The organism is Synechococcus sp. PROS-7-1 (assembly GCF_014279795.1).
Classification (GTDB): domain Bacteria; phylum Cyanobacteriota; class Cyanobacteriia; order PCC-6307; family Cyanobiaceae; genus Synechococcus_C.
This window is the reverse complement of the sequence record NZ_CP047945.1, coordinates 1,323,362-1,375,846: the sequence shown is the minus strand read 5'-3', so window position 1 is coordinate 1,375,846 and position 52,485 is coordinate 1,323,362. Positions and strand designations below refer to the sequence as shown.

At 57.7% G+C, this 52,485-nt stretch carries 66 protein-coding genes and 2 tRNA genes (2 of these 68 only partly in view); 40 read left to right on the top strand and 28 right to left on the bottom strand.

What is annotated here, in order from left to right; genetic code table 11:
- Window positions 1-584, top strand: partial view of a metallophosphoesterase gene (locus SynPROS71_RS07560; RefSeq protein ID WP_186594252.1) — the 3' portion only. Its footprint begins 214 nt before the window's first position; only the last 584 of its 798 coding nucleotides appear in the window; its start codon lies off the left edge, out of view; the stop codon is at window positions 582-584.
- Window positions 585-617: 33 nt separating this feature from the next.
- On the top strand, window positions 618-854 hold the full coding sequence (locus SynPROS71_RS07555; protein WP_255442045.1) for a hypothetical protein: 237 nt from the start codon (window positions 618-620) through the stop codon (window positions 852-854).
- 13 nt (window positions 855-867) lie between these two features.
- Here the strand turns inward: SynPROS71_RS07555 and SynPROS71_RS07550 are convergent, their stop codons facing one another.
- The 3 genes from SynPROS71_RS07550 to SynPROS71_RS07540 form a co-directional block, all read right to left on the bottom strand.
- Window positions 868-1,215, bottom strand: coding sequence for a hypothetical protein (locus SynPROS71_RS07550; RefSeq protein WP_186594251.1), 348 nt, complete (start codon window positions 1,213-1,215; stop codon window positions 868-870).
- Window positions 1,216-1,326: 111 nt separating this feature from the next.
- The gene (locus SynPROS71_RS07545) at window positions 1,327-1,467 is read right to left on the bottom strand and encodes a hypothetical protein (protein ID WP_186594249.1); all 141 of its coding nucleotides are present in this window, start codon (window positions 1,465-1,467) and stop codon (window positions 1,327-1,329) included.
- Between the two features lie 37 nt (window positions 1,468-1,504).
- Window positions 1,505-1,578, bottom strand: a tRNA-Pro gene (locus SynPROS71_RS07540).
- A 100-nt stretch (window positions 1,579-1,678) separates the two neighbouring features.
- Between SynPROS71_RS07540 and SynPROS71_RS07535 the strand changes: the two genes are divergently transcribed.
- Both SynPROS71_RS07535 and SynPROS71_RS07530 read left to right on the top strand, forming a co-directional pair.
- Window positions 1,679-2,056 (top strand): PAS domain S-box protein, encoded by a 378-nt coding sequence (locus SynPROS71_RS07535; protein WP_006041548.1) that lies wholly within the window; start codon window positions 1,679-1,681, stop codon window positions 2,054-2,056.
- Window positions 2,046-3,278 (top strand): histidine kinase dimerization/phospho-acceptor domain-containing protein, encoded by a 1,233-nt coding sequence (locus SynPROS71_RS07530; protein WP_186594247.1) that lies wholly within the window; start codon window positions 2,046-2,048, stop codon window positions 3,276-3,278. Before SynPROS71_RS07535 ends, SynPROS71_RS07530 begins: the two co-directional genes overlap by 11 nt.
- On the opposite strand, the gene SynPROS71_RS07525 is transcribed toward SynPROS71_RS07530, so the two are convergent.
- On the bottom strand, window positions 3,196-3,588 hold the full coding sequence (locus SynPROS71_RS07525) for a response regulator (RefSeq protein WP_255442041.1): 393 nt from the start codon (window positions 3,586-3,588) through the stop codon (window positions 3,196-3,198). The two genes, SynPROS71_RS07530 and SynPROS71_RS07525, sit on opposite strands and share 83 nt — an antisense overlap.
- Window positions 3,589-3,629: 41 nt before the next feature.
- Window positions 3,630-3,701: transfer RNA gene (locus SynPROS71_RS07520), tRNA-Lys, on the bottom strand.
- A gap of 143 nt (window positions 3,702-3,844) precedes the next feature.
- Here SynPROS71_RS07520 and SynPROS71_RS07515 point away from each other — a divergent pair.
- The 7 genes from SynPROS71_RS07515 (at window position 3,845) to SynPROS71_RS07485 (ending at window position 9,398) form a co-directional block, all read left to right on the top strand.
- The gene (locus tag SynPROS71_RS07515; protein ID WP_186594245.1) at window positions 3,845-4,378 is read left to right on the top strand and encodes a gamma carbonic anhydrase family protein; all 534 of its coding nucleotides are present in this window, start codon (window positions 3,845-3,847) and stop codon (window positions 4,376-4,378) included.
- Window positions 4,379-4,439: 61 nt separating this feature from the next.
- Window positions 4,440-4,562 (top strand): photosystem II protein Y, encoded by a 123-nt coding sequence (locus tag SynPROS71_RS07510; RefSeq protein WP_006041544.1) that lies wholly within the window; start codon window positions 4,440-4,442, stop codon window positions 4,560-4,562.
- 52 nt (window positions 4,563-4,614) lie between these two features.
- Window positions 4,615-5,991: an FADH(2)-oxidizing methylenetetrahydrofolate--tRNA-(uracil(54)-C(5))-methyltransferase TrmFO gene (gene trmFO / locus SynPROS71_RS07505; protein ID WP_186594244.1), complete on the top strand. Its 1,377-nt coding sequence runs from the start codon at window positions 4,615-4,617 to the stop codon at window positions 5,989-5,991.
- Window positions 5,972-6,925 (top strand): cation transporter, encoded by a 954-nt coding sequence (locus SynPROS71_RS07500; RefSeq protein ID WP_186594243.1) that lies wholly within the window; start codon window positions 5,972-5,974, stop codon window positions 6,923-6,925. The genes trmFO and SynPROS71_RS07500 overlap by 20 nt, the downstream gene beginning before the upstream one ends.
- A 6-nt stretch (window positions 6,926-6,931) precedes the next feature.
- The gene (crtH, locus tag SynPROS71_RS07495; protein ID WP_255442040.1) at window positions 6,932-8,503 is read left to right on the top strand and encodes a carotenoid isomerase; all 1,572 of its coding nucleotides are present in this window, start codon (window positions 6,932-6,934) and stop codon (window positions 8,501-8,503) included.
- A gap of 55 nt (window positions 8,504-8,558) precedes the next feature.
- Window positions 8,559-8,843: a hypothetical protein gene (locus SynPROS71_RS07490; RefSeq protein ID WP_186594242.1), complete on the top strand. Its 285-nt coding sequence runs from the start codon at window positions 8,559-8,561 to the stop codon at window positions 8,841-8,843.
- Between the two features lie 3 nt (window positions 8,844-8,846).
- Window positions 8,847-9,398 carry a hypothetical protein gene (locus tag SynPROS71_RS07485; RefSeq protein WP_186594241.1) on the top strand — a complete coding sequence of 184 codons (552 nt, stop codon included), beginning with the start codon at window positions 8,847-8,849 and terminating at the stop codon, window positions 9,396-9,398.
- Here SynPROS71_RS07485 and SynPROS71_RS07480 read toward each other — a convergent pair.
- Window positions 9,346-10,092 carry a response regulator transcription factor gene (locus tag SynPROS71_RS07480; protein WP_186597953.1) on the bottom strand — a complete coding sequence of 249 codons (747 nt, stop codon included), beginning with the start codon at window positions 10,090-10,092 and terminating at the stop codon, window positions 9,346-9,348. The two genes, SynPROS71_RS07485 and SynPROS71_RS07480, sit on opposite strands and share 53 nt — an antisense overlap.
- A gap of 122 nt (window positions 10,093-10,214) precedes the next feature.
- On the opposite strand from SynPROS71_RS07480, the gene SynPROS71_RS07475 reads away from it, so the two are divergent.
- On the top strand, window positions 10,215-10,484 hold the full coding sequence (locus SynPROS71_RS07475; RefSeq protein WP_186594239.1) for a DUF6761 family protein: 270 nt from the start codon (window positions 10,215-10,217) through the stop codon (window positions 10,482-10,484).
- Window position 10,485: 1 nt separating this feature from the next.
- On the opposite strand, the gene grxD is transcribed toward SynPROS71_RS07475, so the two are convergent.
- The 4 genes from grxD to SynPROS71_RS07455 are packed head-to-tail and all read right to left on the bottom strand — an operon-like array spanning window position 10,486 to window position 12,392.
- On the bottom strand, window positions 10,486-10,809 hold the full coding sequence (gene grxD / locus SynPROS71_RS07470) for a Grx4 family monothiol glutaredoxin (RefSeq protein WP_186594237.1): 324 nt from the start codon (window positions 10,807-10,809) through the stop codon (window positions 10,486-10,488).
- Between the two features lie 27 nt (window positions 10,810-10,836).
- Entirely contained in the window at window positions 10,837-11,070 is a 234-nt protein-coding gene (locus SynPROS71_RS07465) for a BolA family protein (RefSeq protein ID WP_186594235.1), read from the bottom strand.
- A gap of 55 nt (window positions 11,071-11,125) precedes the next feature.
- Window positions 11,126-11,668 carry a hypothetical protein gene (locus SynPROS71_RS07460; RefSeq protein WP_186594233.1) on the bottom strand — a complete coding sequence of 181 codons (543 nt, stop codon included), beginning with the start codon at window positions 11,666-11,668 and terminating at the stop codon, window positions 11,126-11,128.
- A 25-nt stretch (window positions 11,669-11,693) separates the two neighbouring features.
- Entirely contained in the window at window positions 11,694-12,392 is a 699-nt protein-coding gene (locus SynPROS71_RS07455; protein WP_186594231.1) for a 1-acyl-sn-glycerol-3-phosphate acyltransferase, read from the bottom strand.
- Window positions 12,393-12,525: 133 nt separating this feature from the next.
- Here SynPROS71_RS07455 and SynPROS71_RS07450 point away from each other — a divergent pair, with 133 nt between their 5' ends.
- Genes SynPROS71_RS07450 through SynPROS71_RS07435 form a run of 4 tightly spaced genes read left to right on the top strand, consistent with a single transcriptional unit; the run spans window position 12,526 to window position 14,299 of the window.
- A complete protein-coding gene (locus SynPROS71_RS07450) occupies window positions 12,526-13,269 on the top strand; it encodes a pyridoxine 5'-phosphate synthase (protein WP_186597951.1) in 744 nt (247 codons plus the stop codon).
- A gap of 2 nt (window positions 13,270-13,271) precedes the next feature.
- Window positions 13,272-13,592 (top strand): MgPME-cyclase complex family protein, encoded by a 321-nt coding sequence (locus tag SynPROS71_RS07445; protein ID WP_186594229.1) that lies wholly within the window; start codon window positions 13,272-13,274, stop codon window positions 13,590-13,592.
- A 38-nt stretch (window positions 13,593-13,630) separates the two neighbouring features.
- Window positions 13,631-13,855 carry a hypothetical protein gene (locus SynPROS71_RS07440; RefSeq protein WP_186594227.1) on the top strand — a complete coding sequence of 75 codons (225 nt, stop codon included), beginning with the start codon at window positions 13,631-13,633 and terminating at the stop codon, window positions 13,853-13,855.
- Between the two features lie 60 nt (window positions 13,856-13,915).
- Window positions 13,916-14,299 carry a YraN family protein gene (locus tag SynPROS71_RS07435; protein ID WP_186594225.1) on the top strand — a complete coding sequence of 128 codons (384 nt, stop codon included), beginning with the start codon at window positions 13,916-13,918 and terminating at the stop codon, window positions 14,297-14,299.
- Window positions 14,300-14,313: 14 nt separating this feature from the next.
- Here SynPROS71_RS07435 and SynPROS71_RS07430 read toward each other — a convergent pair whose 3' ends face one another.
- Both SynPROS71_RS07430 and SynPROS71_RS07425 read right to left on the bottom strand, forming a co-directional pair.
- Window positions 14,314-14,610: a hypothetical protein gene (locus tag SynPROS71_RS07430; protein ID WP_186594223.1), complete on the bottom strand. Its 297-nt coding sequence runs from the start codon at window positions 14,608-14,610 to the stop codon at window positions 14,314-14,316.
- A 28-nt stretch (window positions 14,611-14,638) separates the two neighbouring features.
- Entirely contained in the window at window positions 14,639-15,238 is a 600-nt protein-coding gene (locus tag SynPROS71_RS07425) for a (d)CMP kinase (RefSeq protein WP_186594222.1), read from the bottom strand.
- A 120-nt stretch (window positions 15,239-15,358) separates the two neighbouring features.
- Here SynPROS71_RS07425 and rsmA point away from each other — a divergent pair, with 120 nt between their 5' ends.
- From rsmA to secF, 6 genes are all read left to right on the top strand, one after another.
- Complete coding sequence (rsmA, locus tag SynPROS71_RS07420) at window positions 15,359-16,201, top strand: 16S rRNA (adenine(1518)-N(6)/adenine(1519)-N(6))-dimethyltransferase RsmA (protein WP_186594221.1); 843 nt, start codon at window positions 15,359-15,361, stop codon at window positions 16,199-16,201.
- Window positions 16,198-17,127: a 4-(cytidine 5'-diphospho)-2-C-methyl-D-erythritol kinase gene (ispE, locus tag SynPROS71_RS07415; protein ID WP_186594220.1), complete on the top strand. Its 930-nt coding sequence runs from the start codon at window positions 16,198-16,200 to the stop codon at window positions 17,125-17,127. The genes rsmA and ispE overlap by 4 nt, the downstream gene beginning before the upstream one ends.
- Window positions 17,124-17,474, top strand: a complete 351-nt coding sequence (locus tag SynPROS71_RS07410; protein ID WP_186594219.1) for a DUF3082 domain-containing protein — start codon at window positions 17,124-17,126, stop codon at window positions 17,472-17,474. The genes ispE and SynPROS71_RS07410 overlap by 4 nt, the downstream gene beginning before the upstream one ends.
- Window positions 17,475-17,656: 182 nt before the next feature.
- Window positions 17,657-18,640 (top strand): pyruvate dehydrogenase complex E1 component subunit beta, encoded by a 984-nt coding sequence (locus SynPROS71_RS07405; protein ID WP_186594218.1) that lies wholly within the window; start codon window positions 17,657-17,659, stop codon window positions 18,638-18,640.
- Window positions 18,641-18,643: 3 nt separating this feature from the next.
- On the top strand, window positions 18,644-20,116 hold the full coding sequence (gene secD / locus SynPROS71_RS07400; protein WP_186594217.1) for a protein translocase subunit SecD: 1,473 nt from the start codon (window positions 18,644-18,646) through the stop codon (window positions 20,114-20,116).
- Between the two features lie 3 nt (window positions 20,117-20,119).
- Window positions 20,120-21,112 carry a protein translocase subunit SecF gene (gene secF / locus SynPROS71_RS07395; protein ID WP_186594216.1) on the top strand — a complete coding sequence of 331 codons (993 nt, stop codon included), beginning with the start codon at window positions 20,120-20,122 and terminating at the stop codon, window positions 21,110-21,112.
- 261 nt (window positions 21,113-21,373) lie between these two features.
- Here secF and SynPROS71_RS07390 read toward each other — a convergent pair whose 3' ends face one another.
- Window positions 21,374-22,072, bottom strand: a complete 699-nt coding sequence (locus SynPROS71_RS07390) for a hypothetical protein (RefSeq protein ID WP_255442038.1) — start codon at window positions 22,070-22,072, stop codon at window positions 21,374-21,376.
- A gap of 34 nt (window positions 22,073-22,106) precedes the next feature.
- Between SynPROS71_RS07390 and SynPROS71_RS07385 the strand changes: the two genes are divergently transcribed.
- Window positions 22,107-22,589, top strand: a complete 483-nt coding sequence (locus SynPROS71_RS07385; RefSeq protein WP_186594214.1) for a flavin reductase family protein — start codon at window positions 22,107-22,109, stop codon at window positions 22,587-22,589.
- A gap of 255 nt (window positions 22,590-22,844) precedes the next feature.
- Here the strand turns inward: SynPROS71_RS07385 and SynPROS71_RS07380 are convergent, their stop codons facing one another.
- Genes SynPROS71_RS07380 through mnmH form a run of 4 tightly spaced genes read right to left on the bottom strand, consistent with a single transcriptional unit; the run spans window position 22,845 to window position 26,392 of the window.
- Window positions 22,845-23,846: an AI-2E family transporter gene (locus SynPROS71_RS07380; protein WP_186594212.1), complete on the bottom strand. Its 1,002-nt coding sequence runs from the start codon at window positions 23,844-23,846 to the stop codon at window positions 22,845-22,847.
- Window positions 23,843-24,922 carry an AI-2E family transporter gene (locus SynPROS71_RS07375; protein WP_186594210.1) on the bottom strand — a complete coding sequence of 360 codons (1,080 nt, stop codon included), beginning with the start codon at window positions 24,920-24,922 and terminating at the stop codon, window positions 23,843-23,845. Before SynPROS71_RS07375 ends, SynPROS71_RS07380 begins: the two co-directional genes overlap by 4 nt.
- Entirely contained in the window at window positions 24,919-25,308 is a 390-nt protein-coding gene (gene psb28, locus SynPROS71_RS07370; RefSeq protein ID WP_186594208.1) for a photosystem II reaction center protein Psb28, read from the bottom strand. The genes SynPROS71_RS07375 and psb28 overlap by 4 nt, the downstream gene beginning before the upstream one ends.
- A gap of 28 nt (window positions 25,309-25,336) precedes the next feature.
- Window positions 25,337-26,392: a tRNA 2-selenouridine(34) synthase MnmH gene (mnmH, locus tag SynPROS71_RS07365; protein ID WP_186594206.1), complete on the bottom strand. Its 1,056-nt coding sequence runs from the start codon at window positions 26,390-26,392 to the stop codon at window positions 25,337-25,339.
- A gap of 39 nt (window positions 26,393-26,431) precedes the next feature.
- Here mnmH and SynPROS71_RS07360 point away from each other — a divergent pair, with 39 nt between their 5' ends.
- Both SynPROS71_RS07360 and SynPROS71_RS07355 read left to right on the top strand, forming a co-directional pair.
- Window positions 26,432-27,148: a GUN4 domain-containing protein gene (locus SynPROS71_RS07360; RefSeq protein WP_186594204.1), complete on the top strand. Its 717-nt coding sequence runs from the start codon at window positions 26,432-26,434 to the stop codon at window positions 27,146-27,148.
- An 81-nt stretch (window positions 27,149-27,229) separates the two neighbouring features.
- Window positions 27,230-27,694, top strand: a complete 465-nt coding sequence (locus tag SynPROS71_RS07355) for an ATP-binding protein (protein WP_186594202.1) — start codon at window positions 27,230-27,232, stop codon at window positions 27,692-27,694.
- Here the strand turns inward: SynPROS71_RS07355 and SynPROS71_RS13790 are convergent.
- The 3 genes from SynPROS71_RS13790 to SynPROS71_RS07340 form a co-directional block, all read right to left on the bottom strand.
- Window positions 27,654-27,902 carry a DUF6439 family protein gene (locus SynPROS71_RS13790; protein ID WP_222929526.1) on the bottom strand — a complete coding sequence of 83 codons (249 nt, stop codon included), beginning with the start codon at window positions 27,900-27,902 and terminating at the stop codon, window positions 27,654-27,656. The two genes, SynPROS71_RS07355 and SynPROS71_RS13790, sit on opposite strands and share 41 nt — an antisense overlap.
- Window positions 27,903-28,218: 316 nt before the next feature.
- Entirely contained in the window at window positions 28,219-28,536 is a 318-nt protein-coding gene (locus tag SynPROS71_RS07345) for a copper-binding protein (RefSeq protein ID WP_186594200.1), read from the bottom strand.
- Window positions 28,537-28,603: 67 nt separating this feature from the next.
- Complete coding sequence (locus tag SynPROS71_RS07340; RefSeq protein ID WP_186594198.1) at window positions 28,604-29,674, bottom strand: class I SAM-dependent methyltransferase; 1,071 nt, start codon at window positions 29,672-29,674, stop codon at window positions 28,604-28,606.
- A gap of 161 nt (window positions 29,675-29,835) precedes the next feature.
- Here SynPROS71_RS07340 and SynPROS71_RS07335 point away from each other — a divergent pair, with 161 nt between their 5' ends.
- Window positions 29,836-30,093: a hypothetical protein gene (locus SynPROS71_RS07335; protein WP_255442037.1), complete on the top strand. Its 258-nt coding sequence runs from the start codon at window positions 29,836-29,838 to the stop codon at window positions 30,091-30,093.
- A gap of 9 nt (window positions 30,094-30,102) precedes the next feature.
- On the opposite strand, the gene glnA is transcribed toward SynPROS71_RS07335, so the two are convergent.
- Window positions 30,103-31,524 (bottom strand): type I glutamate--ammonia ligase, encoded by a 1,422-nt coding sequence (glnA, locus tag SynPROS71_RS07330; protein ID WP_186594194.1) that lies wholly within the window; start codon window positions 31,522-31,524, stop codon window positions 30,103-30,105.
- A gap of 213 nt (window positions 31,525-31,737) precedes the next feature.
- Between glnA and SynPROS71_RS07325 the strand changes: the two genes are divergently transcribed.
- Window positions 31,738-32,262 (top strand): allophycocyanin subunit beta, encoded by a 525-nt coding sequence (locus SynPROS71_RS07325; protein ID WP_186594192.1) that lies wholly within the window; start codon window positions 31,738-31,740, stop codon window positions 32,260-32,262.
- Window positions 32,263-32,359: 97 nt separating this feature from the next.
- Window positions 32,360-33,556, top strand: a complete 1,197-nt coding sequence (locus tag SynPROS71_RS07320; RefSeq protein WP_186594190.1) for an alanine--glyoxylate aminotransferase family protein — start codon at window positions 32,360-32,362, stop codon at window positions 33,554-33,556.
- Here SynPROS71_RS07320 and SynPROS71_RS07315 read toward each other — a convergent pair.
- Window positions 33,498-33,971, bottom strand: coding sequence for a nucleoside deaminase (locus SynPROS71_RS07315; protein WP_186597948.1), 474 nt, complete (start codon window positions 33,969-33,971; stop codon window positions 33,498-33,500). The genes SynPROS71_RS07320 and SynPROS71_RS07315 overlap by 59 nt on opposite strands.
- A gap of 94 nt (window positions 33,972-34,065) precedes the next feature.
- Here SynPROS71_RS07315 and SynPROS71_RS07310 point away from each other — a divergent pair, with 94 nt between their 5' ends.
- Window positions 34,066-35,511, top strand: a complete 1,446-nt coding sequence (locus SynPROS71_RS07310; protein ID WP_186597947.1) for an aminotransferase class V-fold PLP-dependent enzyme — start codon at window positions 34,066-34,068, stop codon at window positions 35,509-35,511.
- Between the two features lie 96 nt (window positions 35,512-35,607).
- Here the strand turns inward: SynPROS71_RS07310 and SynPROS71_RS07305 are convergent, their stop codons facing one another.
- From SynPROS71_RS07305 to SynPROS71_RS07290, 4 genes are read right to left on the bottom strand one after another with little or no spacing between them, the layout of a single operon-like run.
- The gene (locus SynPROS71_RS07305; RefSeq protein ID WP_186594188.1) at window positions 35,608-37,203 is read right to left on the bottom strand and encodes a GTP-binding protein; all 1,596 of its coding nucleotides are present in this window, start codon (window positions 37,201-37,203) and stop codon (window positions 35,608-35,610) included.
- A gap of 7 nt (window positions 37,204-37,210) precedes the next feature.
- Window positions 37,211-39,370, bottom strand: a complete 2,160-nt coding sequence (locus tag SynPROS71_RS07300; RefSeq protein ID WP_186594186.1) for a transglycosylase domain-containing protein — start codon at window positions 39,368-39,370, stop codon at window positions 37,211-37,213.
- Complete coding sequence (gene lspA, locus SynPROS71_RS07295) at window positions 39,351-39,857, bottom strand: signal peptidase II (RefSeq protein WP_186594184.1); 507 nt, start codon at window positions 39,855-39,857, stop codon at window positions 39,351-39,353. Before lspA ends, SynPROS71_RS07300 begins: the two co-directional genes overlap by 20 nt.
- Entirely contained in the window at window positions 39,854-40,426 is a 573-nt protein-coding gene (locus tag SynPROS71_RS07290; protein ID WP_186594182.1) for a biotin transporter BioY, read from the bottom strand. The genes lspA and SynPROS71_RS07290 overlap by 4 nt, the downstream gene beginning before the upstream one ends.
- Here SynPROS71_RS07290 and SynPROS71_RS07285 point away from each other — a divergent pair.
- Window positions 40,408-40,713 (top strand): DUF3148 domain-containing protein, encoded by a 306-nt coding sequence (locus SynPROS71_RS07285; RefSeq protein WP_370586812.1) that lies wholly within the window; start codon window positions 40,408-40,410, stop codon window positions 40,711-40,713. The two genes, SynPROS71_RS07290 and SynPROS71_RS07285, sit on opposite strands and share 19 nt — an antisense overlap.
- On the opposite strand, the gene SynPROS71_RS07280 is transcribed toward SynPROS71_RS07285, so the two are convergent.
- Together SynPROS71_RS07280 and SynPROS71_RS07275 are read right to left on the bottom strand one after the other, a co-directional pair.
- A complete protein-coding gene (locus SynPROS71_RS07280) occupies window positions 40,695-41,957 on the bottom strand; it encodes a pitrilysin family protein (protein ID WP_186597945.1) in 1,263 nt (420 codons plus the stop codon). The two genes, SynPROS71_RS07285 and SynPROS71_RS07280, sit on opposite strands and share 19 nt — an antisense overlap.
- Window positions 41,954-43,261: a pitrilysin family protein gene (locus tag SynPROS71_RS07275; RefSeq protein WP_186594178.1), complete on the bottom strand. Its 1,308-nt coding sequence runs from the start codon at window positions 43,259-43,261 to the stop codon at window positions 41,954-41,956. Before SynPROS71_RS07275 ends, SynPROS71_RS07280 begins: the two co-directional genes overlap by 4 nt.
- A 24-nt stretch (window positions 43,262-43,285) precedes the next feature.
- Between SynPROS71_RS07275 and SynPROS71_RS07270 the strand changes: the two genes are divergently transcribed.
- The 10 genes from SynPROS71_RS07270 to recG all read left to right on the top strand — a co-directional run.
- Window positions 43,286-44,020 carry a phycocyanobilin:ferredoxin oxidoreductase gene (locus SynPROS71_RS07270; RefSeq protein WP_186594177.1) on the top strand — a complete coding sequence of 245 codons (735 nt, stop codon included), beginning with the start codon at window positions 43,286-43,288 and terminating at the stop codon, window positions 44,018-44,020.
- Window positions 44,020-44,925 carry an HlyD family efflux transporter periplasmic adaptor subunit gene (locus SynPROS71_RS07265; protein ID WP_186594176.1) on the top strand — a complete coding sequence of 302 codons (906 nt, stop codon included), beginning with the start codon at window positions 44,020-44,022 and terminating at the stop codon, window positions 44,923-44,925. Before SynPROS71_RS07270 ends, SynPROS71_RS07265 begins: the two co-directional genes overlap by 1 nt.
- Window positions 44,922-46,094, top strand: coding sequence for an ABC transporter permease DevC (gene devC, locus SynPROS71_RS07260; RefSeq protein WP_186594175.1), 1,173 nt, complete (start codon window positions 44,922-44,924; stop codon window positions 46,092-46,094). The genes SynPROS71_RS07265 and devC overlap by 4 nt, the downstream gene beginning before the upstream one ends.
- Complete coding sequence (locus tag SynPROS71_RS07255) at window positions 46,094-46,825, top strand: DevA family ABC transporter ATP-binding protein (protein WP_186594174.1); 732 nt, start codon at window positions 46,094-46,096, stop codon at window positions 46,823-46,825. The genes devC and SynPROS71_RS07255 overlap by 1 nt, the downstream gene beginning before the upstream one ends.
- Before the next feature lie 36 nt (window positions 46,826-46,861).
- Window positions 46,862-47,017: a hypothetical protein gene (locus SynPROS71_RS07250; RefSeq protein ID WP_006850288.1), complete on the top strand. Its 156-nt coding sequence runs from the start codon at window positions 46,862-46,864 to the stop codon at window positions 47,015-47,017.
- Between the two features lie 87 nt (window positions 47,018-47,104).
- Window positions 47,105-48,037 carry a glycosyltransferase family 2 protein gene (locus tag SynPROS71_RS07245; protein WP_186594173.1) on the top strand — a complete coding sequence of 311 codons (933 nt, stop codon included), beginning with the start codon at window positions 47,105-47,107 and terminating at the stop codon, window positions 48,035-48,037.
- A gap of 134 nt (window positions 48,038-48,171) precedes the next feature.
- Complete coding sequence (gene rpsB / locus SynPROS71_RS07240; protein ID WP_186582643.1) at window positions 48,172-48,891, top strand: 30S ribosomal protein S2; 720 nt, start codon at window positions 48,172-48,174, stop codon at window positions 48,889-48,891.
- An 86-nt stretch (window positions 48,892-48,977) separates the two neighbouring features.
- Window positions 48,978-49,637, top strand: a complete 660-nt coding sequence (gene tsf, locus SynPROS71_RS07235) for a translation elongation factor Ts (RefSeq protein WP_186594172.1) — start codon at window positions 48,978-48,980, stop codon at window positions 49,635-49,637.
- 2 nt (window positions 49,638-49,639) lie between these two features.
- Window positions 49,640-50,770, top strand: coding sequence for a hypothetical protein (locus SynPROS71_RS07230; protein ID WP_255442034.1), 1,131 nt, complete (start codon window positions 49,640-49,642; stop codon window positions 50,768-50,770).
- Window positions 50,731-52,485 carry the 5' portion of an ATP-dependent DNA helicase RecG gene (gene recG, locus SynPROS71_RS07225; protein WP_186594171.1) on the top strand. Its footprint extends 777 nt past the window's final position, so only the first 1,755 of its 2,532 coding nucleotides appear in the window; the start codon lies at window positions 50,731-50,733; the stop codon falls past the right edge of the window. Before SynPROS71_RS07230 ends, recG begins: the two co-directional genes overlap by 40 nt.

Here is a 52,485-nt window from a genome sequence, read left to right as displayed (position 1 = left end):
CAAACTCTGCAAGCGCAGTTCGCTTTGGCCTATTGGCCGGGAACCATGATCATCCCCAAAAGCTGCGTGCCGTTCTCGGTCGTCGTTGGGTTGTTGCTCCCGGCATGCTGGAGGCGGGAGCTTGGCGTTTGCTTGTTCTGTCCAGTCACCGAGCAGGGGGTTGCGCTGGGCTGATCGGTGGCGCTCAACTGTCATGGCTCACCAGTCAGCTAAGAGAGGCGCAAACGCTCGGAAAGTTCGTGGTGGTTGCCCTCCATCACCCTCCTGTTCCGATTGGTGATCCTGCAATGGACTCCATTGGTCTTCTGGATGGAATGCAGTTGATGGAGAAGCTGAAGACGTGTGTCGCGGTTAAGGCTGTGTTGTTTGGACACATTCATCAGCACTGGCACGGAGTGCCTTCCCTCCGCTCAGATCTAAGCCTGCTCGGTTGTCCCTCGACGTTGGCCTCGTTTGATCCTGTGCAGCCCTGTCCACTCGGAAGGGCTGCAGATCCTGGCGGTCGCGTTCTCGATCTCATGGGGGATGGTTCTGTGCAGGAGCGACTCCTGCGCTGGTCTGCAGAACAGGACGGCGCAAGCTGAACCAGATAGTGTGATGCCTGTTTGAGGGCGAGGGTGTCAGCTTCCTGGTCGGTGTCGATGCGATTCGTCGCCAGTGGGCTTTTTCTCCTGGCCCACGGACTGCTCGTGCTCGAGCACATCGCTTTGGGGACGGCTCTGCATGGAATTGCTGAAGTGTTTCTCGCTCCATGGGCCCTGCGCCACAAAGCCTGGGATCTGATTGTGATCGGAATTGTCTTCTGCGTGTTCGATCTCTGGGGGACGCTTCGCCTTGTGAACGGGTTGGCTTAAGACCAAGCTGGCCTCAGGGTTCAGTCCACCACTGCGTCACGATGCCCCCTTTTTCAGGTTGGGCGCCGTCAGCAACCGTGACAACGAACAGACGCTGGCCATCGCGTTGATAGTCGTACCGACAGAAACCTGGGCCTGTTCCTGAACAAGACGCTAAAGCCTGCAGATCTGTTCCAGACAGGGTTTTTTCAAAGCTGAGAACTGGGCGTTCTGGTGCTGGCTGCCATCCCGATGCCGTGAGGGATGCATTGGCTTGCACGATGGACTGACCGCTTTGCAAGGTCACACGGGAGGTGTCGGCTTTGGATGTCGCTGCAAATCCCCCCAGAACGAGACCTGCAAGGACAAGCTTCCAGCGCATTGCATCGATTGGCACTGATTCCGGCTTAGCAACGGAATTCGGGCGAGGACCACCGAGACAACCCTCATCGGATCCGAACCTTCACATTCGACTGTTTGAGGCCGATAAGGATCAGCTGTTGCGACTGGCGTCTTCGGCTTCACGGGCTCCTACGACGAGAGCAGCCAAAAAGGGAAGGATGGCCAAGGCAGTGAGAACTTCCACGGTTCCTTGAAAACTGACCAGACAATGACCGGCTGAAACGATCAGCAAGGTCTCAACAGCTACCGATGCTGCGACATCAAGACAATCGGGGCGACAGGATTCGAACCTGCGACCTAGTGCTCCCAAAGCACCCGCGCTACCAAGCTGCGCCACGCCCCGTTTCGGAGATTGTAAGTGCTGGCCTGGGCAAGCACAGGTTGACTGTTTGCGCTTGCCCTCAACTCTCAGGCCTAACCTGAACAAAGACGATGAATCCTCGATGGATTGGACTCCGGGAGCGGTTGCGTCCTTGCGCGAGCGTTTCGACCTTCCCTTTGTTCGCGCCGATCGAGAAGGGCTTGTGGTTGAGTTCAATGATCGTTTCGGCACGATCTATGGATGGGATTCGTCGCTTCTCGGGGAAACCCTTGGGATGATCCTTCCTGAGGAGTTCCGTGAACTCCACCATGCCGGCTTCGCCCGTTTTCAGATCACCGAGTCTTCACAGGTGGTCAATCACCCACTTGAGTTGGCCACGATCTGTGCGGACGGCTCGGTCATCCGCAGTGAGCACTTCATTGTTGCCGAAAAAGATTCAAAAGAAGGCTGGAGTTTTGCGGCCACGTTGAGGCCCCTGGAAGGCCCCCATGCCTGCTGAAGGATCCGCGACGCCGCATGCCGAGACCTCGGCACTCGTCACCCAGCTGCGTCAATCCCTTGGTTTGCTGCGGGTGGCTTTTGACGCCACGGGTGAAGCCATGCTGATCGTTGATTCTGATCGTCATGTGCGCTGGGTGAATCAAACAGCAGCGGATCTATGGGGTGACGGTCTTCCCTTGCGCGTGATCGGAAAGCCTCTGGAGGCCCTGCTTCGCTTACGGCATCTTGATCAACGGTTGCTTGATTTGTCGGATTCCCATCACCCTTTGAATCAGGCTCGTTTGGGTGAAGGACAGGCCTCTTTGCTGGTTCAGGCGATCTGGTCTCCTGTTGGAGATCAACCGGATGTTCTTCAACGCATGGTGTCTTGGCGCCCAATCTCTGAAATGGGTGGTGTTTTCACGCTGCTGATTTTCAGAGATCTTGAGCCCCTCGAAAAGTCGCTCCATCAACAACGCGCTTTTATCAATACCCTGGCCCATGAATTACGAACGCCACTCGCCATTCTCACTGGGAGTTTGCGCCGTCTGGATCGTAAGTCTCAACTGGCTGCTCCATTGGATCGTGTTTTGGACGACGCCATCGGTGAAACCAAGCGGATGGCGGCGCTGGTTGACAAGCTGTTGCTCCTTTCCGAGTTGGATACAGATCATTTTCATTGGAATTTAAAGCGTGCTCCGCTACAACAATTTTTAGATCAGTGGCTTCGAAATCTTGAGCCGAACAGGCGCTCAAATGTTTCTTTGCAGGTGGATGAATCCCTGTCCAGCTGTTGGATCGATCTTGATGAAATCGCTGTCTTTCGCATCCTTGATACCCTGCTCGAAAATAGCTTGCTGTTTGGATCAGAGGGGATGATTCTGCATATCAGTGAGTCTGTTTCGCCTCAATCTGTTGATCTGGTGGTTTTCCTCAATGGCGCTGGATCGTCCGACAAGCAGGATTGCAATGAGGTGATGGATCAGTCAGAACCTCGTGAATTCAAGTTCGTCGTGGGGGATGGGGACGAGCACAACCTTGGGATGTCTGTCGTGAAAAACCTTGTGGAGGGAATGGGAGGCCTGATGCTGTGGAACAACATTCGCAAGCAAGCTACAGCGACTGGCCCTGCGAAGATGACTCTGCGCTTTCCGCTGGTTAACCCTGATGGTGAAGGTTCCGCGGTCTCGGAAGATGTTGATCCAGAAGCTCAGGAAGACGCTCAAATAAATCAGGCTTAAGGATGTAATCAGCTGCACCGAGATCTTGAACCTTCTGGCGTTTGATCTCGTCATTAAGGGCGGTCACCACGATCACAGGGACCTGAATTGAGCGCTTGACAAGTTCTTCAAGACAAAGAAAACCATCCATTTCAGGCATCATCAGGTCGAGCAGGATCAGGTCGACGGATTCAGACTGAAGTAGGTCTAAGAGTTTCTGGCCTGTCTCGCAGGCAAGGGGCCTGACTCCTTCATCGGTTAGCTCCTCAACAATTAATTTGCGTAAGCGTGGATCGTCATCCACAACAGCAACATTGAACAGATCAGCCATCGCTCATGGATGCCCAAGCACGTTGATGAGTTAAACAGATATGGGTCGCCTGAGATTCGAACTCAGGACCAATCGGTTAAAAGCCGAGTGCTCTACCGCTGAGCTAGCGACCCTCTTGTACCGGCCTGTCGACACAGGTACAGGTTGTGCCGTGAAGCACCTGAGAAAAGTATCACCCGGGGGAACCTTCGTCCAAGGGTCGCCTCGGGCAAGTTCAGGAGAGCTGAAATGATGGGTGCATGCAGAAGGTGGTCTGATGACTGACCCGATCGGCCGCCAGACCGTTGTTTTCCCGTCACCCCGGATCGATTCAGGTGCTTGGGTTGCCGAAAGTGCTGTGGTGATGGGTGATGTCCAAATTGGCGCTGCTGCAAGCCTTTGGCCGATGGCTGTCGCTCGCGGGGATATGGCTCCGATTGTGATCGGTGCGGGCAGCAATGTTCAAGATGGTGCCGTCCTGCATGGTGATCCCGACGCACCCGTCATCATTGGATCCGACGTCACCATTGGGCACAGAGCCGTGGTGCATGGCGCCACCCTCGAGGATGGTTGCCTGATCGGGATCGGTGCCATTGTTCTGAATGGTGTGACCGTCGGTCAGGGTGCGCTTGTGGCTGCAGGCGCCGTGGTCACGAGAAATGTTCCTGCCTGCAGCCTCGTCGCTGGTGTTCCGGCGCAGGTGAAGCGTCGTCTAGACGCGGACGCACTCGAGGCTCAAAGAGAGCATGCTCGCCGCTATGCCGACCTGGCGCGGAATTGGCAGCGAATGCTGCAAATCCAAACGGAGTGATGCAATGCAGCGTCGTTGGGCTCTGCAATCCTTAGGATCTCCAAATCTCCCGACTGGATTCATGGACCTCCGGCTCGTCCTCGTGGCATCTCCCATCCTCCTTGCATTGGGTTGGGCCGGCTTCAACATCGGTCGTGCCGCTGTTGGTCAGCTGCAATTGATGATCAAGCGCAGTCGGGTCTGATTGGGATCGACCGCCTGGATCGATAGGGTGAGATTCATCGTCCTTGATCCATTTGGCAGCTCCATCCGTTGTTGTGATCGGTGCTGGACTCGCTGGCACCGAAGCTGCTTGGCAAGTCGCTGAAGCCGGCCTGGATGTTCAGTTGGTGGAGATGCGGCCGAGCCGTCGTTCTCCAGCTCACCACAGTTCTGAATGTGCCGAGCTTGTTTGCAGTAACAGCTTTGGAGCACTCAGCAGTGACCGGGCAGCGGGTCTTCTCCAGGAAGAGTTGCGAAGACTGGGGTCTGTTGTCATTCAAATGGCTGATCGTCATGCCGTTCCCGCCGGTGGTGCCCTCGCCGTTGACAGGGGTCGTTACAGCGCATCGCTGACCCAATTGCTGGACCAGCATCCCCGGGTTTCGTTTCTCCGCAGGGAGCAGGTTGCCCTTCCTGCGGCTAACCAGGTCACGGTGCTGGCCACCGGTCCACTCACCAGTGACGCTCTTGCAGAGGATCTGCGTCGCTTCACGGGACGGGCTGACTGTCATTTCTTCGATGCAGCGAGCCCGATCGTGGAAGGTGAGAGCGTCGATATGACCAAGGCCTTTCGAGCGAGTCGCTACGACAAAGGGGACGCGGACTACATCAACTGCCCGATGAATCGTGAGCAGTACCTGGCTTTCCGCGATGCCTTGCTGGGGGCTGAACAGGCAGAGCTCAAGGACTTCGATCAATCCAATGCCACCTTCTTTGAAGGATGTTTACCGATCGAAGAGCTGGCCAGGCGCGGTGAAGACACCATGCGCTACGGACCCCTTAAGCCGATTGGCCTCTGGGATCCACGATGGGGCGATGTCAATGATCGGGATGTCCGCCGGGCCAAACGCGCCTATGCGGTGGTGCAGCTCCGTCAGGAAGACAAAGATGGACGCCTGTGGAACCTTGTGGGCTTCCAGACCAATCTCAAATGGGGGGAGCAGAAGCGCGTTCTGCAGATGATTCCGGGACTCGAGCAGGCGGAGTTTGTTCGCTTCGGAGTGATGCATCGCAACACATTCCTGGAAGCTCCGGCGTTGCTTGATGCCACCCTGCAATTCCGCTCTCGGCCCAACCTGTTAGCGGCTGGTCAGATCACTGGGACTGAGGGGTACGCGGCTGCAGTGGCCGGAGGCTGGCTGGCGGGCACCAACGCGGCTCGCCTCGTTCGGGGTGAACGCCCCATCGATCTGCCTCGCACCACCATGGTGGGTGCTCTGACGCATTTCATCAGCGAAGCACCCTCAGGCAAGTTTCAGCCGATGCCTCCGAACTTCGGGCTCCTGCCGGAACTGCCTGAGCGCATCCGTGACAAACGGGCTCGCTACGGGGCCTATCGAGACAGGGCATTAGCCGATCTACTGCTAGCAAAAGAGGAACGCGCTATCAGGGATGTCGCCTGTCCGGCCTGAAGACCGACTGATTGAACGTCGCTCTTTGAAAATCGGCGTCATCGCGAGTGCCGTAATGGCGATCGCCGGGATCGGTGTTCACGTGATTTCCGGGTCCTACGCCTTGCTGCTGGATGGTCTCTACTCAGCGGTGATGGTGGGATCCGGGCTTGTGGCCGCACGGATTAGTCGCAATGTGGTGCGTCCGCCGGACAGGGCCTATCCCTACGGGTACGACGGTCAGGAAGCGTTGTATGTGCTCTTTCGCTCGTTGGTCCTGATCGGAGTGTTGTCATTTGCGGCCATTTCGGCCTTCAGCACGGTGGTTGAATACGCCAATGGCAGAGCTGTGATGCCAGTCCGTCTCGGTCCTGTGGCGTTGTACTCCTTAGCAATGGTGGTGATCTGTTGGGGCCTGGCCTGGCGTCACCAACACGACTGGGTCGTCACCGGCCGCCATTCCCAAATCCTTCTCACTGAGGCCAAAGCCGCCCGCGTCGATGGCTTGATCAGTGGCTTAACGGGATTAGCCCTGCTGGGCACACCCCTGCTCAAGGGCACGATGCTGGCGGTGCTGATTCCAATCATGGACTCACTGCTTGTGTTGCTGGTGAGTGTTGTTGTTCTGCGCGAGCCCCTTGAGGGCTTTCTCACCGCGCTGGGTCAGGCTGCCGGGGTCTCCGCCGAATCCGATCTGATTCGCAGCACTCGACTGGCTTTGGAGGATTTACTCGCGGGACTGTCGTGCTGGTTGCTTGATCTCACGGTGTACGAGGTAGGCCGCACAGCCTTTGTGGTGGTGTATCTGAATCCCAATCAGCCAATGGATGGTGCCGCCATCGATCTGATCCGGGACCGGATCCAGGAGCGCTGTAGGGACCTGTTGGCTCGCCCCGTGCGCACGGAGGTGATTCTGACGGCCACTCCGCCCTTCACATCGGGCAACGCCTCCTAGGTTTGGATGCTGATGCGAATCCTGCACGTGGCCTCCAGCTCCAAGCCGCATTGGGATGTGATCGTGATCGGTTCTGGGATCGGAGGTCTGGTCACAGCGTCCCAGCTGGCCGTCAAGGGCGCAAAGACGCTGGTGCTTGAGCGCTATCTGATTCCTGGTGGGTCGGGCGGGAGCTTTCGAAGGGACGGTTACACCTTTGATGTGGGCGCGTCGATGATTTTCGGCTTCGGAGAGCACGGCCATACGAATCTTCTGACCCGGGCCCTGGCTGATGTGGGTCAGAGCTGCGAAACAGTGCCAGACCCCGTGCAGCTCGAATACCACTTGCCGGACGGTCTCTCGATGCAAGTGGACCGGGATTACAACGGATTCATGGATCGCATGGCTGCGCGGTTCCCTCACGAGGCCAAGGGCATCCGTGCGTTTTACGACAGGTGTTGGCAGGTGTTTCGTTGCCTTGATGCGATGCCCCTGCTGTCCCTCGAGGATCCGGCCTATCTGGCCAAAGTGTTTTTCCGTGCTCCTCTGGCCTGTCTTGGTCTTGCTCGCTGGCTTCCGTTCAACGTCGGAGACGTGGCGCGTGAGCACATCCGCGATGAGGAGCTTTTGCGGTTGATAGACATCGAGTGCTTTTGCTGGTCTGTCATGCCAGCCGATCGCACGCCGATGATCAATGCAGGCATGGTGTTTTCAGACCGTCATGCCGGAGGCATCAACTATCCGAAGGGGGGTGTCGGCACGATCGCTGAGAAACTTGTTGCTGGTCTCGAGAGCCACGGCGGCGAGATTCGCTACCGGTCCCGAGTCACCGAAGTGATCATTGAAGGCGGTCAAGCCGTGGGCGTTCGCCTCGCCGATGGACAAGAGCTTTTTGCCCGTCGTGTGGTGAGCAATGCGACCCGCTGGGATACCTTTGCGGGCGATGGGTCACCTGTCGCAACGCTCGTGGATGCAGGACATACGCCTGCGGCCGAAGCAACTTGGCGCCGTCGTTATCAACCCTCCAGTTCGTTTCTGTCGTTACACCTTGGCGTCAGGGCCGATGTCATTCCTGAGGGGTTGCATTGCCATCATCTCCTCCTTGAAAACTGGACTGAGCTTGAGTCTGAGCAGGGGGTGATTTTCGTTTCGATTCCAAGCTTGTTGGATCCGTCATTAGCTCCCGAAGGCCGCCACATCGTGCATACCTTCACGATGAGTGAAATCTCTGCCTGGTCAGGGTTGTCCCCCACGCAGTACAAGGCCAAAAAAGAGGCTGATGCTTCAAGGTTGATTCAGCGTCTGGAGACGCTGTTGCCTGGACTCTCTGCGGCCGTGGAGCTTCGTGAGGTGGGAACGCCACGTACCCATCGACGCTTCCTTGGGCGCATGGGCGGAAGCTACGGCCCGATTCCCTCCATGCGCTTACCGGGATTGCTGCCAATGCCGTTCAACAGAACCGGATTGAAAGGTCTCTACTGCGTGGGTGACTCCTGTTTCCCTGGCCAGGGTCTCAATGCCGTGGCCTTCAGTGGCTATGCCTGTAGCCATCGAATCGGAGCTGATCTAGGTCTGAATGCCTGGGCACTACCGGCTTAAAAGGTCACGGGCCTTCGCGGCTCTGCTTAAGGTTCCAGAATTGGTCGAATGATCCATGGCTTCAGCGCCCCAACCCAGTGCAGCGGACCTGGCTCGCTACATCGAGCAACGCGGGGAGCTTGGCAAGCCATGGATGCTGCAGATGCTGCGGTTGGCCAAGCTCAAAGAAGCGAAGGCGTCGATGTCGCCTGAGGCGTACCTGGAAAGCCTGCAGGACGCTCATGCTGATCTGATGCGCCTTGGAGAGTTCTGGAAAGGCCGTGAAGCCGAAGTGTTCAACGGTGGCTACAGCCCGTCCGATGTGATCGAACCCCTGCCCGGTTCCCCTGAGGACCGTTGAGTGATGCGCGACTGCTTCCGCCTTTCAAGTTTGATCCGTGGAACCCTGATTTGCGTTTATCTGGCACTCGTGGTGCCTTTGCCCTTGATGGCTCCCCCCTCCCTGCAATTGGCGCTCTGGATTGCCGTTCCGCTGGGTCTTTTCATCGTTCTGGCGTTGTTGAGCGAGGAGGTTTGCATTGATGAAACCGGTCTCGTGGTTGGTCACCCTCAGTGGTGCCGTTGGTTGTTGCGTCGGGGTTGGCAGCTGCGTTGGGATCAGATTCGCCGCGTGGTGCCTGTGGGGACCAGTCAGGGCGGTTCTGTTTACTACCTCAAAACTTCAAAGGACGGTCAGCATCGCTTGCTTCCCCAACGTCTCGAACGATTCGATCAGTTTTTGAACGTTCTTCAAGATCAAACGGGGATCGACACCAGTGGAATCGGCAGGCTGACGCCTCCGTGGACCTACCAGCTGCTTGCAGCCATCGCTGTGGTGATGCTCACGAGCGAATTGGTGATCGCTACTGCAATTCGGATGAACTGGATGACTCTTCCGGCAAGTTATCCAGGCTGAATCGATAGCCCTGCTGCCTGACGGTTGTGATACCACCTCCATCGCCCAGACCCGCCTGTTCAAGTTTGCGCCTGAGGGTGAGCACTTGAGTGTCCACAGAGCGGGGCCCACCGCTGAAGGGCGGCCACGCCATCCTCAGCAACTCCTGGCGACTGCGCACCATGCCTGGGGGCATGAGCAGCGCGCAGAGGAGGGCGAATTCTCGAGGGCTGAGTTCAACAGGCTTTTCGCGCAGGGTGACCTGGCGGAGCAGGAGATGAACTTCGAGAGGCCCCACTTTCACGCGCTCTTGAAGGCCGCTGCGTTCACGTTTGAGAAGGGTCCGACACCGAGCGGCGAGTTCCTCCAAACCAAATGGTTTGCGAAGCACGTCATCTGCACCGTCATCGAGCAGGCCGACGACAGGTTCGGCACCGTTGCGTGCTGTGAGAACGATCACAGGACATCGCAGCTGTTGACCGAGGCGTAATGCCGAGCTCTTTTCCAGTAGCTCAGCGCTGATTAAAAGATCAGGAGTCTGTTCCTGACAGAGCTCAATGGCTTCCGATGAAGAGGCGACAGCCGCGGTGAGATGCCCGTCCTGACGCAGTCTCTGAACAAGAACGGTCCGCAAGGTTGGATGGGGCTCGACAACCAGCACACGCGCTGGTTCCCGTGCCGGTGCGGCAGGAACGGGAGCTTGCTGGACCGGCACCAGTCCGGATCCTTTGACGATCAGATCTCGGGAGGGAGGAGTCACGCGCAGTGGCTAGGTCGAACTACGCTAAACCCAATTCTCTGGCAATCTGGTAACAGAGGCTGCCGACCTCAATAAAGATGACATCCCTCCAGCATCCGGAAGCCATACGCCACTTCCAATCGCTATGTGATGCCTGTCAGGAATTGACGAGTCGCTTCCACAGCCCTTCCGAGTTGCGTCTCTACGCAGACGGATACCTGCACGCGTTGCGACGAGCTGGTGATTTGGATTCAAGAGAACTCGCCAAACTAGAAATGATTGTGGAGCGTTGGATCATGGACCCCTCCAGCTTCATCGGCCCTGATGGGGACCTCCGAACGCTCTACGAGCATCCTCAGCAGTATTAACTCAACTAGCGAGAGCGACTTCGAGCTTCTCTTTCAGCTCTCCGTTGTTGTACATCTCGATGAGGATGTCGGAGCCACCCATGAATTCCCCTTTCACATAAACCTGGGGGATCGTGGGCCAGTCTGAAAATTCCTTGATTCCCTGACGCACCTCCATATCTGTCAGCACGTCAAAGGTTTCAAAGCTGATCCCGAGAGCGTTGAGAATCTGAACCACGTTGTTCGAGAAACCGCACTGCGGCATCAACTTGTTGCCCTTCATGAAAACGAAGACAGGGCTGGAGTTGATAAGAGTCTCAATACGAGACTTGGTCTGAGCATCCATGGGTCGACGTCGTAGGACTTGAAGAGATCAGTCTGGAGTGGAGGTGTTGAGAGCCAAAGCGTGGATCGCTTCGCTCTTCAGTTCGTCCTTCAGGGCTTTGTACACCAGCTGGTGCTGACGAATACGGTTAAGACCGTCGAAGGCGGAAGACACCACACTCACTTGGAGGTGATCGCCACCTCCGGTGAGATCTTCCACACTCACCTGGGCATCGGGGAGGGCACGGCGGATGGCAGCGCCAACGGCGTCGGGCTGAACCATGAGGTCCGGAAAGAACAACCACGATGCTGGCAGATCAACGCAACGGTTGGGCTGCTCAGCTGCCCGGTGCGCTCTGGCCACCCCGGAATGGCGTATCAACGAAACCGAGCTCGACGAGGCTCTGGTAAGCCTTCTGGCCTTCGGGCTTCGCTGGTGTCATCAGCCGAACCACTTCAACGAGAACAGGCACAGCCACCTCGGGTTGATTCTGGCGGCGGAACAGAGCAGCCAGCCTCAGGTTCGCTTGGGCCAGAAGGGAGAGAGCTTGGCGACCCTTGGCATCCATTTCGCGGGGGATTCTGGCGTCGAGACCACGAAAGGCTCCACTCAGGTCGCGATAGAAAGCCAGCAGCTGCTTTGCAGCAGTACGCGCATTGTCGTAGTCCTTCTTGGCTTGATCCAGGTTCCCTGCCGAGATGGCGGAATCACCACGTTGGATGAGGGATTCAACTGCTGCCACGTTGAATCCTGCACCTGTTGAGGCGAGAACCTTATCGACAGACGTTGCACTGGAATCCGTCGCTGTCTGACCCAGTGCAGGGCTGACGAACAATCCGGCCGTCAGAGCGAGCGCCGAGCAGATGAGGCGGGAGCGCATGGTCGAACTCTTTAGTTCGCGGACTTTAAAGGCATTCCATGGGTCGACCAATGGCCCTCCTTGCCGCTTGTTCAGCCGCCTGCATCCTCTGCACTAGGAGTTGGTTGAAGTGATCAGTGTGTTCTCGGCCCCTTCCGGCGACAAGCAGGGCCTCGCCAAAACAGATGGCAGCACGACTGCGAGGTCCCGGACGCCATGGGTTGTAGGCCAAACCAACCGGGACGACGGGAACCTTCACTCCCTGCCTCAAAGCCATCTGGGCCAGGCGAGCCAATCCCGGCTCCAGCATGATTGGTTCGTCGTCGCGATTGATCCGTCCCTCAGGAAAGACAACAAGCTGCTGATCATTGGCCAGCAGATCCAGCGCGTAACGGAGCGTTGTCAGTGAGGGTTTGTCTTGATCCACAGCAAAACACCCAAGGCGATGGAGAAACCAGCCCTGGATGCCTGTCATTTCAGTGCGCGTCACCATGAATCGACAGTCGCGTCCTGAGATGCGGCGTCCTGCCGCCATGGGCAGCATCAGGGCATCCCATCGGGCTCGGTGGGTGGGCGCTAGAAGGACTGGACCTGTGATCGGGAGATGCTGGCGTCCGAGCACCAAGCGTTCCCTGAAGTATCCCGGTAAGGCGAGATCTTGGGTGACCACCATGGCTAAAGACGCCCAGAACGGGTCGATGCCCGTTTGAAGGGCTGAAGCTCGTGTTGCCAGGCTGCTGGGCACCGCCTTGAGCCGCAGATCGTCTTCGGTGAAAGCTAGGCCTTGGCCTGCACTTCGTAGCGTTCAGCAGGGCAGTTGATGCTGCGGCCGATCCATCGTCCCGTCTCCATAGGATTCGGTTTTGGTATCTCCCGCCGTGGCCAGCCTCGGGGTCAACATCGACCACATTGCCAACGTGCGCCAGGCACGGCGAACCGTGGAGCCGGATCCAGTGCCGATGGCGCTACTGGCCGAGCTTGGTGGCGCCGATGGGATCACGGTTCACCTTCGTGAAGATCGCCGTCATATTCAGGATCGGGATGTGGATCTGTTGCGTCAGACGGTGCGAACCCGCCTGAATCTGGAGATGGCAGCAACCGATGAAATGATCGCTATTGCCCTGCGGGTGCAGCCCGACATGGTCACCTTGGTGCCGGAACGACGCGAGGAGGTCACGACTGAAGGAGGATTGGACGTAAGCAGTCAACGCGTTGACCTCACCTCCAAAGTCAGTCGTTTGCAGGACGCTGGAATTCCAGTCAGCCTGTTTGTGGATCCCGAGCGAGTGCAACTCGAGGCCTGCCGTGATTGCCGCGCCCGATGGATTGAGTTGCACACCGGCACCTACGCCGAATCCAAGTGGATTGATCAACCGTCTGAACTAGCACGCCTAACCGAAGCCACCGCCTTGGCGCGTTCCATGGGTCTAAGAGTGAATGCGGGCCATGGCCTGACCTATCAAAACGTTGAACCGGTTGCGGCCATCAAAGGTATGGAGGAGTTGAATATCGGCCACACGATCGTTGCTAGGGCTGTTGCTGTGGGTCTTCAGCAAGCCGTTCGGGAGATGAAGGCCTTGGTTCAGAATCCCCGTCGGGACCCTCTGTTCGGAAGCTATTGATCATGACGACTTATCACTTCGTTGCGGCCAGCGAGCGGTTTCTCACCGAGGAGGAGCCGCTCGAGGAGGTCCTGAAAGAGCGCAGACGTCATTACGCCGAGGAAGGAAAGGACATCGATTTCTGGTTGATTCGCAGACCTGCTTTTTTAAATAGCCCCGAGCTGTCGGCGATCAAGACTGAACTACCTGCGCCGTCTGCGGCTGTGGTGTCCACTGACGCCACCTTCATCACCTTTATGAAGCTGCGTCTTGAGTACGTCCTGGAAGGACGTTTTGATGCTCCAAGCCACAGCATTCCCGATCCACTTGCCTCTTTGTCCTGAGGGGCATCCACACTGGAGTCCTCATCGATCGAAATCAGATGCGTTCCCATGCATGCATCGCACTGATGGTGATGTCGGGATTGCTTTGTTTGCCAGTTCGATCGGATTCAGGTGGTGGCTGGGAGTCTTGGGTCTACAGCCTCACGCCGGAACAACTCTGCGCTGCATACCTTGACGACATCGTCACCGATGAGGATCTTCCAGGTGGACGTGGCCAGGATCCCTGTCCTGAAGATGCTCTCTACAAGGACTATCCCTGGTGATCTGCTCGAGGGGGAATGCTTTGTGGGCAACCACGTCTTGCCTGAGTGAACGCAAAGTTGATGACCGCACCATCCGGACTCTGGGCTGAAGCGAGGGCTCTGCGTCTCTTGCAGCGCCGTGGTTGGACCCTGCTGGAACAGCGCTGGTCTTGCCGCTATGGGGAGATCGACCTGCTAGTGATCAAACCGAATGCCATGACTCCTCGATTGCTGGCCGTTGAAGTGAAAGGGCGCCGGCGCTGCGGACCGGATGGTTGGGGGCTTGCCGCTTTTGACGGCCGCAAGCGCCAGCGGTTGGCCCTGGCCCTGAACAGCTGGATGGCCTTCAACCCTCAACACGCTCTCAGTCAGCTCGAAGTGGTTTTGGCCCTGGTTCCACTTCCTCCAAGTCGTCGTGCTGTTCGCTGGCTCAGAGTGCCTGATCTCGGATCACCCGATTGGTGAGGCAATGCCTCGCCTCAGAAGCGCAAGCGACAGGTTGTGGCCTGAAATGTCACTTCCTGACTACGGTCTGAACTGTCAGGGTTGTACGCGAAGGGTGCCCTGGGACCAGTCCCTAATTCAGCTGCACCGCACTGCACATCGCGACCATCGATCTCCATAGAAAACTCTTCGAGATTGATGCTTTGCTCCTGTACCTCTTCGGGTCTTTCAGGTCCGATGGGTAACGGTGGAGGGGCTACGGGGTGGGACGCCATCAGCAGGGGCAGTTCCGTGATCAAGATCCAAACCGACACGCCAACAACAAGAGCCACCTCCTCAAGCTAACGAGCAGTCAAGACCTCAATGCGTCTCTTGGGATGAGCAGAGATCGATGATGCTCACAACGGCTTCAGCCAAGCCTCTATCGGTGCGCGTCACCACAACATCCGCTGCCTCTTTAAGCGGTTTGATGAAGCGCCGTTCGCCAGGAATCATCTGCCTGAGCATTTGTCTCAGCACAGATGCCACCGTTCGCTGTCGCTCTCGTGTGTCCCTGCGCAGACGGCGCAGTGCTCTTACCGCCAGCGACTCCTCAAGGTAAATCAGCAGCTCCGGAGGAGAGCTCTTGAGCAGCAACTGAGGTCCGTAGGCACCCTCGAGAAGGATCACATCACACCCTTCGTCGAGAGGCGTCCAGTGAACGGCCCGCGTGCCCATGTCGTAACGGCGTCGTTGCTTGAGTTGCCCTGAGCGCAGGGCATTCAAGTCATCGATCAGGTTGTCGGCGTCGATGGCCTCCACCGTGTCGAAGCCAAACAACGGATCGGGTGTCCAGTGCTCGCGGTAGTAGTCATCGCAACCGATCACGGTGGCTTGGATCCCTGCGTTCTCAAGTGCTGTCGCCAGCAAACCGGCAAACAAGGTTTTTCCTGCTGCAGACGGCCCGCAGATACAGATCAAAGGCGTCGGCGAGTCCTTCAGATGACAGCACTTCAGCTGATGTTCATTGTGAAGCCTCGTTCTGGCTCAGTCAGGAGAAACAGGCCTGCTGATGCACAGTGATGGGACGACATCGATGGAATGAGTTTCGGAGGCCACTCGCCACGCAAGCGTTTCGGGCAGCACTGGTTGCGCGATGAACGGGTGCTGGATCGAATTCTTGACGCATCCGAACTTGGAAGCGAAGACCGCGTCCTGGAGGTCGGTCCTGGGCGTGGAGCTCTCACCGAGAGACTTCTGGCGTCCTCCGCTGCTGCGGTGCATGCCGTTGAACTGGATCGTGACCTGGTCTCAGGACTGCACGATCGTTTTGGTGGATTTCCGCAGTTTTCTCTGCGAGAAGGAGATGTCCTCGAGGTGCCCTTGACCCTCCCTGACGGTCAGCGGGCCACCAAGGTCGTCGCCAACATCCCGTACAACATCACCGGTCCCCTGCTGGATCGCCTAATCGGCCGGTTGGATCAGCCGATTGATCCCCCCTACCAACGCTTGGTGCTGCTTGTGCAGAAGGAAGTGGCTGAACGCATCCGAGCCAGGCCTGGTGCGAGCAGTTTCAGCGCCCTGAGTGTTCGCATGCAACTGCTGGCCCACTGCAGCAGCGTTTGTTCAGTCCCGCCACGCTGTTTTCAACCTCCACCGAAAGTGCACTCGGAGGTGATCCGCCTAGACCCCCTTCCTCAAGGGCAGCGCCCGGACCCCGTCACATCCCGTCGCGTGGAACGTCTGCTCAAGCAGACATTCCAGGCGCGCAGGAAGATGCTGCGCAACACCCTCAACGTGTCTCAGTCCTTCAGCGAACTGGAGACAATCACTCGGCAAGCCGGAATTGATCTCAGTCAGCGTCCTCAAGAGGTGGCCCCTCATGCCTGGGTGGAACTCGCCAGGGGTTTGAATCAGGCCGACTCCGCTGCGTCCTCTCTATGACGGCTCCGGTTTGCGTCACTGCGCCCGCCAAGATCAACCTTCATCTCGAAGTGCTTGGCCTACGTGCCGATGGTTTTCATGAGCTGGCCATGGTGATGCAGAGCATCGACCTCAAGGATGAGCTGCGTTGCGAAAACACATCAGATGGAAGCCTTTCTCTGCGTTGTGACGTGGCAGAACTCAGCTGTGGTGATGACAACCTGATTGTCCGTGCCGCCCAGCTGCTCCGTGAGCGGTCCGGCTTCAGCGAACTCGGTGCACGGATGCACCTGAGCAAACGCATTCCCATCGGAGCAGGACTGGCCGGTGGTTCTAGCGATGGAGCGGCTGCTCTGGTCGCACTCAATGAGCTCTGGGGCTTGGGCTTGGGTGCGAGCCAACTGGAGCGCCTGGCTGCTGAACTGGGTTCCGATATGCCGTTTTGTATCGCCGGCGGAACCCAACTCTGTTTTGGACGTGGCGAACGACTGGAGCCTCTGCCGCCTGTGGAGGCCGAGCTTGGGCTTCTTCTGGTGAAAGATCCCGAAGACAGTGTGTCCACCCCCTGGGCGTACAGCGAGTGCCGTCGCCAACGCGGCCATGAGTATCTCCACGACGAGGCAGCGTTTGAAGCACGTCGTCAGGACCTCAGAGCAGCGCAATGGCTGCACCCGCTGGGTGCGGAGACGCCGCCGTTGCGCAACGATCTCCAAGCGGTGGTGGAGCCCTTGACGCCGTCTGTGGGCAACGCGCTGAGGTGTCTCAAAAGCTTGTCGGGTTGTCTTCAAGCTGCAATGAGCGGTTCGGGCCCGAGCTGTTTCGCGCTTTTTTCCGACCGGGGTGGGGCTGACCGTGCCAGGGATGAGGTTCAGGATCAACTGGATCAGATGGGTTTACGGAGTTGGAGTTGCTCGTTGATCCCTCACGGGGTCAAGCTGATGGGATGAGCGAGCGCCAGCCGGCCGATCAGGCCAAAACCTCCACGGTCAACAGTTCCGACTTGGCTGTTGATTCGGGGCCCCGCAAGGGGCCACTGAGCTTTCTTTCGGGATCACTCACCAGCTTCCTCCTGGCGTGGCTCAGCTTCGGCCTAAGCAAAGGGATGGTGGCTTATTTCGCTGCCCATCCGCCTTCGTTCAGCAATGCCATTGCCCAAAGCATCGCTTCAGCCCTGAAGACCTTGTTCACCGGGATGTGCTTTCTGGCCACATTCAGTTTCGCGTTCATCGGCCTGGGCCTGCTGCTGGTCTTTCTTCGCAGTCTTTTCACAAGACCCGATGGTGACGCTGCCTAGCGTCAAAGAAGAAATGGTCTCTTGATGACCCTTCATGATCTTGGCCAGCTGATTTTGCTGCTGTCCCCCGGGCTGCTTCTCTCTGTGCTTCTGCTGGCTACTTTTGCGGCTGGGGGCTGAAGTTGCCTGGGCTGAGATAGCTTGGCCGCTGACGCCGGCATGGCCGGGATTGCAGCAACGCCGTGGCAGGGACGCTTCTCTTCAACGCACTTCGTGAAGCCATTGATGAAGAAATGGCTCGAGATCCCCATGTCTGCGTCATGGGTGAGGACGTTGGCCAGTACGGCGGGTCCTACAAAGTCACCAAGGATCTGTACGAGAAGTACGGCGAACTTCGCGTGTTGGACACACCGATTGCCGAAAACAGTTTCACAGGAATGGCCGTCGGCGCTGCCATGACGGGGCTTCGGCCCATTGTGGAAGGCATGAACATGGGGTTTCTCCTCCTGGCCTTCAACCAAATTTCCAACAACATGGGGATGCTCCGCTACACCAGTGGTGGCAATTTCACGATCCCTACCGTGGTTCGGGGGCCGGGAGGTGTCGGTCGCCAGCTTGGAGCCGAGCACAGTCAACGACTTGAGGCTTATTTCCACGCCGTGCCAGGCATCAAGATTGTGGCTTGCAGCACCCCGACCAACGCCAAGGGGTTGATGAAAGCTGCGATTCGCGACAACAACCCTGTGCTGTTTTTTGAGCACGTCCTGCTCTACAACCTCAGCGAGGAGCTCCCAGAGGGGGATTTCACCTGCGCCCTTGATCAGGCCGACCTTGTGAAGGAAGGTGGCGACGTCACGATTCTCACGTACTCACGCATGCGTCACCATTGCCTGAAGGCTGTGGAACAGCTTGAGGCCGACGGGATCAATGCGGAGCTGATTGATCTGATCAGCTTGAAGCCGTTCGACATGGAGACGATTGCCCGGTCGATTCGCAAGACCCATCGCGTGATCGTGGTCGAGGAATGCATGAAGACTGGCGGTATCGGAGCCGAGTTGATTGCGCTGATCACTGAGCACTGTTTCGACGAACTTGACGCACGACCGATCCGCCTCTCCAGCCAAGACATCCCAACGCCGTACAACGGCAATCTTGAGAACCTGACGATCATTCAGCCTCATCAGATTGTCGAAGCTGCCCAGACCATCGTTCGTCAGGGGCTCTGATCAATGGCCCGTCAACAGGGCTGGTTTGCCCTCATCCTCGCGCTGACGATCGCTGCAGCGTCTGTTCTTTCCAGCTTTCCTCTGCAGCTCGGCCTTGATTTGCGCGGCGGCAGTCAACTCACCCTCGAAGTGCAGCCAGCAGGTGCGATCACCGCGATCAAACCTGATCAGCTTGATGCTGTGAAGCTCGTTCTGGAGCGTCGTGTCAACGGGCTGGGTGTGGCTGAATCCACCTTGCAGACCGTCGGGGATGACCAACTGCTTCTTCAGCTTCCGGGTGTGACCGATCCAAGTCGTGCTGCTCGCGTTCTCGGCAGCACGGCGTTGCTCGAATTCAGAGCGCAGAAACCCGGCACTGAAGAGGAGATGCGCAGCCTTCTGCAGCTCCGTGCTCAGTTGAAAAGTGTTTTGGCTGCCAAAGCAGGGAGCTCCGACGACGATGACGCCTCTATGAATCCGGAGGACTTGGCCAAGGTTCAAGAGGCCCTTGGCCTCGACGGAAACGCCAATAGTGAACAAGAGCAGCTCGAGCAGCTGCTCGAGCGCACCAATGCTGAGATCGTTGATCGTTTCGAACCAGCTGCTCTCACCGGCAAAGATCTGGTGACTGCCGGTCGCCAGCAACGCCAGAATTCTTCCGGTTGGGAGGTCACCTTGGGGTTCAATGCTGAAGGCGGAGATCGCTTCGCCAAGCTCACCCAATCCATCGCCGGAACCGATCGGCTTCTCGGCATCGTCCTCGATGGCAGACCGATTAGTGAAGCGAGTGTGGGACCTGAATTCAAGGCTGCTGGTATCGCTGGCGGAGCCGCCACGATCACCGGTAATTTCACCGCTGAAGAAGCCAGAGATCTCGAGGTTCAGCTCCGGGGTGGATCGTTGCCTCTCCCCGTTGAGATCCTTGAGGTCCGCACCATCGGTCCAACGCTTGGGGCAGAAAACGTCCGTCGTAGCTTGATTGCGGCTTTGTCTGGCCTAGTGCTGGTCGGCGTGTTCATGGTGGTGACGTACCGCCTTGCCGGCATTGTGGCGGTGATGGCTCTAGGCCTTTACGCCCTGTTCAATCTGGCGGCGTACGCCCTGATCCCCGTCACACTCACATTGCCGGGGATCGCGGGTTTCATCCTCAGCATCGGAATGGCAGTGGACGCCAACGTTTTGATTTTTGAGCGTATTAAGGATGAGTTGCGTCGTGGCAATACCTTGATCCGTTCGATCGAAAACGGTTTCAAAGAAGCCATTTCCTCAATTCTTGATGGACACCTCACCACCCTGATCAGTTGTGGAGCTCTCTTTTTCCTTGGTACAGGTCTGGTCAAAGGCTTTGCGGCCACCCTCGGTATTGGCGTTGTCCTCAGCCTGTTCACTGCCCTCACTTGCACGCGCACTCTGCTGCGTTTCCTGATGAGTTATCAGGGCCTGCGCAGACCAACCAATTTTCTGCCCGCCGGGCAACTTCCCTCGTCTGCCGCCTGAGCCATGGCTATCTCCAATTCCGATCAAGACCGTTCTCTCCGTTTGCCACTCACGAGCCGCAGGCGTCAGGTTTGGTTGATCTCTGTGGTCGTGCTCCTGTTCAGCCTGAGCGGCATTGTCATGAGCTGGACCAACCCCCAGATTCGCTCTCCGCTCAGGCCTGGCCTTGATTTCACTGGCGGAACCAAGATCCAGTTGGAACGTCGCTGTGCTGAGTCTTGTCCTGAACTGAGCGTCAGCACCATCGAAAAAACTCTGGCCGCCATCCAACTCCCCGTCGAATCCGATCGAAGAGCTCCGAATCTGGATGCTGCCAGGGTTCAGCTTCTCGATCGTGGGCAGTCGGTTGTTCTGCGCATGCCAGCTTTAACGGCATCGCAGGGACAGTCTGTGATTCAGGCCCTGGAACCGGTTGCTGGTCCCCTTGAGTCTGGAGGTCAGTCGGTCGACACGATTGGACCGAGTCTTGGTGTTCAGTTGCTGCGCAGCAGCTTGATTTCTCTACTGGTTGCTTTCACAGGAATTGCTCTGTATATCACTCTCCGCTACGACCGCCGCTTTGCGTTTCTGGCTCTTGTGGCACTCGCTCACGACATTGTGATCGTTTGCGGTGTGTTTGCTTGGCTCGGTTTGCTCACGGGGCTTGAGGTCGACAGCCTGTTTGCCGTTGCTCTTCTCACAATTGCGGGCTATTCGGTCAACGACACTGTGGTGGTGTTCGACCGCATTCGTGAACGTCAACGGGAGGACGATGATCTTCCTCTCACAGTGCAAGTTGATCGAGCCGTTTCCGCAACGTTGACGCGCACGTTGTACACAAGCGGGACCACCCTGCTCCCTTTGATTGCGCTCATTCTCTTTGGCGGATCAACGTTGTATTGGTTTGCCGTCGCTCTGGCTCTTGGCGTTGTTGTAGGGAGCTGGTCCAGCATCGCGTTGGCCCCCTCGCTGCTCAGCCTCTGGCCGAGTCGTAGCGGTGCTCAGGCCAGTGCCTGAAGTGAAAACAGTCCCGAGAAAGAGCTCTCAACAGTGGGTGCCGCTGTTGCTTTTGATCTTGGCGTTCTTGGATTTACGAACAGAACTTCGCCTTTTGTTGGATCACATCACGCTGACAGCGCTCATGTACACCTTCCGTCAGCACACACTCGCGGTAGTTGTGCTGATGCTGCAACCTTCTCTCTGGACTCATTATCGACGCAGACGAGTCAAAGTTTGATCATTCGATCAAAGCAGCTTGATTTTCTCTGCTCTAGATAACTAATACCTGAATTGTTTGTAACTTTTGATGTCCAGGGAATCTCGCTGGGACTCGTTAATCACTTCATCGCGATTGATCGCAAGTTCGACACAATTGAGTCGACGGTAATCCTCAACAACGTTGCACGATCTCCGAGGTTGTTTGCTGACGACAACGTCAACATCGTCAATCACTTTGGTTTTTGGGATCTTGGCTTCGTCATTCCGAGCTTTTTGCCCTTGTGGCTGTTCGCTGCTCTGCTGGAACGAGCAGAGTTCTTTGGCCAGGTCGTTCTCCGCTAAATCCAAACATTCGGCATAGTCCGTCTCGATTTGAGCACGACGGCGCTCATCGGCGAGCATTTCCAATTTGAGCCGCTCCTGCTTGCTTAGGGGCACAGACCGTCGGGTGCGTCGCGTCGTACTCACACTGAATTCACCACCGTCTCTGATCCAGCGTTCGGATGCGGCCTGGGCTGCTTCTTTTGAGGGATAGGTAGGGAGGATTGCTTCAGCCTCCGGTGCAGATGTTGAGCGCCGGGCATTGGCGTAAAAAAGACCTGCGTAGAGAAGAAGCCCAATGACGCCGCTTCCGGCCACCGTCGCGAATACAACCAGGGAGGAGGGCCTCTCCAACTCGAAAGCCAAAGCGAAGCGGAAAGCTAGCAGTTCAATGGCGGTTATTACCCCCTCAGCCGTCCAACAGAGAATTTGCTGCATCTAGGGTGGATACAGACAGTACGGAGGGGCATTGATGACTCTTGATCTCGAAGCCAAGAAAACGCTGTTGCGCAAAATTCCCCATGGACTCTTTATCTGCGGAGTCGCCGAAGGTGATGTGGTCAATGGATTCACAGCAAGCTGGGTCACCCAGGGTTCCTTTGAGCCACCCCTTGTGGTGATGGCTGTGAAAGCTGACAGCACCAGCAATGGAATGATCCGGCGCACAGGCCGTTTTTCTCTCAACGTGCTGGCCAGCGATCAGAAGGATCTGGCTGCTGTGTTTTTCAAGCCCCAGGCAGCTGTGGGTGGCCGTTTTGAAGCAGCACCCTATGACCTGGGTCCTCTCGGCTTACCGATTCTTAAGGATGGTCTTGGGGGCGTGGAGTGTGAGCTGGTTGGCCAGCTCGCTCACGGTGATCACACGGTGTTCATCGGGGAAGTGAAATCCTCCACGCTGCATCGCGATGCACCTGCTCTCGAGCTGGGGACAACGGGTTGGCAGTACGGCGGCTGATCGCGTTGGGCGATCGCCTGGGCGATGGACCACAGTAGGGATGAACTTTGGTCCGAGGACCCAGCGAGAGAACTCAATAACGAAATCTCAGAACTTCAAGCTCGCGTTGCGTTTCCGCAGCATTGGAGCAGCGGCGAGCACGAGCAGCACCTCGAGAGATTGCGCCAGCTCAACGATCAAAAACGGCAATTGGAGGACTACAGCGAGAAATAGCTGCGATTGCACCCCCGTGCAGGTCGCTTCGTCGTTGGATAGCTAGGTCCAACGGTCCATGATGCGCTGAACCACGACCTGCTCCATTCCAACTTGAAGCACCACAACGAGAGGGAGCGCTAACAGCACGCCAGGAAGACCCAGCAATGCCCCCAGGCTGAGCTGGGATGTCAGTGCCACTGTGGGCAACAGATTCACTGTTCGACGCAAAAGGAGAGGCGTTAGCAGGAAAGCCTCCAGGTTCTGAATCACCAAACGAAGCGCCAGCACCTGCACCATCAACGCCGGGGAGATCAGCAGGGCGATCCCCAGGGGGAGCAGAGTGGCCGCTGTTGGACCGATTGTGGGGACGAAAGTAAGCACACCACAGATCAAGGCACTCAGCAAAGCCAACGGAACTCGCAGAGCCGCGAGACCGGCCCAGGTGAGAAGGAAGACTGCGATCGCCGATAGTGTCATGCCGGCAAGCCAGCCTCCGAGAGCCGCCCTGCAGGAGTCGAGTACTTCTGCCATTGCGGCCCTTGCAGGTCTCGGTGTTGCTGCGATCACCATGCGGCGATGGGCTTGCGGATCGAGAGCGAGGAGAACAGCGAGAAGGCTCATCAGCAGAACCTGAATGAAGCCGTTGGCAGCTCCACCGGCAAATCCCAGCAGCTGAGTTCCCACAGGTTGAACTTTGTCCCAGCTGAACTGATCAGGAATGGTTTGATTTAATTCCGCAAGCTGGGGCTGGCTGGCCAGAATCGTTCGAACTTTCCCTAGAAGGCTCGGCAAAAGGGACGTGAGCTGACCGAACTGCGTAATCAGCTCTGGAAGCAGCAAGCGGATCACTCCCAGGCCACCAACGATCAGCAGCACCACGACAACGAGGAGTGCCAGGAACCGCTGGATCTTGAAGCGATCGATCAAGCCCTGCACCGGTACGTCCAGGGCGACGGCCAAGACGACAGCACCAAACAAGACCAACAAAACCCAACGCAACTGCCAAACCAGCAGCGTCAACACCACCAGAGTCAGAGCAGCTAGAAGATTGCGTGGATTCATGCGTTGAGCCGTCGCTTCTTCCAGGGGTCGAGAAGGTCGTGAATCACGATTTCCCGGATCAGCACCTGCAGCACAACGGCAAGTGGCAGAGCCATCAACAGGCCCAATGGGCCGAACAGCACTGTGAAAATGAATTGAGCGGTCAGCGTGAGACCAGGAAGCAGGTTCACCTGGTGCTGCATCACTGAAGGGGTGATCACATAACTTTCAACGTTCTGAATCACCACATAGAGAACCAGAACTGCGAGCGCTTTCCAAGGGGCATCCACGAGGGCAACCGACATGGGAAACACCGTGCTGAGAGTGGGGCCCACGTTCGGGATCACGTTGAGCAGACCTGCCAGGAGTGCATTGGCGACAACAAGCTTCACGCCCAGCAACGTGAGACCGATACCCGCAAGAACTGCAACGCAAAACGAGCTAATCAGCACACCGATCATCCAGCTGCTGAGCGCATCTCCACATTGGAGCAGGATGGTTCTGGCTCTGCGTCGATAGAACGAGGGCACCAACTGAATCCCCACCTCTCGGTAGGCCATCGGCTGGATGCTGACCATCAAGGTCACGGCAATCACGAACAACAGCTGAACGAGACCGCTGCCGACGTTTCCTGCCAATCCAAGCAATCCCTTCAGACTCCCGGTGACTCCTGAGGCCAGGGCGGGGCCGCTCGGGAGTCCTGAGAGGCCGTTGGAGAGATCTGAGGGCCTGATCGCTGGTTGAGAGTTCTGGCCGTAGACGAGGGTCGATGCGGAACTCAGCCAACCGGTGATGATCTGCTGCAGTTCCCTTCCGGCAGCAGGGAGTTGCAGCAGCAGCTGCTGAAACTGGCTGAAGAACGGAGGAAGAATCACTGCCACCGCGATCGCCACCAAGGACGCCAACCCGAGCAAACACACCAGAAGTGCCAGTGGTCTCGGCAGAGACCAGCGCTCACGCAGGGCACCCACCAAGGTGCAAAGAGCCATCGCCAACACAACGCCAGCGAAGAGGTGAATCAGAACGTCACGCAAACTCCAAAGCAGAAGCCCGGAAACCAGCAAAGCCGCCAAACCGAGCCAATGCTGAAATTTCACCCTTCAGATGCTTCGTTAGGGCCTTCATTGTCACCCGAGTTATTCGAATAACCCAGCCCTTTGGTCTCGGCGTAGCGTTCAGCAAAACGCATGAAGCGTTCAAAATCCTGCTCTGTTTTCCAGGTGTAGGTGGCCTCCAGGGCCGATGGCTTGCCGTTGACGAACTTGCCATTGACCTCGCGGGTCACCATCTCACCTTCCTCATCCACCATCCACATTCCAGCGATATTGCCGAGAGTTTCTGGAGCCAGAGCCTCAGGTTGCTCAAAGATGAAGGTGGCCTGCCCTGTACGTCCATCCCGGCTGCGGGTGAGCCGGATATCAGGCACAACGGGCTCATCTGTACCGCGGAAGAACTGAATCGCCGCCTTGTCGCCGTCTGCCATGGATCGATCTATCGCGCAAGACGCGATCTTAAGAGCAGACCATTGCAGTGACGATGCCTTGTTCAACCAGAAGTTTGGCTGCTCCTTTGGGATCCACTCCCTGAAGATCAACCGTTGAAGACGCTGGATTGCGTTCCAACTCTCTGTCGTAGCAACCGTCGTAGTAAGCGAGCATCGCCATGCAGGCATCGGCCCAGCGCTGCTGATCGATGGCTTCAAGGGCTTCCCGTGTGCGCTGGGGCCCCAACCGCCGCTGGATTCGCTCGGTCGCTTCCCGCAAGGCGCTTGCGTCGTGCACGGCGTAGACGTCCACGAGACGATCGATTCGCTCCTGATCACTGCGGCGGATCTCAAGAACAGGGGCCACTTGCATTTGCTGAAACAGGGCCCTGGGAATCCTGCAGCGGCCAACCTGGGCACTTTCGGCTTCGAGCCAGATTTCCGAGGCTCTCCGGCGAGCATGTCCATCCAGTATTTCTGCCAGTCGATTCTCGTAATGCTCCGTGCTTGGTTGCTCCGGCAGTCCGAGATTGCCGAAACTACTTCCGCGGTGATGGGCGAGGCCCTCAAGATCCACCACTGCCACCTTTCGGCGTTCCAGCTCCAGAAGCAGGTCTGTTTTGCCTGTGCCTGTTCGTCCTCCCAGCACCTTGAGGGGCCAGGGCGTCTCAAAGCTCTGCAGCACCCACTGCCGGTAGCGTTTGTATCCGCCTTCAAGCAGGCACACCGGATGATCACTTAAGCCAGCGAGCCAGGCCATGCTGTTGGAGCGCATTCCGCCTCGCCAGCAGTAGAGGCGTAAGGGTTGCGCTGCTCCCCCGGCACTTCGGGAAAGGGCTTCCGATAGATCCCCTAGGCGAGGACCGCAAAGGGTTAAACCGAGTTGGATGGCCGCATGGCGACCCTGCTGCTTGTACGTGAGCCCGACGTCATGGCGCTGCGCGTCCGTGAAGAGAGGAATGTTGATGGCCCCGGGCCAGTGACCCTGATCGAACTCCCTGGGGGTACGAACATCGACCAGCGGACCTTCCGCTTCACGGAATGACTCGACACTGACTACTGTCGTGATACCCATGCCTGACATAGTGGGCCAACGTCGAACCTGCCGAGCCGGCAGGACGTCATGCTCTCCGGAAGAACTCCAGCTCAAGATCTCAGCATCGACAAGCTCCTCGACCGCTTCGCGAATGGCTCAGCACGCCAGCGTCGCGCGACGGCTGTTGCCTTGGAAAAGGCTGCCGATGCCTTGGCTGACGTTGCAGCTGAGGCTTTGAAGCCCTATGAGCCAAGTGGGGATGACTGGGCCGCTGGCTGGATTCTGCAAGTTCTTCGCCGGCATCAACCTGACGCTCTAGCTCGAATTCCCATAGTTGAATCCAATGGCTGGTTCGAGACTCCCTCGGCTCGAGGTATCGATTACAGCCCAATGCAGCGAGCGTTGCTGGATGAAGACTTCGAAGAAGCCGATCGTCTGACCAGTTGCGTGCTGCGTGAGCTTGCGGGAGATCAGGCAGTGAAGCGGGGTTACGTGTATTTCAGCGAGGTGCCACCCATGGAGGGACTCGACCTGACCACTCTGGATCGTCTCTGGATCGCCTACTCGCAGGGACGCTTCGGCTTCACGGTTCAGGCACGCTTGCTAAAAGCTCTGGAGGGTCGATATGACAGGCTCTGGCCGAGAATTGGCTGGAAGCTCGACGGCACTTGGACGCGGTATCCAGGTGCTTTCCAGTGGTCCATGGATGCACCGGAAGGGCACATGCCATTAATCAATCAGCTTCGCGGCGTCCGTCTAATGGATGCGTTGCTGTCCCATCCTGGACTTCAGCCCAGGATCTGAATCCTGGGAAGGCCTTCATCTCCTTGTATTTGGCAGGGCCTTCTCCCCTCGTTATGGTCGAAGAAGGATGGATCAGTCCGAATGTTCAGTCGCTATCTGCCTGTCTTTCGGTGGGCTGATTTCATCCTCCCGTCAACGTTGCAGCTGAGCCCTCTCCTGGAGCTGCTTCTCGAGCCAGTTGATTGCCAGGAAACCTCTTGCAGGTTGCAGCTTGGATTGCAGGAAGCCATCGTCAATGCCGTGCGTCATGGCAATGCCGGTGACCCCGGCAAATGTCTGCGCATTCGACGGATCCTCACTCCCAACTGGTTGATCTGGCAGATTCAAGATGAGGGCAATGGGCTGCCCGGTCCAGCGCGCATCGCCTGCCTCCCTGAGCAGTTGGATGCGAATCATGGACGGGGCTTATTTCTGATGCACCAATGTTTTGATGACATTCGCTGGAGCTCACGCGGTAACAGGGTGCAGCTGGCCTGTCGCCGACCTGGGCGATCTCCAAGCGCTGTTAACGGTGCGGGCAGCCGGGATCTTTCAGTTCTCGTCTGATCCATCCCAGCGCCTGTTCAGTCAGCGCTTCCACATCCCCCCTTTCTCCATTCTGGAGGAGCTGCGTAATGGCTGCCGCAAGCAGCTCAGCTCCCCGACGATCCGCATTCGACTTCAACCGGTGCCAATCGCGGTCACCAATGCTGAGTGACTGATGCAAAGCCTTGGCTTGATCCACAGCACCCTCAGGCCAGAGATTCACTGTCAACGCTGATTCCTGCGAGAAGCTCTTTCTAGTCTGAATGGGCGACGCGTAGCGGCGGTGGCCAAGCCTCACCGATTTCATCAACGGCCACTTCACCATTTGAGCCGGTTAGCAGGACTGCAGCCCCGAAACTGGGAACGATCTGATCGCGCATCCCGGCGACGGAAGCAACAGCGCCGCTTGCTCCAGCAGTGTGTTGGCGCCGACCCAGAGGGATTTCGTTGGCTGTTCACTCGAGAACGAGGTCAACGCTTCTGGACGGCTCTGCGATGGGGCGGGCCGGGACTCCTGATCGGTTGGTGGTTAGGCCAAAGTTGATTCAGGCAGCAACGAGAGATTGCTGGACGACAACCAGGGAATCGGGAGGTTCTGGAAGAGCTCCATCGAGAGGAGGAAGATCAGATGCATTGCAGTCAGCCAGCGTCTGGCCTTTGATCCATGCCTGGTGAAGGGCTCTGCGGCGACGGTCTTCCGCAAGGACAAGGCGGTCTGCGGCGGACCGGGGACTTTCGCCTGGGTGAACCGCTGTTCGCAAACAAATGCCGAAGCCATGTGCTTCAACTTGAACCTTGCCTTCCATCAACACCAGCTGAAAAGTCCAGCCTTGCAACCAGCGGATCCTGAAAGGATTCGTCATCGGCTGACCTTCAAGTGATTGCACCTTATGGGGTTCCACCACCGAAGCAAGGCTGTCTGTCAGGGAATCACTTTGTGGCGGTGTCCGGCTTGGTGGCACACCACACGCGTGCCATGAAGTGAGATTCAGCCTGCACATTGCAGAAACCAGCGTCCACCAGCCGCTGATCGATGTCATCACTGATGTAATTGCGGTAATAAGGCTCGTGAAACACCCGACGAAAATTGTCCATGGCCACATCGAACTGGGGGGAATCCTTCAACTGAACGGAGTCGGCCAGTACCAAAACCCCACCAGGTTCAAGAAGTCGATAACAGTCCTGTAGGACGGCTTGCCTGGCATCAGCGGGCATCTCGTGCATCAAAAAGACGCAGGTCAACGCCTGAAATCCACCCTGATCGAAAGGCATGCGTTCGGCGTTTCCTTGCACAAGCTGAACGAGGCTGCTGCGGCCTTGGTTCAACCACCGATTGGCTTGACGAAGGTAGGCCTCAGACAAATCGACTCCGACGAGCGTCGCTTGGGGGAGTGCAGCTCGGATCTGATGGAGCGTTCGTCCAGTTCCTGTGGCGACATCGAGGACGCGAAGGTTCGCCTGTGAGCGGTTGGAGAAGTGCTTCAGACCATTCAGCAGGAATGGAAGGATCCTGCGGCGCATTGCATCAGCGGCTCCGTTGAACAGGATGTCGACCTGGAGGTCGTAGAGCTCAGCGGAATGGTCCGAGAGATAACCATCGGTTTGATGGTGAAAGTTCTGGAGGTAGTAGTCGGGATAGAGGTCCCGATCCGAGAGATCCGGAAGATCTTGAACGTCTCTCGCTCTGCGACGTGCCCAGTTGGACGGAAGGTCAAGCCATACCCGTGGGTAGCGCTCTGCCCAGTCCAGCCATGGAATATCAAAGAGAAGCGACTGCGGATAGATCCCATGCTCGGCATCCAGCCAGTCACGGTCGTGAAGGGTGTTCAACGACTGCCTCAGAGCATCCATCATCTCGCCCGGTACGGGCTGCGTCTGCGGGACGACGTCCGGCGCCACCACCTCCATCACTTTGGTGCTCAGCTCCTTATGGACCAACCCCGCGAGGCTCCGTCCCTGCTGAAGGGTCCGATATGCAATCTCGGTGAAGCTGGGCGCCATAGCGGAGAGCCTGATCAAGCTGAATCATTCCAGTCGATCCAGGCGCTTGCCGTGGCTGTGACTGGAACTTCCAGAGAAAGATCTGTGAAGAAGAAGGGAAAAATGTAGCTGTTGCTACAGAATTAGATCATCGAGCCAAGAGTGTCGCGATGATTCACCAAATGCAATCCACAGCACCAAGCATCCAGTACTCAACCAACGTGCTGGAGCGTCGACAGCGAGCTGCTGCTGAGTATCTGGCTTGGGCAGATCACCATGCTCAGGAGGTCGCTCGCGCAGAAGCAGCCCAAGTGCAACATGAAAGTCACCTGGGGATCGATCAGCGCAGTGCCGCCGCTCAGCAGACGATTTGGGCGCGTCGAAGAATGCATGAAAAACATCTCCACGACAGCGCCATGGTTCAGCTGCGGCACCGCTAATGCCTGGATTCAGGCGTCGTAGTACATGGTGAATTCGTGGGGGTGAGGACGCTGACGGAGCTGCTGCACCTCTTCGTACTTCAAGTCGATCCAGTTATCGATGAAGTCCTTGGTGAACACGCCACCTTCCATGAGGTAGTGGTGATCAGCGTTTAGCGCCTCGAGGGCACCATTAAGAGACGCTGGCACCGTTGCGATCTCACTCAAACGCTCAGCAGAAAGCTCGAACAGGTCCACATTGGTGGGAGCCCCCGGGTCGATCTGATTCTTGATGCCATCGATGCCCGCCATCATCATGGCTGAGAAGGCCAGGTAGGGATTCGCCAGTGCGTCTCCAGAGCGGAACTCAAGGCGCTTGGCCTTGGGGTTGGGTCCTGTCAGAGGAATCCGCACTGCTGCTGAGCGATTGCCCTCCGAATAAACGAGATTGACAGGAGCTTCGAAGCCCGGCACCAAGCGCTTGTAGCTGTTGGTCGTGGGGTTGGTGAATGCCAGGAACGAAGGTGCGTGCTTCAGAATTCCGCCGATATACCAACGTGCCGTTTGAGACAGGTTGGCATCAGTGCCCTCGCCGAAGAACAGAGGTTGGCCGGCTTTCCAGAGGCTCTGATGAACGTGCATGCCGCTGCCGTTGTCGTTGAACACCGGCTTCGGCATGAACGTGGCTGTTTTGCCGTATCTCTTTGCCACGTTTCGAACAACGTATTTGTAGGTCATGGTGTTGTCCGCGGCTTGAATCAGCTCGGCGAATTTCATGCCCAGTTCGTGCTGTCCAGCACCAGCCACTTCGTGGTGGTGCTTTTCGATGGGGATCCCCAGTTGGGCCATTAACAGCAGCATCTCGGAGCGGATGTCCTGTGCCGTGTCGTTGGGTGAAACGGGGAAATAACCCTCTTTCAGCTGGATTTTGTAACCAAGATTGCCGCCTTCTTCGAGCCGTCCGGTGTTCCAGGCGGCTTCAATGGTGTCCACGCTGTAGAAGCTTCCACCCTCACTGGAGTTGTAGCGAACGTCGTCAAAGAGGAAGAATTCCGGTTCCGGCCCGAAAAAGGCCGTATCAGCAAGGCCGCTGCTGGACAAGTAAGCCAATGCTCTTTGGGCCAGTGCTCGGGGACAGCGGTCGTACGGATCGCCCGTCCTCGGGTCCTGAATCGAGCAGATCATGCTCAATGTTTTGTGGCTGTAAAACGGATCAATCCAGGCCGTTGACGGATCAGGAACCATGGCCATATCCGACGCATCGATGCTCTTCCATCCGCGGATGGAGGATCCATCAAAGGCAAGTCCTTCATTGAATGACTCTGCTTCCAGCAGATCAGAACAGATGGTGAGGTGCTGCCACTTGCCGTGGAGGTCGGTGAACTTGAGATCAATCAGCTCAATGCCTTCGTCCTTGATCTGACGGAGCACGTCCTGGGCAGTGGTAGCCATTGGCGTCAGTGATTTATGGAATAGCGCATCGAACGTAGGGATCGCTGTGCCCAGGTTTTGTATCAATCAGTACAGTTTTTCTGTCATGGGAATTCGGCCGGTCGGATTCCCAGCTTGGTAACCGTTTCTGTCAAGTTCCCGGGATCCCACGCGCTGGAAGCGTTTACGCACGAGGCTGGTGTTAGCTTCCGGCCAACGTGGCCAGGGTTCTGCATGCGCGATGCCATCACCGGATTGATCGGTCGGTACGACCAGCTCGGCCGCTACCTCGATCGTTCTGCTATCGACCGGATCGAGGACTATCTGGCTGAATCCACCATCAGGCTGAAGGCTGTTGAGTTGATCAACCGTGAAGCGGCCGATCTCGTTCGTGAAGCCAGTCAGCGCCTGTTTCAAGGGGATCCGGAATTGCTTCTTCCCGGTGGCAACGCCTACACCACGAGGCGACTTGCGGCCTGTCTTCGCGATATGGATTATTTCTTGCGTTACGCCAGTTATGCCTTGATCGCCGGAGACAGCACAATCCTGAACGAAAGAGTTCTCAACGGCTTGGACGATACGTACAAAAGCTTGGGTGTGCCGACCGGTCCGACGGTGAGAAGCATGGTTCTTCTCGCTGATGTTCTCTGCGAGCGTCTCGTTTCAGAGGGCGTTCCTACCAATAGCCTTGGCTTGGTGCGCGCTCCGTTTGAGCACATGGCTGCAGGGCTTGCTGCCAGCGACGTTCGCCAACGTTGATTGCATGAAGGAATTTCCGTTCGTTTCAAGCGGCATCGGAACAGAGCTTTCTGGCTCGAATCGCCCCGATCGATGCGTAGGCTTCGGCCATTAAATGATGGTTTCCGGCCAGCCGATGACGCACTCTCTTCCCCAGGTTGAATCGCGCCATCGCAGATCCGTTGGCCCTATCAGTACGCCTGACCGCCTTCTGTTAGGCCCAGGTCCCTCCAACGCCCATCCGACTGTTCTGTCTGCTCTGGCAAGAACGCCGATCGGCCATCTCGATCCTCTCTATGTGGATTTGATGGGTGAAGTCCAGGAGTTGCTCCGTTACGCCTGGCAGACGGACAACCGCCTCACCTTGCCCATGAGCGGCACCGGTAGTGCTGCGATGGAAGCCACATTGGCGAACACGGTGGAGCCCGGCGATCGCGTGTTGGTCGCAGTCAAGGGCTATTTCGGAAATCGCCTTGCCGACATGGCAGGCCGATACAGAGCTGATGTTCGTGTCATCGAAAAACCCTGGGGTGAGGCGTTCACGCTCGATGAGTTGGCTTCTGCGCTGCAGCATCACAAGCCTGCAGTCCTGGCCATGGTGCATGCCGAAACCTCCACAGGGGTGCGCCAACCCATGGAGGGCGTTGGTGATCTCTGCCGTGAGCACGACTGTCTTCTTCTCCTTGACACAGTCACATCACTCGGAGGTGTTCCCCTTTACCTCGATGAATGGAAGGTGGATATGGCCTACAGCTGCAGCCAGAAGGGGCTGAGCTGCCCTCCAGGCTTGGGACCGTTCACCATGGGTCCTCGTGCGGAAGCCAAGCTCGCTGCCAGAAAAGACAAGGTTCCCAATTGGTATCTGGATGTTTCCCTGTTGAATCAGTACTGGGGGAGTGACAGGGTCTATCACCACACGGCGCCGGTGAACATGAACTTCGGCATGCGTGAAGCCCTGCGTCTGCTTGCAGAGGAAGGTCTGGACAATGCATGGTCACGCCATCGCCGCAATGCTGAAGCGCTTTGGAACGGACTTGAATCTCTCGGCCTTGAAATGCACGTTCCCGAGGATCTACGACTGCCCACCCTCACGACTGTTCGGATTCCCGATGATGTGGATGGAAAAGCCTTTTCCTCCCACCTTCTCAACTCCCATGGCATTGAAGTTGGCGGTGGTCTTGGCGTTCTGGCAGGGAAGATCTGGAGAATTGGCCTGATGGGTTACAACTCCACTCCAGAGAATGTGAATCGTCTGCTCAATTTGTTTGAGTCAGAGCTTCCCCGTTTCCGCCAAGGCTCCTGCGTCGCTGCCTGAACCAGCCCCCCAGCAGTATCGATGCTTCCTCTTCCATGACTCCACCCACCACTCGCATGTGGTGGTGAGCTGATTCATGGTCAGCAAGATTGATCGTGCTGCCCAGTCCACCGCGCTTGCGGTCTCTGGCAGCAAAAATCACTTGTCCAACTCTGGCCTGAACGAGTGCTCCCGCACACATCGGGCATGGCTCCAGGGTCACCAGCAGGGTGCAGTGGTTCATGCGCCAATCGCCAAGCAGCCAGGCGCCCTGACGCAGCGCCATTAACTCCGCATGTCCGAGTGGGTCTCTGTGGGTTTCCCTGCGATTGGATCCGTGGCCAATGCACCGCCCTGCTTGATCGAGAAGAACAGCCGCCACAGGAATCTCTCCAGTGACACCCACGCGCTCAGCGCGATTGAGCAGCCGCTGCATCCACGCGCGCATCGCCTGTTGTGTGAGCTGAATCGGCTCCGCCCGCACGGCCGTGACTCTCCGCTTGCCATCCAATGTGCCACCAAAGGTGACAATGGTTTCTGATCGCGACTCTTTCTTGCACGGCCCCGCTCGGTCATCTTTAGAAGCATCGGAGCCATTGGCACCCTTTGCTTCACCCGATGGCCTAGACCCTCAGTTGCAGATGTTTCTGCAGGAGGCCTGCTCCCAACTTTGCGCCTGGTTTGGCACTGCCAACCAACGGTCTCCCCTGCCTTCGCTGCGTTTGCTCCCTGATGCTTTCCCTGAGACGGAAGGACTTGGAGCACAACATCTTCTGGATGATCTCCAGCAGGTCATGGATGGGGCTTACCAGCCATCACATCCTGGTGCCTTGGCCCATTTGGATCCGCCACCGAATACAGCCTCGATTGCAGCAGAGCTGATTTGTGCAGGACTGAACAACAACCTTCTGGCCGAGGAACTGTCGCCGAGTCTTTCGCAGCTGGAGCGTCAACTCTGTGGATGGTTTGCGTCCTGTCTCGACCTCCCGATGGGGTCAGGGGGCGTCGCTGCCAGCGGGGGCACGCTGAGCAACCTCACCGCGCTGGTCACAGCCCGTCATTCCCAGGGGCTGAATGCTGTTTCTGACGCTGTCGTCCTGACAAGTGAGGACGCCCATGTGTCCTTGGCCAAGGCCTGCAGGGTGATGGGACTTCATGCTGATGCTCTGCGGCGAATCCCCGTGGATGCCAATGGATGTCTGCGGCTGGATGCCCTACAAGAGGAACTCAACGGACTCGCATCTGAGCAGCGTCCATGTTTGGCCATCGTCGCCACCGCTGGAACGACAGTGCGTGGTGCGATTGACCCCTTGCGGGCAATCGCAACGCTTGCCAAGACCCATGGCACCTGGCTGCATGTGGATGGTGCCATTGGCGCTGTTTTTGCTCTCTCGGGACAGACCCGCGAACTGGTGGCCGGATTGGGTGAAGCCGATTCAATCACCGTCAATCCCCAGAAACTGCTCGGGATCGCCAAAACCTCCTCGTTGTTGCTGGTTCGCGATGCGTCCACCCTGCACGCTGCATTCAGAACCGGACTTCCTTACATGGAGCCAGCTTCCGTTGGTGCTCACGGGGGTGAGATGGGGTTGCAAGGCAGTCGACCGGCAGAAATCCTCAAGCTTTGGCTGGGTTTGCGTCAACTCGGGATGGTTGGAATCAACTCACTTCTGGTGAAGGCTGTGGCACGCAGGGAGCGGTTGCAGCAATGCCTCGACGTTCAGGCGCTGGATCTTCTCTCTGGCCCGCTCCATCTGTTGACCTGTGTACCGAAAAACGCAGACTCCAACGCCAGTGAACGTTGGTCAGCACGCCTCCGTCAGGGGCTTCTCGATGAGCAAATCATGGTGTCAAGACCCCAGTACAGAGGCCGCCATCACATCAAAGTGGTGCTTGGAAATCCCCATACATCTGACGCCCTGATCGACCATCTGGGGATGCGCATCAACCAATCGTCCGGGCGGAGTTCGCACTGATGTCAGAGACAGAATCGCAACGACAACGAGGGAAGTGGATTGCGGTTTTCACGGGGGCTGTATCAATCCTGATCGGGCTGCTTTACCTCGGGCTGATCACGGTTCTTGATAGCCGCGGTCCGATGCGTCCGCCTCCGCCCGAAGCCCTGGTCGGGGCGGCAGTCGTTTCTTCGCCTCTTGCTGAAGTGGGTCGACCACCCGTCGTAGCGCTGTCTCAAGAAACTCCCGCAGTGAGCGATCACGACGGTTGAGGTCGTAATGCCTCTGAACAACGTCTTGGACGCCACCATCTCCCCAGTCTTGATCCTGCTGAAAGAACGTGATGAAGCTGGCACCGGCAATTCTGGTGAGCCATCCAGCTGCGACGCCCTGAACGGCTCGTCCAAGCAGGAGCGTGGGGAGGTTCACACTCAGTGCCGTTCCAATGATGGCCACCCCACCTTTGACGACACCAAGGCCTGCCAACGTTCTTCCCACGGAGAGGGCTAGGTCTTGGGCCCTGGTGCGGGTGAGCTGAATGCCAAAAACACCTGCCACTTCCATCACCATCTGGGCATTGACTGCGGCAGTGCCGAGCAGGTCCACTCCTGGTAGAGGAGTCGCTGCCACCACCCCAGCGCTGATCCAGGTGTAGCGATCAACAATGCGACGGGCTTCCTCTTCTCTCTGTTGATCAAGAAGGGTTCGGCCGGTTTCACCGAGCGATCGGCACTGGAGAAGAATGTTGTCAGCAAGAAGCTCTTCGCCGTCCTGATGCAGGACGACAGCGAGACGTCGAAGCAGTTGCCCGACCTCTGCGGGGGGCTGCCATGGTTTTTGTCCTGGTCTTGGCAACGACTGGGGTGCTGCGCTGGTCCCGACAACATCGTCGGGGGGAAGCCAACCCAGGCAGCGTTCACGCAAGAGCAGCATCAGCCGTCGCTCCTCTTCCTCACCGCGGAGGTCGCACTTGTTGAGCACGAGCAAGAGCCTTTTGCCAAGTCCGGAGAGACTCTGAACGATGGCCAGTTCCTGGCTGCGCAGATCACCATCCACAACGACCAGCATCAGATCAGCGCGCGATGCCCGTTGTCTGGCCTGTTGTTCGCGGGTGCGTCCGTCCTGTCCTCCTTCAAGGATTCCAGGCGTATCAACAAGAAGCACGCCTCGCTCCAATCCTTTCAGCCTCAGGCGATAGGAGCGGCTTTCACTGGTGGATCCCATGGATGCCCCCACGTCGCCCACGATGTCCTTCAACAGGGCACGGATCAGGGATGTTTTTCCACTTGATCCTGTCCCGAACACCACCACTTCCAGATCGCCACGGTCGAGTTGTCGGGCCACGCGTTCCCGCTCCTCGAGCAACGACCGGCGTGCCACATCGTCCTGCAGTCGAGCGAGAAGTCGGTCCACACTGTCGAGGCTTTGACGGGCTGCTTCCCGTCGATTGCTTGGCGGGACTGGACGGGATGCCCCCGCACCCTGGGCGTGGCGTCCCTGCTTCCAGCGTTTGACCAACGGAACACCCACTTGGATCAATGCGGCCACCAGAAGGATGGTGCCGATGAGAAGCACGGGCCCAACGAGCCATGGTGGTAACCAATAGCTGAGATCCCAAAGCAGGTTGCGGATGGCCTGAAGCACCAGGCCAATCACCATCAGTGCGATCAGAGCCGCAGCTCCTGCCAATAGCCAGCGGGTCTGCTGTTTCATTCGCCTGTTATCGCGTATTCAGCCCGCCGCGTCCTGCAGAACGCATGATTTCCCCCCACAGAGACGCTGCCAGCGCACTCGAGCTGGCTGAGGGACTGTTGTCGTCGTTGCCGAGCCAGATTCCCAGTACCCAGTGACGACTTGGTTCGTAGCCGATGAACAGAAGATCGCGACCATCATTGGTGGTTCCGGTCTTTCCTCCTTCTTCCCCTCCCAGGGACGCTCCGGTGCCTGTTCCATTTCTCACCACCGCTCGCAGCATGGCCTGCATTTGTTTGGCAACGTCAGGACGGATGGCCTGACGCCCAGCATTCAGGCTGTTGTCTTGCGCCCCAGTGAGACTTCCGCATCCACGCAGATTGTCCTGCCGGCAGGTTTCAGCATCCATCAAACGGCGGATCGTGGTGGGTGGTTTCCATTGGCCTTTGTTGACCACGGCGGCGTAGGCACTGGTGAGCTCGATCAAGCGCACTTCGCTCTGCCCCAGCGCCAATCCAGGGACGGGATCGAGAGGGGTGGTGATGCCCAGGGCCCGTGCTTGACGCACCACTTGCTCCAGTCCCACACGCTTGGCAAGGCGCAGGGCTGCGGTGTTGCTGCTTGATGCGAAAGCGCTGGTGAGCGTCAGACGACCATTGCAGGGACTTTCAAACCGCTGTCCGCCCCATTCCATGGCGCTGCAGTCGATGCTCTCGGTGGGCTTCATCCCCTTGTCCAGAGCAGCCAGGTAGGTCATGAGCTTGAAGGTGCTCCCTGGCTGTCGCAGGGCCATGGAGGCACGGTTGAACTGGCTGAAGCGGTAGTCGCGTCCACCGGCAATCGCGAGCACACCACCACTGCGACTGTCGATCACGACGGCAGCACCCTCACTGACACCCAGCCCGCCGGCATTCCTGACCAGGTTGCGCAAGCGTCGTTCAATCACGCTCTGAAGTACCGGATCGAGGTGTGTTTCGATCAGGAAGTTGCCCTCAGCTGCCACTTCGGGGCCTACCAAAGCCGTTAAGTCCCTCCTGACCTGATCGGTGTAGAAGGGAGCTGAGCGACGCGTGGCCTGTTTGCTGCAAGCATTTTTGGCAAGCTGAATGGGCTGACGACGGGCCGCGCGGGCTTGATCCAGGGAGAGCCGCCCGGCATCCGCCATCTTGTTGAGAACCCTGTTGCGCGCTTCGAGAGCTCTCTGTGGAAACTGACAAGGGTCGTGGCCATTAGGCGAGGGCAAAAGGCCCACCAACAGCGCTGCTTCCTCCACCGAAAGCGACCCAGCAGATTTGTTGAAAAAGGTTCGGGAGGCATCGTCGAACCCCCACCCCACCCCGAGGTACACCCTGTTGAGATAGCTCAAGAGCAGTTCACCCTTGCTGAAGCGACTCTCCAGTTGCAGGGCGACCAGCAGTTCTCTCCACTTCCGGCCCAGGGTGTCTCCCTCGCCCACCAGATCCGGGTAAAGGCTTCTGGCCAATTGCTGGGTGAGGCTGCTTCCCCCTTCCAGAACCCGTCCACCGGTGAGGTTGGTGGCGAACGCACGCACGGTCCCAATGGGATCAACCCCTGGGTGCCACCAGAAACGATTGTCCTCACTGCTGAGCAAGGCGTTGATCAGCGAGGGTGAAAAGTCGGAGAGAGTTGCCAATTCCCGGTGACGGCTGGAATCAACGGAATCGAGAGGTTTGTTGTTGCCGTCATAGATGGCCACCGGTCCACGCACCGTGGCCAGTCGGCCACGGACGGGCACATCCAGACCAGCAAGAAGAAGCAGAGCACCCGATCCCCCAAGTGCCAGCAGAAGTGCGATGCCAAGCCAGCGCCGGATGCGTTGTCCACCACGATCAGCTGGGTTTTCAAACTGCAGGGATGGGGCTCCGGCTTCCGTGGCGGGAGCCAGGCTGATTTGGTCACCGTCTTTTAATTCGATTTCCCTGACCCTGCGGCCCTTCCACCAGAGGCCATTGGTTGAGCCTTGATCAACAAGGCACCACTGCTGTTTACGCTTCTGAAGCAAGGCGTGCTGGCGGCTGACTGCGGGATGCTCGATGCAGATCTCCAGGCCATGATCGCGACCAATTCGGTACCCCTCCCCGTGAAGGTGAAGGGTTTGATCGGGGCGATCGTGCTGATGGATCGTCAGCCGTGCTGCGGCCGGTTGGTTAGGAGTCAGCTTGGCCATGGCGTTCACGGAAGGCGTCGACGGCGAAGCAGACGACGGCGAAATTGATGACGACATCAGCCCAGTTGAAGATCGGGAACTGGATCGGCACCAGTTCAAGAAAATCGGTGACGTGGCCGAGACGCCAACGATCGATGCCATTACCGAGGGTTCCTCCAAGCAGAAATGCCAAAGCAAGACCCATCCAGTAACAACGCTTTGGCTGACTCCAGATCCATGCGGTGACTCCAAGCGTCACTAACAGGCTGAGAGCGCCGAGAAACAGCGTGGAGTCTGTGAACAAACTGAAGGCTGCACCAGTGTTGTGCACAAGACGAAATTGCAGAAATCCGGGGATGAACGGCACTGGCCTGCCGAGGATCAATGCGGAACGTGCCCAGTGCTTGCTCCACTGATCAAGGATCACCATCCCAACGCTGATCAGAAGGAGTGATTCGCGCCGCAGCGAACGACGATTCCGTCTGACGGCGCTTTCGCTTGCGTTCATTCCACCCACAACAGACCACGCATGCATCGGGCCAATAAACCTGCTGCGCAGCAAAGGGCCAGCTGCGCGACCAAAGGGCCGAGGCTGTAGCTGAACAACAGCTCAGCCAAGGGTTGCTGCCAGCGACCGAGTCCCGCCCCCAAAAGGAGATTGAGCAGGCCGCAGAGCTGAATGATGAGCAAACCGGCCATGGCAGCCAGCGTGAGCCGGGGGATGTCATTCATGCCGCTCTGCATGGCTAAACGACCGGTCAGCCACGCGGCCGGGATGAATCCAGCTAGGTATCCGAATCCAGGCGTGAGCACGTAAGCAAAACCGCCGCCTCCGTAAAACACAGGCAGATCCACAAGGCCGATGGTCAGATACGCAACTGAGGCGATTACACCGGCGCGAGGCCCTGCAACCAGAGAACACAAAAGAAGGGCTGGCACCTGCCAGGTGCTGGGCAAAGGCAGCACAGGTGGAGGCAGCTCAGGCAGGGGAACCACCAGAGCCGCCTGGATCAGGCTGCCCACAAGAATCAAGAACAGACCGGCGACAGCGCCGCTCCATGTGGCCAGAGCCCGCACGGGCAGTCGTCAGCTTGCACCATCCTGCTGTAAGAGGAACACATTGCCCAGCTCCTATGGCCGTTTCCATTGGTGACCAAGTACGACTGCTACGTGCCCAGCCCTTTCTGAAGTCAGCGGATCCAATGCCAATGCTCCGCCCACCCGATCTGGTGGATCTTGATGAAGTGGGAACGGTGATTGCGCTCCATCCCGGAGAGTCTGTCGCGGTGCGTTTTTCCCGAGGAACGTTTCTCCTGGCGACGGACGTGCTGGCTCCCATCTCAGATCAAGCTTCAGCTGAATGAAACGGTCCGTCCCCCCAAACGGATTCGAGCATGCTGAGAGAGGAAGCAGGTCCACACAGACTGAGGATCGGCTGCTTCAAATGCTGTAGAGCCACAGTTTTGAGTGCCACACCACTGAGACTGTTGAGTTGATCGACGCAACGGCGATCGTGATCGTCCGGAAGCCCAAGGGCTCGGAGCTGGGCGCGTCGCTCCGCCCTCTGGCCTGTCGTCTGGGACGCGTGGGCCAGCTGCCCCCGGAACTTCGCCATTGCCAAATCGAGATCAGTTTGTTCGATCACGGAGTCCAAAAGTTCCTCCCAACTCCGCATCAACAGTTCGAGGGTCAGCTGCGCCCGCTCCACCCCGGTGGATGCGTGCATCACAAAGGGAGCTGAACGCTGCCTCGCTGGATGGTGAAGTCCTACGTCATAAGCGACACCATGGTCTTCGCGTAAACGTCTGAACAGCAGGCTGGACATCCCTGATCCCAAATGGGCCTGAAGCACCCTCAAGGCCAGATCATCCGGATGGCCATGGGGCAAGGTTGCCTGCCCGAGCATCAGTACAACTTGTTCGGTCTCAACACTGTTCAGGGTCGATGTTTGACCCAGTTTCTGTGATCCGTTGTCCACGGCTGATTCCCCCTGTGAGCTTGCTTGGGGTTCTCCATCCCCCAAACCTTGCAGGATGTCCTGAAGTCCCTCAGGGATGGTCCCTGAGAGGGCCAGGACAGACCCCCCATCGTTGATTGCGGCTGCAAGGGCTATCAGCTGGTTTTGATCCAGGGCCTCCACATCGGCAGTGACGCCGAGAGGGTCGTGTCCGTATGGGCCTTTGCCGTAGGCGAGCTGTCGCCAGCCATCAAAGGCACGCTGGAACGGATCCTCCTGCTGTCGTTGAAGGGCCTGCAGGCTGAGTTCCTTTTCCAACGCAATCTGAGCCGGATTCAGATGGGGCCGCTGCAGCATCCACCCAAGGATCGGCAGCAGCCTGTCGGCATCGTTTTGCGTGCATTTGAGGCTGACCAGGATTCCATCTTCGTGGGTATCGCAACGAAGCCCTGCCCCGCAGCCTTCCACTAGATCCGCCAGTTGAACATGGTCCAGCGGTCCACAACCACGACTGAGAACGGAACCAAGAAGTTGATGGCCACCGCGCTGGCCCAAGGGATCGTCACCGCTACCGCGACGGATCCAAAGCTTTGCGGAAAGGACTCCGGTGGTTGCGATCGGGTCGATGACCACCTCAGTGAAGCCGCTCATGATGATTCCGATGGTCGGGCGATCAAGGTGCATGCCTGGTCTGCCTGGAGCCGCTGCATCACACGCTCTTGGAGGGCCGTCGCGCTCCACTCTTCGAGATCTTTGAGAGGTTCGAGCAGCTGACGCTGCCGTCCCCATACGGCTTGGGAGCCCGCGCAGCCCGCTACCGAGCCAGGGGCCTCAAGGCTGAATCGGTATCCATTGCCCACCAGTTGGAAAGCTCGCTTCCGTTCCTCCTCGAGCACAGGTTCCTCGGCGCTGCGCTGCAGTTCCTCTCTGATTTCCTGTTCAACCCGCGGCAGTTGCTCTTCAGGGCAGCATGCCTCAAGCATCACAAGGCTTCCCTGCTCGAGGGTCGTCACGTCCATGTCGATGGACTCGACGATCTGCAAATCTTCGCGAAGAAGTTGCACCAGCCGGCTCCGGCGACCTTCGGACAGAATCGTGGTCGCCAGGTCCGCCCCCGCGACCCCGATGGGATCCGAGGCCGCAGCGGTTGGCCAGACCATCAATAGGCGTGCTGATTCCAGCCTGGGAAAGCTCTGGCACTCCCTTCCGCTTTGAAAAGGCAGCTGTTCCGCTGTACCCCCTCTTTCATCAGGAGCGTTCGGGGCTGCGGTATCAGCACCATCGCTCAATGCTGTGAGCGCGCTCCCCCTGACTTGGTTGATGAGGTCCGTGGGAATGGCTCCAGCTACGGCAAGGCAACAGTTCGGACCCTGATAGCGCCGTTGGTGAAAGCGACGCATTCCCGAGGGATCCATCGCTTTCAAGCTGGAGTCGAGTCCGAGAACGGGACGGCCATAGGGATGTTCGGGAAAGCAGAGTTCCAGCACCCGCTGAAAAACCAGATCATCGGGTTGGTCGCGGTACTGGGAAATTTCCTCGAGCACGACTTCGCGCTCCATCGCGAAAGCATCCAGGTCGAGTGAGGGGTGCAAAACCAGATCCAGAAGCAGGTCCAACGCTGCTGGTGTCTCCTTGGGTGGAACAAGAACGTGGAAGTGCACGTCATCGAACCCGGTGGCGGCATTACTGGTGCCGCCGAGCGCCTCTATTTGGCGATCGAAGTCTCCGGGTTGCAACCGCTCACTCCCCTTGAACACCATGTGTTCGAGAAAGTGAGCGATGCCCTCTTCACCGTTGCGTTCCCAGAAGCTTCCTCCCCGACACCAGAAATCCAGGCAGGTGAGTTCAGCACCCGGAAGTTCCGCTGACACCAGGGTGCTTTTGTTCGAGAGAGTGAGGTGTTCCAGTGCAGGACCGGATGAGATCGCTGTCAGGGTCCCGTGGCAAAGTCCCATTCTGTGCAATGACGGATCGGATTGATGCCTGAGTCCTCGAGCGGCCCGGAGCTTCATCCGTTGGTGGTGTCCTTATCCGAGTGCATCCGTCAGTGTCGCGAGGGGCTTCCCGATCTCCAGGACCTTGCGGTTCCAGCCGATCTTGAGCAGATCATCGGCAGTCTTGATGGTGAGGCTTTGTTCATCAGCAATGAGGTGCACCGCTGTCGCGGACTGCGCAAGCTGCATCTCGAAACGGCCCGACTCGGAGTCGGGCTGCAAATCCTTCACTGCGTGTTCTTTCCCGACCCCCGTTTCGATCTCCCCGTGTTCGGAGCCGACATCGTTGCCAGTCCAGCTGGTATTTCCGCGGCGATCGTTGATCTTTCACCAGTGGGTGGCCACTTGCCCGTAGCCATCGAGGAAGCCCTCAGCAACATCAACATCCCCGCGTTTGAACAGGTCCGCGACCTCCCTGCTTGGGCAACGATTTTTTCACCATTTGTGCGCTTTATCCGTCCTGCGAATCACGAGGAACAGGATTGGTTTGTTGAGCTTGTTGAGACCTATCTGGGCATCTTGAGCCGTGCTGTGGAGCGTGCACAACCAACGGCTTCCAGCGATCCGCTTACGCTTGCCCGTTATCACGGGCAGGTGTCGTATTGCCAGCAACAGAAACGCAACGACAAAACTCGTCGGGTTCTGGAAAAGGCCTTCGGGACGATCTGGGCCGACCGATACATCGAAGAGCTTCTTTTCGACGAACCGGTTTGTCCATGATGTCGAAGCGCTCTGTGTGGATCGGGGCCGGGACGCTCTCCATCCTCGTGATCGCAGGAACTATTGCATTTCTCCAGCGGCCAACCACTGTTGTTGCGCAGGCTCCTCAGGCGGAATCACCGCGCCCACCGGAGGCCGTGGCTGCCTTGGGGCGGCTTCGTCCTCTCGGAGAGATTCGCCGTCTCGCTGCACCGGTCAGCGGGTTCGGAGGCACCCCCCGAGTCTCCAAGCTTCTTGTGAATGAAGGAGATACGGTCACCCGTGGCCAGGTGCTGGCTGTTTTCGATAGCCGTCCCCAAATCGAAGCTGATCTTGAGGCTCTCGATGCTCAGATTCGCACGATTGAGACGGAGATCCCCCTGCGACGTCGAGAGGTGGCTCGCTACGCAGAAGCAGCCAAAGTTGGTGCCGCTTCGATGGTGATTCTCGAAGAGAAGCAAAACGAATTGACATTGGCGGAGCGCAAGCGCATCGAGCTAATCGCTGAACGTCGATCGCTTGAGGCTGATTTGGTCGACAGCGAGCTGCGATCACCGATTGACGGCACTGTGCTCAGGCTGCACACCCGGGTCGGTGAGCGCCCCAGTAACGATGGCGTGCTTGAAGTTGGCGCCAGCCAATCGATGGAAGCTCTGATTGAGGTGTACGAATCCGACATCAACAGGATTGCTGTCGGTGATCCCGTGACGCTTGTTAGTGAGAACGGTGGATTTGAAGGTCGTCTTACAGGCCGTGTCGAGCGAGTTAGTCCTCAGGTGAGGCAGCGCGAGGTTTTATCCACCAATCCAACCGGTGACGCCGACGCCAGGGTGGTGGAGGTTCAGGTCAGCCTTGATCGCGATTCGGCTCGGCGGGTTTCATCGTTAGCCGGTTTGAAAGTGATCGCGCGTTTCAAAACCTCATGAGTGGTGCGTTCTGGTCCAGCCGCGGCATTCCCCTGGCTTCGCTGATGTTGATCCGTCAGCCTGTGCGCTTGGCTGTTGCTCTGGCTGGCATCAGCTTCGCTGGAATTCTGATGTTCATGCAGCTCGGGTTCCGAGATGGATTGTTTGATGCCAGTGTCACCGTCCATCGTTTGTTTGATGCCGACATCGTATTAATCAGCCCGCGTTCTACCAGTTCGGTGAGTATGGCTGGTTTCCCTAAACGGCGTTTGGTGCAAGCCATGGCGCTTCCGGAAGTGGAAGGTATAACCCCCGTGAATTGGAATCTGCTCCTCTGGAGAAATCCAGAAACCCGCGGAACACGGTCCATCCTTGCCCTTGGTTTTGAACCCGGTGATCCTCTGTTCACCGATCCAACGCTGGCGCCCAAAGCCAAGACGCTCACCCAAAAAGGCAGAGTTCTCTTTGATGAACGATCGCGGCCGGAGTTCGGACCAGTGGCTGACTGGTTTCGTGATGGCCGGATTGTGGAGAGTGAAATTGCAGGCAAACGTGTTCGTGTTGCGGGCTTGATTGAGCTTGGTACATCCTTTGGAGCTGATGGCAATCTGCTTACCAGCAGCGAAACGTTCCGTGAATTGCTCCCCAATACTCCCCCTGGAAGCATTGAGGTTGGGTTGATTCGTCTCAACGCTGATGCAGACCCTGAGCTGGTTGTGGACCGTCTCAAAACCTTGCTTCCTGATGACGTCACTGTGTTGACGAAACAAGGATTTATTGACTTTGAGCAGAATTATTGGAAAACCGGTACCTCGATTGGCTTCATCTTTACCCTTGGAGCCGCCATGGGATTCGTGGTCGGCTGCGTCATCGTTTATCAGGTGCTCTATTCCGATGTCAGTGATCACCTGCCTGAATACGCCACGTTGATGGCGATGGGGTATCGGCTCATCACACTTCTCGGTGTTGTGGTTCGTGAAGGATTGCTTCTTGCCCTTTTCGGATACCTTCCGGCCTATGCCGCTGGCCAAGGTTTGTATCTGCTCGTCAGAAATGCAACCCAGCTTCCCGTCGCCATGGATTTCAGCCGTGCTTTCACCGTGTTCACGATGATTCTCATCATGTGCATGGCCTCAGCTGGATTGGCGATGAGGCGGCTCGTGGATGCGGACCCGGCGGAGATCTTTTGATGTCCAGCACAACGCTTTCAGAGTCAACTCAAAGGCATGGTTCCCGCCAGGAGCTCAGTGTGAGCATCAATGGCTTGAGCCACTGGTATGGGAAGGGATCAACCCGACGGCAGGTGTTGCAGGGTGTGGATCTGGAGATTGCCGCCGGTGAAGTGGTGCTCCTAACAGGACCCTCCGGATGTGGAAAGACCACGTTGCTGACGTTGATCGGTGCTTTGCGTCAGGTGCAACAAGGCGACGTTCGCGTCTTCGGTCAGCAATTACAGGGAGCTGGACGTGGCCAGCGGCAGAGGCTGCGGCGCAGGATCGGAATGATTTTTCAAGGCCACAATCTTCTTCGTTGCCTCACCGCGGAACAGAACGTGCAGATGGGTGCCGACCTCCTCCCTGGATTCAGCTACCGGGCCCGGAGAGATCAAGCCAGGGAGTGGTTGCGAGCTGTTGGTCTGGATGAAGAGCTCAGCAAACTTCCCCACAATCTTTCGGGGGGACAAAAACAGCGCGTGGCCATCGCCCGGGCGCTCGCCGCTAGGCCCAAACTCTTACTGGCTGATGAACCCACGGCAGCTCTCGACAGCACCACGGGGCGAGAGGTGGTGGAATTGTTGAAACGCCTAGCAAGGGAACAATCCTGTTCCGTCCTTATGGTCACCCATGACCCCAGGATTCTTGATGTGGCTGATCGGCTCGTTCGGATGGAGGATGGCCGTCTTTTTCAGGCCATTGAGTAGGTTGGGGTCATAACCCGCCAAAGTTTCAACCAACGCATGGCCAAGCGCAGAAATCTCAAGAAAGAAAAGCAAGAGCGCAACCGCGCCTACGCGCGCAAATTCAAGAAGCGCAAGATGCGCAATGACGGTCGTGGCGAAGGTGCCGGCAACGGTGTCACAGGAACTGCCAACAACGGTGGCGCTGCCGATTGAGTTCGGGCTCTTGTGCAAGAGGGGGGAGCATCCCCCTCTTTTTTTGTGCCCTTAGGCTGACTTCAATTGGATCACCGTGAAGCGCGGATGTTCATCAGCGTCGTCATTCCCACCTACAACCGACGCCCGATCCTGGAGAAGTGCTTGCTAGCACTGGAAGGGCAACGTCCCAGTGGGGAGATCGATCATTATGAGGTGGTCGTTGTCGATGACGGCTCCACCGATGGAACGCCGGACTGGTTGAGAGCCTCAAGCAGTCGTTTTCCCAGCGTGCGTCTGATCGAACAGCGCCACGGTGGACCCGCTGAAGGTCGAAACCGTGGCGTCAGCCACGCCCGAGGTGACGTCATTGTCTTTATTGACAGTGATCTCGTCGTCACACCAACTTTTCTCGCCAGTCATGCCAAGGCGCTCACAGCAGCGTGGCGTCGTAACGGAAACCGTTTGTGCTTCACCTACGGCGCAGTGATCAATACTGCGAATTTTGAGCATCCAACCCACGAGCGACACAAGCTCAGAGATCTTTCCTGGGCCTATTTCGCAACCGGTAACGTTGCCATCGACCGCTCCGTTCTCGAACAGTCCGGCCTTTTTGATACGGGTTTCCGGCTCTATGGCTGGGAGGACCTCGAGCTGGGTGAGCGTCTGAGACAAATGGGGGTTGTGCTCGTTCGCTGCCCTGAAGCTGTGGGCTATCACTGGCATCCCGCTTTCCGGCTTGAACAAATTCCTGATCTGATTCGCGTGGAGAGAGAGCGGGCACGGATGGGACTCGTCTTCTACAGAAAGCACCCCAGCCGCAGAGTGCGAATGATCATCCAGTTCACTTGGATGCACAGGGTTCTGTGGTCGGTTCTAACCCTCGGAGGCCTGGTCAATGAGCGAACACTCAAGCCGCTTCTTTCCTGGCTCATTCATCGGGGACAGCCCTCTCTGGCCCTTGAACTGTTGCGGCTTCCCTTGAACCGTCTTGGTGTTGAGGCGTTGTACAGAGAAGCCAAGGCCACCGGTCTGCGTTGAGCAGTCCGTTTGATAAATTCAAGGTGTTCTCTCAAACCACACACCTGTCTGTTTCGGGTGCTGATCGTGGTGTGGCTCCAAGCCATCCATGTGATCCCTGACAGGTGGAGGCCAACCCGAAACCTCAATCAATCATGGCTGTTGTCACTCTCGCTGAGATGATGGAAGCTGGTGCCCACTTTGGACACCAGACCCGTCGTTGGAATCCCAAAATGTCGCGCTACATCTACTGCGCGCGCAACGGGGTTCACATTATTGACCTTGTGCAGACGGCTGTCTGCATGAACAACGCCTACAAATGGGTTCGTTCCGCTGCAAGAAGTGGCAAACGTTTCCTGTTCGTAGGAACCAAAAAACAAGCCTCTGAAGTGGTGGCTCAAGAAGCCCTGCGCTGCGGTGGGTCCTACGTCAACCAACGTTGGTTGGGCGGCATGCTGACCAACTGGACCACGATGAAAGCCCGAATCGATCGCCTCAAGGATCTTGAGCGGATGGAGGCCAGTGGAGCGATCGCCATGCGTCCCAAAAAGGAGGGCGCCGTTCTTCGCCGTGAACTGGACCGTCTCCAGAAGTATCTGGGTGGCCTCAAGAACATGCGTCGTCTCCCTGATGTGGTGGTGCTGGTCGATCAGCGTCGTGAAACGAACGCAGTGCTCGAAGCCCGCAAATTGGATATTCCCTTGGTGTCGATGCTTGACACCAACTGTGATCCTGATCTTTGCGAGGTTCCCATCCCTTGCAACGACGACGCTGTGCGTTCCGTCCAACTCGTGCTGAGCCGTTTGGCCGATGCGATCAATGAAGGCCGTCATGGCTCCAATGAGCAGCGTGGTGGTGACGACAGCGAAGGCTGAGTCCCACGAGCCGCTATGTTCACGCCGCCCTTCCGAATGTTTGGAAAGGCGGCTTTTTGCCCAAATACTCTCCTCCTTCTTCTCTGATGGCCGCTGCCGTATCCGCCAAGCTCGTTAAGGACCTGCGCGACAAGACCGGCGCTGGAATGATGGATTGCAAGAAAGCACTTGCAGCCACAGACGGCGATGCTGACAAAGCCATCGAATGGCTGCGCCAGAAAGGGATCGCTAGCGCAGAGAAAAAGTCCGGTCGTACAGCTGCTGAAGGCGCTATCGGCAGCTACATCCACACCGGAGCACGCGTCGGCGTGTTGATCGAAGTCAACTGCGAAACCGACTTCGTCGCCCGAGGTGACATGTTCCAGGAGCTCCTCAGAGACGTGGCCATGCAGGTGGCTGCCTGCCCAGGAGTGGAATACGTCAACACCGACGAAATCCCTTCCGAGATCCGCGAACGAGAAAAGGCCATTGAAATGGGGCGTGATGACCTCGATGGCAAGCCCGAGCAGATGAAGGAGAAGATTGTCGAAGGTCGGATCAACAAGCGCCTCAAGGAACTTGCTTTGATGGAGCAACCCTTCATCAAAGACAGCTCCCTCACTGTTGCTGAACTGGTGAAGCAGACAGCCGGCAAGATCGGAGAAAACGTGAGGGTTCGTCGTTTCACGCGCTACACCCTTGGAGAGGGCATCGAAGTTGAGGAAAATGACTTCGCCGCTGAAGTGGCTTCGATGACCAAGGGCTGATCTTGGAGGCTGATTCGGAGAGCCGCCACTGCCACGACCCAGACCTCCAGTTGGAGCGTCTGGGTTGCCGATGCAGGTCCCTGGCACCAGCTCTTTATCGCGAACAGGCGCTCTATCTTCAGATCGTCCGTGATCAGCTTTCCGGAGCCGTTCGTACATCCATCAAACATCTGCTTTGCGCTCGCGGGGTGGACGCAAGCATCCGCAGAGCTGATGGAGTTGAGGAACTGCATCGTCGTGTCGATGCGCTTGTGAAGAGAACGTCTTCTCTGCTCACTGTTGAGCAGCTCATCATTACGGCAAATCGTCTGCGCCACGAAGCCCAACGCAACCATCTCCTCCAGGTGCAGGCACTGGCCAATTCATCTGAGACGCAGACTCCGTCTGTTGACTGTGAGGAAGTTCATCTCGGCCTCTCTCTTCCCCTGGAACGTTCAGATTTGATTGATGGTCTCTTCCCAAGGAAAGTGGCCGTTGACGAGAGGACTGATGGCGACATGGATCAGCCCTCGAAAGATGAACAACCTTCTTCACAGGAGACGACGGAGCTGGACCTGATCCGGTCCTTGTTCGCTCTCGCTGGTGAGGCCATGGACCCGAGGGATGCGCAAGAGTCTTCCGACGATGCCACGGGATCTGCAGGGCCCCCTTTGATGGCGAATGTCAGTGGGTCGAATCAGTTGATGCCAACGTCACCGAGCGCTCTTCTTGCCTGGATGGAAGGGATTGATGCTGGCCTCAGCCGACGTCTGCGCAACCTGTCCCATGCCCTCAATGTGGAGCTGTTACGTGCGGGAATTATCAGAAGTCTGCTGCCAATCCAACTGCTGGATGCAGCCATGACCGGCCAGCTTCCATCGGAAGCCACCCATTCCAATCTCCTGAAACTGCCGCTGCCGCTGCCCACCGCTGGTGATCAGCACACCTACGAAACGCTTTGCCTACTTTTGCGCAGTTCCGAATTGGAATTCGATGATCGATCCTTGCGCCGTTGCCGCGGACGCATCCAGAATCAACGGCGTGCTCTCTCCACTCTTGTGGTGAAGGAGCGACACTGGCAACGACGCAGCAGCGCCAGGGAGGTTCAAACCCATTGGTGGCCCAACCGAGTGGAGATCCCTCCGCGCCATTGAGCTCTGGCCTTGATCAACAGGCCCTGGAGCGATTTCAGATTTGGATTCGTCCGCTTCAGCAGGCGCTGTCGCTTGAGGCTGAGCGTGGATTCGTCAATGTTCAGGGCCGGCAGGAGACATTTCACAGTTTCCTGAGCCGTGAATTGGGTGCACCACCAGGAATTTCTTTCCCGCCAGATTGCACGGAACGCCTTCAGGCGTTTTCCAATGATTTTCAGTCTTACCCCTCCCTCAGTGATGCAGCGCGCCGGCGCCTGGTCACCACGGTGAGGCAGTGGCTCCATGCCCTGCGTCAGCGCCTGGAACCCACACGACCGATGGCACCACCGAAATTGAAGGTTGCCACGAGCACCACGGCAGCTCCAGCGAACCACCAGGGTGTCATGCCTCTTGACGCACCACTGTCACGGGTCCGTGGCATCGGCCCCAAGCAGGCGGAACGCCTGGCCAGCCTCGGGCTTCTGGTGGTCAGAGACCTATTGCTTCATTACCCAAGGGACTATGTGGATTACTCCGCCTTGCGCCGGATTGAGGCCTTGGTGCCCGGGGAAACAGCCACCATTGTTGCCACCGTCCGTCGCTGTCACGGCTTCACCAGTCCGAGAAATCCCAATCTCTCGATCATCGAGCTGCAGCTTCAGGACCCCACCGGACGGATCAAGGTCAGTCGTTTTCTGGCAGGTCGCCGCTTCAGCAATCCCTCCTATCTCCATGGACAGACCAGGCTCTATCCAAATGGAGCCACCGTCGCTGTGAGTGGTCTGGTCAAGGAAGGTCCCTACGGCCTGAGCTTTCAAGATCCGCTGATTGAAGTGATGGAGAGCGCTCAAGCTCCTTTGCAATCAAAACGAATCGGCAGGTTGTTACCGGTGTATTCCCTGACGGAAGGTCTGACGGCCGATCGTTTCAGAACCTTGGTGGAAGCGGCGCTGCCATCGGTCCGTCTCTGGCCTGAACCACTGCCACCTCAGAGACGCCAAGCTAGGCAGTTGCTGGGCAGACATCAGGCGCTGACGGCGATCCATCGACCGGAGACGTCCGATCAGCTTCAGCAGGCCCGTCACCGTCTTGTCTTCGATGAGTTTCTGCTGCTTCAGCTCGGATTGATGCAGCGCAGGGCGGCACTGCGTCAGCGGTCAGCACCATCCCTGAGGGTCGCCTCGGATCGCGACGGTCTCCTGGGTCGCTTCCTGGATCATCTCCCGTTCCAATTCACCAATGCACAGAACAGAGTGCTGGCGGAGATCGATGAAGATCTCGAACGTTCGGAGCCCATGGCCAGGCTGGTGCAGGGTGATGTGGGCAGTGGGAAAACGGTCGTCGCTGTTGCTGCCTTGCTCAAGGCCATCCAGGCCGGTTGGCAAGGGGTAATGATGGCTCCCACTGAGGTGCTTGCGGAACAGCACTACCGCAGTCTCTGCCAGTGGCTCCCACCGTTGCATGTCACGGTTGAGCTTCTGACCGGCTCCACGCCTCTCAAGAAACGGAGGCAGCTTCTCGCTGATGTGGCTTCAGGCTCCTGCAAGGTTCTCGTGGGGACCCATGCCCTGCTGGAAGATCCAGTTGCCTTCGACCGGCTGGGACTGGTGGTGGTGGATGAGCAACACCGTTTCGGAGTTCGTCAACGCAATCGACTGCTTGGAAAAGGTCTTCAGCCCCATCTCCTCACGATGACGGCGACACCGATCCCACGAACGCTGGCTCTGTCACTCCAT

Coding starts and splice junctions, on each gene's coding strand:
- SynPROS71_RS07550 (WP_186594251.1), bottom strand. CDS start 1,215: ATGCGCTGGAAGCTTGTCCTTGCAGGTCTCGTTCTGGGGGGATTTGCA.
- SynPROS71_RS07535 (WP_006041548.1), top strand. CDS start 1,679: ATGGATTGGACTCCGGGAGCGGTTGCGTCCTTGCGCGAGCGTTTCGAC.
- SynPROS71_RS07530 (WP_186594247.1), top strand. CDS start 2,046: ATGCCTGCTGAAGGATCCGCGACGCCGCATGCCGAGACCTCGGCACTC.
- SynPROS71_RS07525 (WP_255442041.1), bottom strand. CDS start 3,588: ATGGCTGATCTGTTCAATGTTGCTGTTGTGGATGACGATCCACGCTTA.
- SynPROS71_RS07515 (WP_186594245.1), top strand. CDS start 3,845: ATGACTGACCCGATCGGCCGCCAGACCGTTGTTTTCCCGTCACCCCGG.
- SynPROS71_RS07510 (WP_006041544.1), top strand. CDS start 4,440: ATGGACCTCCGGCTCGTCCTCGTGGCATCTCCCATCCTCCTTGCATTG.
- SynPROS71_RS07500 (WP_186594243.1), top strand. CDS start 5,972: ATGTCGCCTGTCCGGCCTGAAGACCGACTGATTGAACGTCGCTCTTTG.
- crtH (WP_255442040.1), top strand. CDS start 6,932: ATGCTGATGCGAATCCTGCACGTGGCCTCCAGCTCCAAGCCGCATTGG.
- SynPROS71_RS07490 (WP_186594242.1), top strand. CDS start 8,559: ATGGCTTCAGCGCCCCAACCCAGTGCAGCGGACCTGGCTCGCTACATC.
- SynPROS71_RS07485 (WP_186594241.1), top strand. CDS start 8,847: ATGCGCGACTGCTTCCGCCTTTCAAGTTTGATCCGTGGAACCCTGATT.
- SynPROS71_RS07475 (WP_186594239.1), top strand. CDS start 10,215: ATGACATCCCTCCAGCATCCGGAAGCCATACGCCACTTCCAATCGCTA.
- grxD (WP_186594237.1), bottom strand. CDS start 10,809: ATGGATGCTCAGACCAAGTCTCGTATTGAGACTCTTATCAACTCCAGC.
- SynPROS71_RS07465 (WP_186594235.1), bottom strand. CDS start 11,070: ATGGTTCAGCCCGACGCCGTTGGCGCTGCCATCCGCCGTGCCCTCCCC.
- SynPROS71_RS07460 (WP_186594233.1), bottom strand. CDS start 11,668: ATGCGCTCCCGCCTCATCTGCTCGGCGCTCGCTCTGACGGCCGGATTG.
- SynPROS71_RS07445 (WP_186594229.1), top strand. CDS start 13,272: ATGACGACTTATCACTTCGTTGCGGCCAGCGAGCGGTTTCTCACCGAG.
- SynPROS71_RS07440 (WP_186594227.1), top strand. CDS start 13,631: ATGCGTTCCCATGCATGCATCGCACTGATGGTGATGTCGGGATTGCTT.
- SynPROS71_RS07435 (WP_186594225.1), top strand. CDS start 13,916: ATGACCGCACCATCCGGACTCTGGGCTGAAGCGAGGGCTCTGCGTCTC.
- rsmA (WP_186594221.1), top strand. CDS start 15,359: ATGAGTTTCGGAGGCCACTCGCCACGCAAGCGTTTCGGGCAGCACTGG.
- ispE (WP_186594220.1), top strand. CDS start 16,198: ATGACGGCTCCGGTTTGCGTCACTGCGCCCGCCAAGATCAACCTTCAT.
- SynPROS71_RS07410 (WP_186594219.1), top strand. CDS start 17,124: ATGAGCGAGCGCCAGCCGGCCGATCAGGCCAAAACCTCCACGGTCAAC.
- secD (WP_186594217.1), top strand. CDS start 18,644: ATGGCCCGTCAACAGGGCTGGTTTGCCCTCATCCTCGCGCTGACGATC.
- secF (WP_186594216.1), top strand. CDS start 20,120: ATGGCTATCTCCAATTCCGATCAAGACCGTTCTCTCCGTTTGCCACTC.
- SynPROS71_RS07390 (WP_255442038.1), bottom strand. CDS start 22,072: ATGCAGCAAATTCTCTGTTGGACGGCTGAGGGGGTAATAACCGCCATT.
- SynPROS71_RS07385 (WP_186594214.1), top strand. CDS start 22,107: ATGACTCTTGATCTCGAAGCCAAGAAAACGCTGTTGCGCAAAATTCCC.
- SynPROS71_RS07380 (WP_186594212.1), bottom strand. CDS start 23,846: ATGAATCCACGCAATCTTCTAGCTGCTCTGACTCTGGTGGTGTTGACG.
- psb28 (WP_186594208.1), bottom strand. CDS start 25,308: ATGGCAGACGGCGACAAGGCGGCGATTCAGTTCTTCCGCGGTACAGAT.
- mnmH (WP_186594206.1), bottom strand. CDS start 26,392: ATGTCAGGCATGGGTATCACGACAGTAGTCAGTGTCGAGTCATTCCGT.
- SynPROS71_RS07360 (WP_186594204.1), top strand. CDS start 26,432: ATGCTCTCCGGAAGAACTCCAGCTCAAGATCTCAGCATCGACAAGCTC.
- SynPROS71_RS07355 (WP_186594202.1), top strand. CDS start 27,230: ATGTTCAGTCGCTATCTGCCTGTCTTTCGGTGGGCTGATTTCATCCTC.
- SynPROS71_RS07345 (WP_186594200.1), bottom strand. CDS start 28,536: ATGACGAATCCTTTCAGGATCCGCTGGTTGCAAGGCTGGACTTTTCAG.
- SynPROS71_RS07340 (WP_186594198.1), bottom strand. CDS start 29,674: ATGGCGCCCAGCTTCACCGAGATTGCATATCGGACCCTTCAGCAGGGA.
- SynPROS71_RS07335 (WP_255442037.1), top strand. CDS start 29,836: ATGCAATCCACAGCACCAAGCATCCAGTACTCAACCAACGTGCTGGAG.
- glnA (WP_186594194.1), bottom strand. CDS start 31,524: ATGGCTACCACTGCCCAGGACGTGCTCCGTCAGATCAAGGACGAAGGC.
- SynPROS71_RS07325 (WP_186594192.1), top strand. CDS start 31,738: ATGCGCGATGCCATCACCGGATTGATCGGTCGGTACGACCAGCTCGGC.
- SynPROS71_RS07320 (WP_186594190.1), top strand. CDS start 32,360: ATGGTTTCCGGCCAGCCGATGACGCACTCTCTTCCCCAGGTTGAATCG.
- SynPROS71_RS07315 (WP_186597948.1), bottom strand. CDS start 33,971: ATGCAGCGGCTGCTCAATCGCGCTGAGCGCGTGGGTGTCACTGGAGAG.
- SynPROS71_RS07310 (WP_186597947.1), top strand. CDS start 34,066: ATGGTTTCTGATCGCGACTCTTTCTTGCACGGCCCCGCTCGGTCATCT.
- SynPROS71_RS07305 (WP_186594188.1), bottom strand. CDS start 37,203: ATGAAACAGCAGACCCGCTGGCTATTGGCAGGAGCTGCGGCTCTGATC.
- SynPROS71_RS07300 (WP_186594186.1), bottom strand. CDS start 39,370: ATGGCCAAGCTGACTCCTAACCAACCGGCCGCAGCACGGCTGACGATC.
- lspA (WP_186594184.1), bottom strand. CDS start 39,857: ATGAACGCAAGCGAAAGCGCCGTCAGACGGAATCGTCGTTCGCTGCGG.
- SynPROS71_RS07285 (WP_370586812.1), top strand. CDS start 40,408: ATGTGGCCAGAGCCCGCACGGGCAGTCGTCAGCTTGCACCATCCTGCT.
- SynPROS71_RS07280 (WP_186597945.1), bottom strand. CDS start 41,957: ATGAGCGGCTTCACTGAGGTGGTCATCGACCCGATCGCAACCACCGGA.
- SynPROS71_RS07275 (WP_186594178.1), bottom strand. CDS start 43,261: ATGGGACTTTGCCACGGGACCCTGACAGCGATCTCATCCGGTCCTGCA.
- SynPROS71_RS07270 (WP_186594177.1), top strand. CDS start 43,286: ATGCCTGAGTCCTCGAGCGGCCCGGAGCTTCATCCGTTGGTGGTGTCC.
- SynPROS71_RS07265 (WP_186594176.1), top strand. CDS start 44,020: ATGTCGAAGCGCTCTGTGTGGATCGGGGCCGGGACGCTCTCCATCCTC.
- devC (WP_186594175.1), top strand. CDS start 44,922: ATGAGTGGTGCGTTCTGGTCCAGCCGCGGCATTCCCCTGGCTTCGCTG.
- SynPROS71_RS07255 (WP_186594174.1), top strand. CDS start 46,094: ATGTCCAGCACAACGCTTTCAGAGTCAACTCAAAGGCATGGTTCCCGC.
- SynPROS71_RS07250 (WP_006850288.1), top strand. CDS start 46,862: ATGGCCAAGCGCAGAAATCTCAAGAAAGAAAAGCAAGAGCGCAACCGC.
- SynPROS71_RS07245 (WP_186594173.1), top strand. CDS start 47,105: ATGTTCATCAGCGTCGTCATTCCCACCTACAACCGACGCCCGATCCTG.
- rpsB (WP_186582643.1), top strand. CDS start 48,172: ATGGCTGTTGTCACTCTCGCTGAGATGATGGAAGCTGGTGCCCACTTT.
- tsf (WP_186594172.1), top strand. CDS start 48,978: ATGGCCGCTGCCGTATCCGCCAAGCTCGTTAAGGACCTGCGCGACAAG.